The 57,671-nt window shown below is 35.2% G+C and carries 53 protein-coding genes and 1 tRNA gene (2 of these 54 cut by a window edge); 29 read left to right on the plus strand and 25 right to left on the minus strand.

Annotation, left to right across the window (positions count from 1 at the left end; genetic code table 11):
• Nucleotides 1–32 carry the final stretch of a dipeptidyl-peptidase 3 family protein gene (locus ACM55M_RS12490; RefSeq protein WP_416858002.1) on the plus strand. It extends 2,005 nt beyond the left edge of the window, so the window shows 32 of its 2,037 coding nt (coding positions 2,006–2,037); its start codon lies off the left edge, out of view; its stop codon occupies nt 30–32.
• Between the two features lie 69 nt (nt 33–101).
• Here ACM55M_RS12490 and ACM55M_RS12495 read toward each other — a convergent pair whose 3' ends face one another.
• Nucleotides 102–290, minus strand: coding sequence for a hypothetical protein (locus tag ACM55M_RS12495; protein WP_416858003.1), 189 nt, complete (start codon nt 288–290; stop codon nt 102–104).
• A gap of 81 nt (nt 291–371) precedes the next feature.
• On the opposite strand from ACM55M_RS12495, the gene ACM55M_RS12500 reads away from it, so the two are divergent.
• On the plus strand, nt 372–761 hold the full coding sequence (locus tag ACM55M_RS12500) for a pyrophosphohydrolase domain-containing protein (RefSeq protein ID WP_416858004.1): 390 nt from the start codon (nt 372–374) through the stop codon (nt 759–761).
• A gap of 85 nt (nt 762–846) precedes the next feature.
• On the opposite strand, the gene ACM55M_RS12505 is transcribed toward ACM55M_RS12500, so the two are convergent.
• On the minus strand, nt 847–1,914 hold the full coding sequence (locus ACM55M_RS12505) for a branched-chain amino acid aminotransferase (RefSeq protein WP_416858005.1): 1,068 nt from the start codon (nt 1,912–1,914) through the stop codon (nt 847–849).
• Nucleotides 1,915–2,221: 307 nt separating this feature from the next.
• On the opposite strand from ACM55M_RS12505, the gene mnmC2 reads away from it, so the two are divergent.
• On the plus strand, nt 2,222–2,884 hold the full coding sequence (gene mnmC2, locus ACM55M_RS12510) for a tRNA (5-methylaminomethyl-2-thiouridine)(34)-methyltransferase MnmC2 (protein WP_416858006.1): 663 nt from the start codon (nt 2,222–2,224) through the stop codon (nt 2,882–2,884).
• Between the two features lie 146 nt (nt 2,885–3,030).
• Nucleotides 3,031–3,228: a hypothetical protein gene (locus ACM55M_RS12515; RefSeq protein WP_416835653.1), complete on the plus strand. Its 198-nt coding sequence runs from the start codon at nt 3,031–3,033 to the stop codon at nt 3,226–3,228.
• A 29-nt stretch (nt 3,229–3,257) separates the two neighbouring features.
• On the opposite strand, the gene ACM55M_RS12520 is transcribed toward ACM55M_RS12515, so the two are convergent.
• Nucleotides 3,258–4,199, minus strand: a complete 942-nt coding sequence (locus tag ACM55M_RS12520) for a LysR substrate-binding domain-containing protein (RefSeq protein ID WP_416858007.1) — start codon at nt 4,197–4,199, stop codon at nt 3,258–3,260.
• 97 nt (nt 4,200–4,296) lie between these two features.
• Here ACM55M_RS12520 and ACM55M_RS12525 point away from each other — a divergent pair, with 97 nt between their 5' ends.
• Nucleotides 4,297–4,776: a Dps family protein gene (locus ACM55M_RS12525; protein WP_416858008.1), complete on the plus strand. Its 480-nt coding sequence runs from the start codon at nt 4,297–4,299 to the stop codon at nt 4,774–4,776.
• 39 nt (nt 4,777–4,815) lie between these two features.
• On the opposite strand, the gene ACM55M_RS12530 is transcribed toward ACM55M_RS12525, so the two are convergent.
• The 3 genes from ACM55M_RS12530 to ACM55M_RS12540 form a co-directional block, all read right to left on the minus strand.
• Entirely contained in the window at nt 4,816–6,018 is a 1,203-nt protein-coding gene (locus tag ACM55M_RS12530) for an LETM1-related biofilm-associated protein (RefSeq protein WP_416858009.1), read from the minus strand.
• A gap of 78 nt (nt 6,019–6,096) precedes the next feature.
• Entirely contained in the window at nt 6,097–6,666 is a 570-nt protein-coding gene (locus ACM55M_RS12535; protein WP_416858010.1) for a YdeI/OmpD-associated family protein, read from the minus strand.
• A 15-nt stretch (nt 6,667–6,681) separates the two neighbouring features.
• The gene (locus ACM55M_RS12540; RefSeq protein WP_416858011.1) at nt 6,682–7,209 is read right to left on the minus strand and encodes a superoxide dismutase family protein; all 528 of its coding nucleotides are present in this window, start codon (nt 7,207–7,209) and stop codon (nt 6,682–6,684) included.
• Nucleotides 7,210–7,447: 238 nt separating this feature from the next.
• Here ACM55M_RS12540 and ACM55M_RS12545 point away from each other — a divergent pair, with 238 nt between their 5' ends.
• From ACM55M_RS12545 to ACM55M_RS12555, 3 genes are all read left to right on the plus strand, one after another.
• Nucleotides 7,448–8,365 carry a YihY/virulence factor BrkB family protein gene (locus tag ACM55M_RS12545; RefSeq protein ID WP_416858012.1) on the plus strand — a complete coding sequence of 306 codons (918 nt, stop codon included), beginning with the start codon at nt 7,448–7,450 and terminating at the stop codon, nt 8,363–8,365.
• Nucleotides 8,366–8,495: 130 nt separating this feature from the next.
• Entirely contained in the window at nt 8,496–8,924 is a 429-nt protein-coding gene (locus ACM55M_RS12550) for an META domain-containing protein (RefSeq protein WP_416858013.1), read from the plus strand.
• 72 nt (nt 8,925–8,996) lie between these two features.
• Entirely contained in the window at nt 8,997–9,521 is a 525-nt protein-coding gene (locus ACM55M_RS12555) for a DUF4251 domain-containing protein (protein WP_416858014.1), read from the plus strand.
• A 76-nt stretch (nt 9,522–9,597) separates the two neighbouring features.
• Here ACM55M_RS12555 and ACM55M_RS12560 read toward each other — a convergent pair whose 3' ends face one another.
• The 10 genes from ACM55M_RS12560 to ACM55M_RS12605 all read right to left on the minus strand — a co-directional run bounded on the left by ACM55M_RS12560 (nt 9,598) and on the right by ACM55M_RS12605 (nt 25,766).
• The gene (locus ACM55M_RS12560) at nt 9,598–11,388 is read right to left on the minus strand and encodes an acyl-CoA dehydrogenase family protein (RefSeq protein ID WP_416858015.1); all 1,791 of its coding nucleotides are present in this window, start codon (nt 11,386–11,388) and stop codon (nt 9,598–9,600) included.
• 32 nt (nt 11,389–11,420) lie between these two features.
• On the minus strand, nt 11,421–11,780 hold the full coding sequence (locus tag ACM55M_RS12565) for a four helix bundle protein (protein WP_416858016.1): 360 nt from the start codon (nt 11,778–11,780) through the stop codon (nt 11,421–11,423).
• Between the two features lie 37 nt (nt 11,781–11,817).
• On the minus strand, nt 11,818–12,999 hold the full coding sequence (locus ACM55M_RS12570) for an acetyl-CoA C-acyltransferase (protein WP_416858017.1): 1,182 nt from the start codon (nt 12,997–12,999) through the stop codon (nt 11,818–11,820).
• An 80-nt stretch (nt 13,000–13,079) separates the two neighbouring features.
• Complete coding sequence (locus ACM55M_RS12575) at nt 13,080–15,470, minus strand: 3-hydroxyacyl-CoA dehydrogenase/enoyl-CoA hydratase family protein (RefSeq protein WP_416858018.1); 2,391 nt, start codon at nt 15,468–15,470, stop codon at nt 13,080–13,082.
• Between the two features lie 139 nt (nt 15,471–15,609).
• A complete protein-coding gene (locus ACM55M_RS12580) occupies nt 15,610–16,122 on the minus strand; it encodes a MarR family winged helix-turn-helix transcriptional regulator (protein ID WP_416858019.1) in 513 nt (170 codons plus the stop codon).
• Nucleotides 16,123–16,258: 136 nt separating this feature from the next.
• Nucleotides 16,259–16,645 (minus strand): hypothetical protein, encoded by a 387-nt coding sequence (locus tag ACM55M_RS12585; RefSeq protein ID WP_416858020.1) that lies wholly within the window; start codon nt 16,643–16,645, stop codon nt 16,259–16,261.
• A gap of 429 nt (nt 16,646–17,074) precedes the next feature.
• Nucleotides 17,075–18,127 carry a proline iminopeptidase-family hydrolase gene (locus ACM55M_RS12590; protein ID WP_416858021.1) on the minus strand — a complete coding sequence of 351 codons (1,053 nt, stop codon included), beginning with the start codon at nt 18,125–18,127 and terminating at the stop codon, nt 17,075–17,077.
• A gap of 24 nt (nt 18,128–18,151) precedes the next feature.
• Nucleotides 18,152–19,927 carry an AMP-dependent synthetase/ligase gene (locus tag ACM55M_RS12595; RefSeq protein ID WP_416858022.1) on the minus strand — a complete coding sequence of 592 codons (1,776 nt, stop codon included), beginning with the start codon at nt 19,925–19,927 and terminating at the stop codon, nt 18,152–18,154.
• A 574-nt stretch (nt 19,928–20,501) separates the two neighbouring features.
• Nucleotides 20,502–24,155, minus strand: a complete 3,654-nt coding sequence (gene purL / locus ACM55M_RS12600) for a phosphoribosylformylglycinamidine synthase (protein WP_416858023.1) — start codon at nt 24,153–24,155, stop codon at nt 20,502–20,504.
• A gap of 84 nt (nt 24,156–24,239) precedes the next feature.
• On the minus strand, nt 24,240–25,766 hold the full coding sequence (locus ACM55M_RS12605; RefSeq protein WP_416858131.1) for a hypothetical protein: 1,527 nt from the start codon (nt 25,764–25,766) through the stop codon (nt 24,240–24,242).
• 140 nt (nt 25,767–25,906) lie between these two features.
• Between ACM55M_RS12605 and ACM55M_RS12610 the strand changes: the two genes are divergently transcribed.
• The 6 genes from ACM55M_RS12610 to ACM55M_RS12635 all read left to right on the plus strand — a co-directional run bounded on the left by ACM55M_RS12610 (nt 25,907) and on the right by ACM55M_RS12635 (nt 31,031).
• Complete coding sequence (locus ACM55M_RS12610; RefSeq protein WP_416858024.1) at nt 25,907–26,344, plus strand: PaaI family thioesterase; 438 nt, start codon at nt 25,907–25,909, stop codon at nt 26,342–26,344.
• Nucleotides 26,344–27,408 carry a chorismate-binding protein gene (locus ACM55M_RS12615; protein WP_416858025.1) on the plus strand — a complete coding sequence of 355 codons (1,065 nt, stop codon included), beginning with the start codon at nt 26,344–26,346 and terminating at the stop codon, nt 27,406–27,408. The genes ACM55M_RS12610 and ACM55M_RS12615 overlap by 1 nt, the downstream gene beginning before the upstream one ends.
• 45 nt (nt 27,409–27,453) lie before the next feature.
• On the plus strand, nt 27,454–28,170 hold the full coding sequence (bshB1, locus tag ACM55M_RS12620) for a bacillithiol biosynthesis deacetylase BshB1 (RefSeq protein WP_416858026.1): 717 nt from the start codon (nt 27,454–27,456) through the stop codon (nt 28,168–28,170).
• 74 nt (nt 28,171–28,244) lie between these two features.
• Nucleotides 28,245–28,320 (plus strand) — tRNA-His (locus ACM55M_RS12625).
• A gap of 381 nt (nt 28,321–28,701) precedes the next feature.
• Entirely contained in the window at nt 28,702–29,898 is a 1,197-nt protein-coding gene (locus tag ACM55M_RS12630) for a PAS domain-containing sensor histidine kinase (RefSeq protein ID WP_416858027.1), read from the plus strand.
• Between the two features lie 275 nt (nt 29,899–30,173).
• Entirely contained in the window at nt 30,174–31,031 is an 858-nt protein-coding gene (locus ACM55M_RS12635; protein ID WP_416858028.1) for a sulfurtransferase, read from the plus strand.
• Between the two features lie 237 nt (nt 31,032–31,268).
• On the opposite strand, the gene ACM55M_RS12640 is transcribed toward ACM55M_RS12635, so the two are convergent.
• From ACM55M_RS12640 to ACM55M_RS12650, 3 genes are all read right to left on the minus strand, one after another.
• Entirely contained in the window at nt 31,269–32,282 is a 1,014-nt protein-coding gene (locus tag ACM55M_RS12640) for a M28 family peptidase (RefSeq protein WP_416858029.1), read from the minus strand.
• Between the two features lie 27 nt (nt 32,283–32,309).
• Nucleotides 32,310–33,083 (minus strand): dienelactone hydrolase family protein, encoded by a 774-nt coding sequence (locus ACM55M_RS12645; protein WP_416858030.1) that lies wholly within the window; start codon nt 33,081–33,083, stop codon nt 32,310–32,312.
• Nucleotides 33,084–33,180: 97 nt separating this feature from the next.
• A complete protein-coding gene (locus ACM55M_RS12650) occupies nt 33,181–33,633 on the minus strand; it encodes an Lrp/AsnC family transcriptional regulator (protein WP_291249121.1) in 453 nt (150 codons plus the stop codon).
• Nucleotides 33,634–33,865: 232 nt separating this feature from the next.
• Here ACM55M_RS12650 and rocD point away from each other — a divergent pair, with 232 nt between their 5' ends.
• Both rocD and ACM55M_RS12660 read left to right on the plus strand, forming a co-directional pair.
• On the plus strand, nt 33,866–35,116 hold the full coding sequence (gene rocD / locus ACM55M_RS12655; RefSeq protein ID WP_416858031.1) for an ornithine--oxo-acid transaminase: 1,251 nt from the start codon (nt 33,866–33,868) through the stop codon (nt 35,114–35,116).
• The gene (locus tag ACM55M_RS12660; protein WP_416858032.1) at nt 35,103–36,089 is read left to right on the plus strand and encodes an arginase; all 987 of its coding nucleotides are present in this window, start codon (nt 35,103–35,105) and stop codon (nt 36,087–36,089) included. Before rocD ends, ACM55M_RS12660 begins: the two co-directional genes overlap by 14 nt.
• Before the next feature lie 166 nt (nt 36,090–36,255).
• On the opposite strand, the gene ACM55M_RS12665 is transcribed toward ACM55M_RS12660, so the two are convergent.
• Nucleotides 36,256–37,059, minus strand: coding sequence for a ferritin-like domain-containing protein (locus ACM55M_RS12665; protein ID WP_416858033.1), 804 nt, complete (start codon nt 37,057–37,059; stop codon nt 36,256–36,258).
• 28 nt (nt 37,060–37,087) lie between these two features.
• Nucleotides 37,088–37,864 carry a ferritin-like domain-containing protein gene (locus ACM55M_RS12670; protein WP_416858034.1) on the minus strand — a complete coding sequence of 259 codons (777 nt, stop codon included), beginning with the start codon at nt 37,862–37,864 and terminating at the stop codon, nt 37,088–37,090.
• Between the two features lie 621 nt (nt 37,865–38,485).
• On the opposite strand from ACM55M_RS12670, the gene ACM55M_RS12675 reads away from it, so the two are divergent.
• The 11 genes from ACM55M_RS12675 to ACM55M_RS12725 all read left to right on the plus strand — a co-directional run bounded on the left by ACM55M_RS12675 (nt 38,486) and on the right by ACM55M_RS12725 (nt 47,101).
• Nucleotides 38,486–39,658, plus strand: coding sequence for a molybdopterin molybdotransferase MoeA (locus ACM55M_RS12675; RefSeq protein ID WP_416858035.1), 1,173 nt, complete (start codon nt 38,486–38,488; stop codon nt 39,656–39,658).
• Between the two features lie 10 nt (nt 39,659–39,668).
• Nucleotides 39,669–40,412 (plus strand): sulfite exporter TauE/SafE family protein, encoded by a 744-nt coding sequence (locus ACM55M_RS12680; RefSeq protein ID WP_416858036.1) that lies wholly within the window; start codon nt 39,669–39,671, stop codon nt 40,410–40,412.
• A gap of 18 nt (nt 40,413–40,430) precedes the next feature.
• The gene (locus tag ACM55M_RS12685; RefSeq protein ID WP_416858037.1) at nt 40,431–40,994 is read left to right on the plus strand and encodes a molybdenum cofactor guanylyltransferase; all 564 of its coding nucleotides are present in this window, start codon (nt 40,431–40,433) and stop codon (nt 40,992–40,994) included.
• Nucleotides 40,995–40,999: 5 nt separating this feature from the next.
• Nucleotides 41,000–41,797, plus strand: coding sequence for a uroporphyrinogen-III C-methyltransferase (gene cobA / locus ACM55M_RS12690; RefSeq protein WP_416858038.1), 798 nt, complete (start codon nt 41,000–41,002; stop codon nt 41,795–41,797).
• Nucleotides 41,794–42,030 carry a MoaD/ThiS family protein gene (locus tag ACM55M_RS12695; protein ID WP_416858039.1) on the plus strand — a complete coding sequence of 79 codons (237 nt, stop codon included), beginning with the start codon at nt 41,794–41,796 and terminating at the stop codon, nt 42,028–42,030. The genes cobA and ACM55M_RS12695 overlap by 4 nt, the downstream gene beginning before the upstream one ends.
• A gap of 100 nt (nt 42,031–42,130) precedes the next feature.
• Nucleotides 42,131–43,210: a molybdopterin-synthase adenylyltransferase MoeB gene (moeB, locus tag ACM55M_RS12700; RefSeq protein ID WP_416858040.1), complete on the plus strand. Its 1,080-nt coding sequence runs from the start codon at nt 42,131–42,133 to the stop codon at nt 43,208–43,210.
• A gap of 18 nt (nt 43,211–43,228) precedes the next feature.
• Nucleotides 43,229–43,666, plus strand: a complete 438-nt coding sequence (locus ACM55M_RS12705; RefSeq protein ID WP_416858041.1) for a molybdenum cofactor biosynthesis protein MoaE — start codon at nt 43,229–43,231, stop codon at nt 43,664–43,666.
• A complete protein-coding gene (gene moaCB, locus ACM55M_RS12710) occupies nt 43,667–44,581 on the plus strand; it encodes a bifunctional molybdenum cofactor biosynthesis protein MoaC/MoaB (protein WP_416858042.1) in 915 nt (304 codons plus the stop codon).
• Nucleotides 44,568–45,575: a GTP 3',8-cyclase MoaA gene (gene moaA / locus ACM55M_RS12715; RefSeq protein ID WP_416858043.1), complete on the plus strand. Its 1,008-nt coding sequence runs from the start codon at nt 44,568–44,570 to the stop codon at nt 45,573–45,575. The genes moaCB and moaA overlap by 14 nt, the downstream gene beginning before the upstream one ends.
• 419 nt (nt 45,576–45,994) lie before the next feature.
• Nucleotides 45,995–46,462, plus strand: coding sequence for a hypothetical protein (locus ACM55M_RS12720; RefSeq protein ID WP_416858044.1), 468 nt, complete (start codon nt 45,995–45,997; stop codon nt 46,460–46,462).
• A gap of 153 nt (nt 46,463–46,615) precedes the next feature.
• Entirely contained in the window at nt 46,616–47,101 is a 486-nt protein-coding gene (locus ACM55M_RS12725; RefSeq protein WP_416858045.1) for a DUF3800 domain-containing protein, read from the plus strand.
• Nucleotides 47,102–47,637: 536 nt separating this feature from the next.
• Here ACM55M_RS12725 and katG read toward each other — a convergent pair.
• From katG to ACM55M_RS12745, 4 genes are all read right to left on the minus strand, one after another.
• Complete coding sequence (gene katG, locus ACM55M_RS12730) at nt 47,638–49,890, minus strand: catalase/peroxidase HPI (RefSeq protein WP_416858046.1); 2,253 nt, start codon at nt 49,888–49,890, stop codon at nt 47,638–47,640.
• A gap of 438 nt (nt 49,891–50,328) precedes the next feature.
• Nucleotides 50,329–50,880 (minus strand): acyl-CoA thioesterase, encoded by a 552-nt coding sequence (locus ACM55M_RS12735; protein WP_416858047.1) that lies wholly within the window; start codon nt 50,878–50,880, stop codon nt 50,329–50,331.
• Nucleotides 50,881–50,913: 33 nt separating this feature from the next.
• Nucleotides 50,914–52,353: a rubredoxin gene (locus tag ACM55M_RS12740; protein ID WP_416858048.1), complete on the minus strand. Its 1,440-nt coding sequence runs from the start codon at nt 52,351–52,353 to the stop codon at nt 50,914–50,916.
• A 68-nt stretch (nt 52,354–52,421) separates the two neighbouring features.
• Nucleotides 52,422–55,934 carry a molybdopterin-dependent oxidoreductase gene (locus tag ACM55M_RS12745; RefSeq protein ID WP_416858049.1) on the minus strand — a complete coding sequence of 1,171 codons (3,513 nt, stop codon included), beginning with the start codon at nt 55,932–55,934 and terminating at the stop codon, nt 52,422–52,424.
• A gap of 231 nt (nt 55,935–56,165) precedes the next feature.
• On the opposite strand from ACM55M_RS12745, the gene ACM55M_RS12750 reads away from it, so the two are divergent.
• Together ACM55M_RS12750 and ACM55M_RS12755 are read left to right on the plus strand one after the other, a co-directional pair.
• On the plus strand, nt 56,166–56,864 hold the full coding sequence (locus tag ACM55M_RS12750; protein WP_416858050.1) for a Crp/Fnr family transcriptional regulator: 699 nt from the start codon (nt 56,166–56,168) through the stop codon (nt 56,862–56,864).
• A gap of 383 nt (nt 56,865–57,247) precedes the next feature.
• On the plus strand, nt 57,248–57,671 hold the 5' end (the start) of the coding sequence (locus ACM55M_RS12755) for an alginate export family protein (protein ID WP_416858051.1). The gene runs 1,028 nt beyond the window's last position; only the first 424 of its 1,452 coding nucleotides appear in the window; it begins with the start codon at nt 57,248–57,250; its stop codon lies beyond the right edge, outside the window.

Genomic DNA, 57,671 nt, shown 5'->3' on the forward strand with positions numbered 1-57,671 from the left:
AAAACTTCGGATTTTTGCCTTTGGAAAATTAGAAGTATAATTAATCTTTAAAAAAATGCTCACTCACTAGTGGGCATTTTTTATGCTGAAAAATTAATGTTTTAGCGTTTGAAAAATATTTTTATCATAAATAGGAGCCCAATGAAAATTAAGAAACCGATTAATATTTTGTAATTTCCCTTATAAAACTCTTTATGTACTCTTAAATCTTTTCGATAGGAATAAATTGCTGCAATAACAAAAGCAACAAAAAAACAGCCTGCAAATATTAATTGTCCTTGACTAAACATAGTTTAAATTATTTCGGGCAAATTTAGTTAATTGTTTATAAATAGTTACTAATTTGGCTTTCCATTTAATAAAATAAAAAGATGCAAAAACAAATAGACTCCGTTAAGGAATTTCACACCGCATTTAAAATAGGACATAGTGAAATTCCTACGGCCAATTTAGGGGAAAGTAAACACACGCTTCGGTACAACTTGATGAAAGAAGAAAACGAAGAATATCTGGAAGCAGTTCAAAACAATGATCTGGTAGAAATTGCAGACGCACTTGGCGACATGATGTATATTCTATGCGGAACTATTATAGAACATGGTTTGCAACATAAAATAGAAGCCGTTTTCGATGAAATTCAACGTAGTAATATGAGTAAATTAGATGAAGATGGAAAACCTATTTATCGTGAAGATGGAAAAGTGATGAAAGGTCCTAATTATTTCAAACCCGACTTTTCTAAAATATTGGAGGAAAAATAGCAGGTTTCAATTTGCAGAAAAAAATAAAATAAAAAAGCGATTCTCATCTTGAAAATCGCTTTTTTTATAATTCTAAAATTAGATTTTATACTTTAACAGTCCAACCAAAAGTGTCTTCTACCAATTTATTTTGAATATTGGTCAATTTATCTTTTAGTTGTAATGCAATTGGATTTTCAAGTTTTGGTAAGTCATAATAAACATCTTGATAAGAGAATCCAGAAATAGGGCTTACTACAGCAGCTGTTCCAGCTCCAAAAATTTCTTTTAACGTTCCGTTTTTAGAAGCTTGAACAAGTTCAGAAACTAAAACTGGACGAACGTCTACATTTATACCTTCGCTTTTAGCTAAATCAATCAAGGTTTTTCTAGTTACACCATCAAGAATTCTTTCGCTAACTGGAGCAGTCAATAAAGTGTCATTGATTCTGAAAAACACATTCATCGTACCCGCTTCTTCTAGTTTAGTATGCGTTGCATCATCAGTCCAAATTACTTGTTGGAATCCTTCTTTATTAGCTAAGTTAGTAGGGTAAAATTGTGCAGCATAATTTCCTGCCGCTTTTGCAGCTCCAATTCCACCATTTGCAGCTCTACTAAAATGCTCTGCAATAAGTACTTTTACATCACCAGAATAATAAGCAGATACAGGAGATAAAATAATCATGAATTTATAATCATCTGACGGATTTGCAATTACTCCAGTACCTGTAGCAATCATAAACGGTCTAATGTACATGGAATTTCCTTTTCCTTTTTTTACCCACGCTTCATCTAATTGTAACAATTGATTTAAACCAGTCATAAACACTTCTTCAGGAACTTCTGGCATAGCCATTCTTACTGCTGAAGTATTGAAACGCTTATAGTTTTCATCAGGTCTAAAAAGCCAAATGTCATTATTGTCATCTTTGTATGCTTTCATTCCTTCAAAAATAGCTTGGCCATAATGAAAAACTCTTGTAGATGGGTCTAACAAAAAAGGTGCGTAAGGCTTAATGACCGGTTTTTGCCATTCCCCATTTGTAAAATCACATTCGAATAAATGATCTGTAAAAACAGAACCAAAGCTTAAGTTTTCAAAATCTACTTCATTTATCTTTGAAGTAGGAGCTTTAATTATTTCAATTTTGCTAGTTTGAGTTGTACTCATAATAAGGTATTGTTTATTTTTATTTTTTATAAGTGATATGCTAGAGTATTAAAATCGTTGCTTTTTTACAAAACGAAGTTTAATGTTTGCAAAATTAAATAAAAATCAATGAAATACTTATGATTATTCCATTAATTATAGCATTTAACTGTGATTTATTTATATTTTAAAAAATGGAAATAAATAGAGCCAATTTATATGAAATTTATAAAAAATATAGATTTTTTGAGACTATTACATTTTAGTTTTGATTAAATTTGACCATCTGGGACAACTATAAAACAAAGAATAACCTCAAATTATAATTTTGAAAAGAGAAATAATCCAAACACTCGACGGTTCTACAACGATTCATTTACAGGAATGGAATGAATGCTATCATTCTAAACACGGAGCAATTCAGGAAGCGCAGCATGTTTTTATCAAAAATGGGTTGTCTTTATTTCAAAACAAGCAAATTTCAATTCTAGAAATAGGTTTTGGAACAGGTTTGAATGCATTTATTACTTTTTTAGAAGCATCCAAAATGAATCAATCAATCGATTATGTGGGAGTGGAGGCCTATCCAATATCAGCAGAGGAAGTTGTATCGATGAATTATGTGGATGAACTGAATGCCAGTAATGAAAGTCCTGTATTTAAAAAAATACATGAAAGTAATTGGGAAGAAAAGATTGTTTTAAGGGATGATTTTACTTTAACTAAAAGGAAACAATTTTTTGAAGAAATAGATGATTTTGAAAAATTTGACTTGATCTATTTTGATGCTTTTGGTTATCGGGTTCAGCCTGAGTTGTGGAGTACAGCCATTTTTGAAAAAATGTATAACGCACTTAAGCCCAATAGTGTACTGGTTACTTATGCTGCGCGAGGAGTAGTTAAAAGGAGTATGATAGAAGTAGGTTTTACAGTGGAGAAATTAGCAGGGCCTCCGGGCAAAAGAGAAATGTTTCGTGCTAGAAAGAAATAGAAAAATTTAAATTTTGTGTTTAAAAATATACTTTCTTTTAAAGAAAATAAAATACAAAAAAGAACGTTAATTTGTTATGTTGTGTATTTTAAAAATGTACTTTTACAATAGTTAATAAAAATTGATAACTCAAATCTTAATTTATTATGTCGAAAATTATGTTCGATTACACAAAATCAGTGCTTGAAAGAGTAAGTTTTGACCCGATGCTTTTTTGCAAAGAATTAGAAAAAGCAATTAAAACGTTATTACCATACGAAATGGAGCAATTGCGAGAATGGTTACTAAGTTTTACAATTGGAAAACCAGAATTAAAACAATGTTTGCTTATCGTTAATTCATAAAAAAAAGGAACCAAAATTGGTTCCTTTTTTTATTTTTTTTGAAGTGGACTTATAATTTGGACATTTTGAAAAACAATTGCACCTTTTACGACTCCTGCAATTGTGCTTCTAAGTGCATCAATTATCTGAATTTTAAGTTCGCTTTTAGGAAAAATTAAGCTGACTTCCCGTGCAGGTTTTGGCTCCTTAAAATGGCGTAATTTCATTTTGTCGGATTCTTTTAAATCTAAGGTATGTAAATAAGGAAGCAATGTGGTTCCCAAACCTTCATCGGCCAATTTTATTAAAGTTTCAAAACTTCCGCTTTGTATTTGAAAGTGATTCATTTCATTCTTACCGGCACTTTTACATAAGTTTAAAATCCCTTCTCTAAAACAATGTCCATCTTGCAATAATAGGATTTCATCTAAGTTTAAATCAGAAACTTCTATTTCTTCTTTCTGAAAATTATGATGACTTTCTGGAATGTAGGCGACAAAAGGTTCAAAGTATAAAACAATTTCTTTGATTTTTTCTTCCATCAAAGGTGTTGCCGCAATTGCTGCATCAAGATGGCCATTATTAAGTTTTGTAATAATCTCAGCCGTGTTTAATTCTTCAATAATGAGCTTTACTTTTGGATATTTTTTGATGAAATTATTCAAAAACATGGGTAATAATGTTGGCATAATAGTAGGAATTATTCCTAATCTGAATTCACCTCCAATAAAACCTTTTTGTTGCTCTACAATATCTTGAATTCTATCTGCTTCGTTAACAATGTTCTTAGCCTGATTAACAATTTTTTGTCCAATATCTGTAAGCTGGATTGGTTTTTTTGTCCGGTCAAATATTTGAATACTTAACTCTTCCTCAATTTTTTGAATTTGCATGCTCAAAGTGGGCTGTGTTACAAAACATTTTTCGGCAGCAAGAGTAAAGTTTTTATGTTCCGCTACGGCTAAAACATATTTCAGTTGAGTGATTGTCATTTTTTATAGTAATATCTAATACAAATATAAAAACAATCAATTTAGTTTATAGTGTAAAATGTTATTTTGTTGTTTAAATTTGTTCAAAACTACTATCATGAAAACAAATATTTTAGGATTGCCGGTTAAAGAAACTGAATTGATTGTGACTGAATTAAATACGCTGTTAGCTAATTTTCAGGTATATTATCAAAATTTAAGAGGGATTCACTGGAATATTCGCGGAAAGCGTTTCTTTGATTTACATGTTAAATTCGAAGAATTGTATAATGACTCGCAATTAAAAATTGATATGATTGCTGAGCGGGTTCTTACTCTTGGCGGAACCCCGCTGCATACTTTTGAAGATTATATCAAAAATAGCCAATTGGCGGTTGGTAAAAACATTTCGATAGATGAAAAAGCAATTCATTTAATTGTAAATTCATTGTCACATTTATTAAAAATTGAAAGAGAAATTCTTAATAAATCTTCAGAAATAAATGATGAAGGAACGAATTCAATGATGAGTGATTTTATTGCTGAACAAGAAAAAACAATATGGATGATGCGTGCTTGGTTAGAGGAAGAATTGTAAATAACATTTATATGATCAAATCGCTTTCGGGCGATTTTTTTATTCGATATCCTCTAGATTTTCATTAAAAGCAGAGGGTAAAAGAGTTGGGATGAATTTTATTAAAATAGGCAATAATAAACTTCCTCCCGGCAGTAGAAAGATTGTCAAAGAAGGAATTGTTTTGCATATATCCAGTAATTGTTTTTTTACTTTTTTCTTTTCCTTTTCATCCAAATCTCTTCGAGTAGAATACGCAAGCAGAAGCATTAATTCTTTACTTTGAACAATTTCCTTAATCAATCTGCTCTTGTTACGGCTTACTAATGTAACCACACTTTGAGTGGTTTGGTCATAAAAGTGTTTGACCGGATTCGAGTAATTGAAGTACGGGATTTCTTTTTTATATTTGATAATAAATTCATTAGTGCTCTCGATGCTCTGGGTAACAAAGGTATCAGAAATCGATACCGTTTCAGCTAAAGAATGTAAAAAATAGGCTTCGTTATTTTCAATTATTCCATCACTCCACAGCGCCATTCCAGCAATATCTATTAAGTAATATTTTTCTAATTCACTTGTAAAATAATCCAGTTGAAGCGTTTCCAGATTTTGAACAGGAACTCTCGAAAATTTGCTGTAACGGATAGACGCTTCAAAAAGTTTAATTAGCAAATCATCATATTGGGATTTGTTAGATTTAATTTTTAAGGCAAGGGTTACAATATTAACAATCGTTTCTTCAATTTTTTTTAAGTATTTTTCAGGAATTACTCCATGAATTAAATATTGACGAAAAGCAACAACATCAATAAATAAAAGCGCATTCGTTACCAGATGGGAGAAATTTTTACTGATGATGGTATCATTAGTTTGAACGCGTTCATCAATTATTTTTTCCAGAGTAAGGGAAAGGGAATTTTTAGGAAGAATCTTTTTGAATAAATTAAACCCCTGAGGGTTCATTTGATTGTAAAAATCAACTGTTTCTTTTATGAAATTTTCAGAACTGATTTCTTCCTTAGTCAAACAAAAAACATCGTATAAAGTATTTAATAAGGCAACTTTTGAAATCTCTTCCTTAAACCACCCTTTTGTTTCAATGGGGCTGACGGTTTCAAATATTATGATGTGACCGTATATAAAACCTGTACTTCTAACTTTTTGATAAAATGAATCAGTAGTTTTAGAAACAGTTTCTTTTGAAAATTTTTGTTCAATAAAAAATTTATCTATCCAACCTGATGCCGAAGGGTTAATCATTGCTTTAATTTGAAGCTACAAAGCTATGTTTTTTATGATTATGTAGAAAAATTTAGGTTAATTATTAATTGCAAAATATTAATCTCTGGATTTTTTATTTTGAGAACAAAAATTTATGATTTCGGCTATCCTATTGTTTCGTGTTTCTTCTCTTTTAGCCTGATTGAGCCAATAAAGATAACTTTTCCTATACGAAGGACTAAAATTTTTATAGTTTTCAAATGCCACTATATTTTTGTCAAAAGCCATTTCCAGATCTGATGGCATAATCAAATCCTCTACAGCGTCTAATGAAGTCCAAGTGCCGTTTTTTTTAGCAATTTCAATTTTGGCTAATCCACTTTCATGCATTAGATTTTCTTTGATTAGTTTTTCGATATACGTTTTATTGAGTTTGCTCCAAACGCTTTTATCTTTTCTTGGAGAAAACACTTGTTTTCTGCGGTCTTCGTCCATTTTTCTTACCGTTGAATCTATCCAACCAAAACAAATGGCAACTTGAACTGCTTCTTCCCATCTCATACTTTCAAATTCACTGCTCACTTTGTAAAAAATCAGATACACCCCTTTTGAAGAATGGTGATTTTGGTGCAACCAATCACGCCATTCCTTTGTATTTTTAAAATAGAGGTGCTCTTTATCTTCCAATGGAATTCTTAAAAATTATTTAATAATAGCAGAACAAGCTACCCTTGCACCTGCATTACCAGCTGGTTGAGAAACAAAATCATCTGTTCCTTGGTGAACGATTAGTCCTTTTCCTAAAATATCCTTAGTTGCATCACCACAATCAATACACCATTCGTCAGTTGTTAAAGTTATGGTTCCGTTTCCTTTTTCATCAGCAATAAAATTTCCGATATCACCTTTGTGGTATTCGCCAACGCCCCATTTACCATGTTTTTTGAATGTTGGGTTCCAATGTCCACCAGCTGAACTTCCATCGGCAGCCGTACAATCGGACTTCTCATGAATATGTATGGCATGAACACCCGGTTTTAGTCCCGCTAATTTTGCGACGAAAGTCACTTTACCATCTTTTTCTACAAAAGTTGCAGTTCCGGAAACATGGCTTTCGCTTTTTGGTTCGAAAGCAATAACTAATTTTTTATCAGGATTAGAAAGGGAATTGGTTTTACAACCAATAAAAAGGACTAATGCTATGCTGAACAATAAAGCTAATTTTTTCATGAGATGTTTTATTTCAAAGGTAAGAAAATTTTGTATTACGGATAATAGGATTGTGTTTTAATAATTCAATCTTATGGGAATTTTGCAATATTCATTTTAAATACCTAATCAATTTATTTGTAGTTTTGAAAAAGCAGCAATTGACATAGACCCCTAATCGGAATGTGCTTTTGTGTCAAATAAGATAAACCAACATGTCGATTCTTTTTTACGGAAGAATATAAAATAACAGTAAAACATGAAGCACAAAGAAATAGCCATTATAAGTTGGGATTTATTAAAGCGAACCTATAGGGAATTTGATGATGATAATGCGATAAAATTAAGTGCATCATTGTCTTATTATACCATATTTTCACTGCCCCCGTTGCTAATTATTATTTTGTCTATTTTTAGTTTTTTCTTTGGAAGAGAAGCGGTTACCGGAAGGTTTTTTGGACAAATTAATGGAATGGTTGGCAATGAAGCTGCGATTCAAATTCAGGAAACGATTAAGAATATTGAGTTGTCTGATAGTGTAACATTTGCAACGATATTTGGAGGAGTTATGTTGTTGATAGGCGCTTCGGGTGTTTTTGCCGAAATACAAAGTTCCATTAATTTTATTTGGGGCTTAAAAGCAAAACCAAATAAGGGAATTATGAAATTTATTAAAAACAGACTGATGTCATTTTCTATGATTGCTTCAGTTGGTTTTTTATTAATGGTCAGTTTGATGGTAAATACAATGATGGATATTATAAACACACGATTGCTCGTTTATTTCCCTGACACGACGGTTTATATATTTTATGTTTTTAATATCTTAATTCTATTTGCGACTACAACATTGTTGTTCTCCATTATTTTCAAAACACTGCCCGATGGAACTATTGCTTGGAAAGATGCTTTGATAGGATCAAGTTTTACTTCTTTTTTCTTTATGTTTGGTAAATTTGCTATTGGCTTTTATTTAGGAAGTTCAACGGTAGCTACCGTTTATGGTGCTGCAGGATCCATAATTATTATTTTAATCTGGGTATATTATTCCGCTATAATCTTATATTTTGGAGCCGAATTCACTAAAGTGTATGCCAATGCACATGGAAAAAAAATCATTCCAAACGCGTATGCTGTTAGCATTAGGGTGGAAGTTACAGAGATTAAAAAGAAATAAATTGTTTGTATGTCTTGCGGTCTTTGGAGCTCGGGATTTTAAAACGCTTTGTTTTTGTACTATTTTTTTTAAACCTTAAAACTGGCAGTATTTTTGCTTTATTTTTGATAGTATAAAATAAAAAAATCACATGAAAAAAATAATTTTGGCGCTAACTGTTTTCTGTTTGGGATTTGTTTCTTGCAATTCATTTAAATCAACTACGAATAAAACCGCTTCACTAGAAGGAACTTGGGAGTTAAATTATGTTACAGGATCAAGAATAGCTTTTGGAGGATTGTATCCAAATAATAAGCCATCCATTACTTTCGACTTGAAAGCGAACAGTATTTCAGGAAGCAACAGCTGCAACCGTTATTCCGGAAAATTAAATGTGGTTGAAAATAAAATCAGTTTCAAAGAACCGATGGCAGTGACCAAAATGTTTTGTCCCGGAGAAGGAGAGGGTATTTACATGTCAACGCTTCAAAAAATAGATTCTTATTCCATTTCAGAAGATGGAAAGACATTAAATTTCATCATGGGTGATATCGCGATGATGCGTTTTGAGAAAAAATAAATTCAAAATTTTTGAAGGGGTTTTTAATATTTTACAAAATTATAAAATTAGGTATATTATAAAATGGATACCATGAAAACAAAAACAGCAATTTTAGTACTGTTTCTTTCGCTGATTGTAACGGCAAGTTATACTCAGGAAAAAAGTAAGAAGCAATTAAGGGAGGAACGTAAAATCGAAAAAGAGAAACAAATATCATCTTTGGTTGATTCTAAAGAGTTTGTTTTTATTGGAAGAACAGCCTTAGGTCAAGGGTTTAGAAGTATTGATTTGACCACTAATTCTAATTATGTGGAATTTAAGCCAGATAAAATTAAGAGTGAAATGCCTTTTTTTGGTATAGGGTACAGTGGCATTGCTTATGGAAGCAGTGATGGTGGCTTAAATTTTGAAGGAAGTCCAAAAGAATTTACTATTGAAAAAGGGAGAAAAGCCTATCAAATAAAAGCGACTGTTAAGGGAGATACGGATGTGTACCTACTCTTTCTTTCTGTTTTTTTTGAAGGTGACGCAACACTTACCATTAATTCTAATAATCGAAGTCCGATTTCTTATAATGGAGAAATCAGACCTATTGAAAAAAAAGAGGTTAAGTAATTTTTAATTAAAATAAAAAAACCGTCTAGTTTTTCAGGAACAAGACGGTTTTTTTACAAAGAAATATAGCTTGTATTTAGAAACAATATTCGTTTTTAGCTACTAATTTTGTAGTGATTGTTTCTCTTAATCCTACAATATTTGGCATATTAGTATATTTTGTGAAACGGCGTAAACCCATTAACATCATACGTTGTTCATCCCCTTCAGCAAAAGAGATTACACTTTCTTTTCCTTTTTGAGTAACGGTATCTACTGCTTTATACAAGTATAATTTTGCCATGGCAATTTGCTCCTGTGCTTTAGCTTCTCCTTCTTTTTTGGCTAATTTTTCAGTTCTGAGAATAGTACTTTCAGCCATGTAGATTTCGATTAATATATCTGAAGCTGCCATTAACAACTGTTGGTGTGCATCTAAATCCGGACCGTATTTTTGAACAGCTCCACCTGCAACCATTAAGAATGCTTTTTTCAATTTGCCAATCATTTCTTTTTCTTCAGCGAATAATTCAGAATAATCAGGAGTATCAAAAGAAGGAATTCCCATTAATTCTTCTTGTACTTTTGATGCTGGTCCGAGTAAGTCAATGTGACCCTTCATCGCTTTTTTGATTAACATTCCTACAGATAACATTCTGTTGATTTCGTTGGTTCCTTCGTAAATACGAGCAATTCTTGCGTCTCTCCAAGCACTTTCCATTGGTGTGTCTTCTGAGAATCCCATTCCTCCAAAGATTTGAATTCCTTCATCTGCACAATTTTGAATGTCTTCAGAAACAGCCACTTTCAAAATTGAACATTCAATGGCATACTCTTCAATCCCTTTTAATTCTGCTTCTTGGTGTGTAGCTCCTTCGGTTTCACGTGACGCAATACGATCTTCAATATCCTTTGCTGCACGATAAGTAGCGCTTTCTCCGGCATAACAGGAAGTTGCCATTTCGGCTAATTTTGCTCTGATGGCTCCAAACTGAGAAATAGGGGTATTGAATTGTATTCTTTCATTAGCGTATTTTGTTGAGTTTGAAATAACTCTGCGTTGTGCATCCAAACAGGCTGCGGCCAATTTAATTCGGCCTACATTTAAGGCATTCATGGCTATTTTGAAACCATTTCCTCTTTCGGATAACATGTTTTCGACAGGAACTTTTGTATCTGCAAAGAAAACCTGACGCGTAGAAGAGGAGCGAATTCCTAATTTATGCTCTTCTTCGTTCATAGAAATACCATTATTTGGATCATTTTCTACGATAAAACCAGTTATATTTTTATCATCTCCTATACGAGCAAAAACAATAAAGACATTACAAAATCCTGCATTGGTAATCCACATTTTTTGTCCTGTGATTTTATAATGCGTTCCATCCTCAGATAATACCGCTTTTGTTTTTCCAGAATTGGCATCACTACCAGCACCTGGTTCAGTCAAGCAGTACGCTCCAAACCATTCGCCAGAGGCTAATTTTGTTACGTATTTTTGCTTTTGTTCTTCAGTTCCATACAAAGTAATTGGCAGTGTTCCAATTCCTGTATGTGCTCCAAAAGCAGAGGAAAATGAACCTGTTGCTCCCGAAATATAATCACAAACCAAAACAGTATTTACAAATCCCATTCCCATTCCACCATAAGCTTCAGGGACTGCGATACTCAAAAATCCCATTTCAGCCGCCTTTTGCATACTTTCTACCGTTAAGGCAAAATCTCTTTTTTCAAAGCGATCTTTGTTCGGCCAGATTTCTTTGTCTACAAACTCTTTTACAGAGTCACGCATCATTAATTGTTCTTCATTAAAATCTTCAGGAGTGAAGACATCTTCGCACTTTGTTTCTTTTACCAGGAATTGACCTCCTCTTGTTTTGTCGCTCATGACTTATTATTTTAAATTTTGAATTTTAAATTTTAAATTATTTTTGTATTTCCTTCCTGAGAAGTTTTTATTATTTTAGTAATTATGTTTAAAATGTTTTCAATTTCAATTAGATAATTATTCATAGCAATTGTTGTCAGGTCAGATTTTTCTAATAATCGCAACCAATACTTTGTCTCTCTTGCTTCTTTAGATGCAATTGACATTTTATGAATGAAATCTTTTCTCGATTGAGCTGGAATTGCTTCTTCAACATTTGCACCGATGCTTGTTGCGGATCTTAATATTTGTTTAGAAATAATGAATTCATTTTCTTTTTTAAGTTGAATAAAAAGATTTACTATTGATAATGCAAAATCAAAAGTTTTAATTGCAATAATATTATCTTTCATATCCATTTAAAATTTAAAATCCATCATTTAAAATAAATTAAAGCAGTTCATAAATCCCTGCGCTTCCTTGTCCAGTTCCAACACACATACTTACAATTCCGTATTTGCTTCCTCTTTTTTTCATTTCGTCGAATAGTTGTACAGACAATTTTGCTCCGGTACACCCTAATGGATGACCTAATGCAATTGCTCCGCCATTTACGTTTACGATATCAGGATTCAATCCCAATTCACGAATTACTGCTAATGATTGTGATGCAAATGCTTCGTTCAATTCCACTAAATCGATATCCTTTAATTGTAATCCGGCTTGTTTCAATGCTTTTGGGATCGCTTTCACAGGTCCAATTCCCATGATTCTTGGTTCTACTCCAGCCGAAGCAAAGTTTACCAAACGTGCAATTGGTTCCAAATTCAATTCTTTTACCATTTCCTCACTCATGATTAGCACAAATGCGGCTCCATCACTCATTTGGGATGAATTTCCTGCGGTAACACTTCCATCAGCTGCGAAAACTGGTCTTAAACCAGCTAGTGCTTCTACAGAAGTTCCTGCTCTTGGACCTTCGTCTTTATTTACGATGTAGGATTTAGTTTCTTTTTTGCCATTTTCATTGATTAACGTTTGTTCAATTGTAATGGGAACAATTTGTTTGTCAAATCTGCCTTCGGCTTGTGCTTTCAAGGCTTTCATATGCGATTGATACGCAAACTCATCTTGGTCAGCGCGAGATACATTATATTGTTTGGCAACCGCTTCAGCAGTTAGTCCCATTCCCCAATAATAATCTTCGTTTCCTGCTTTTGCAACAGCATAATCCGGAGTAGGTTTGTAGCCTCCCATTGGAATAAAACTCATGCTTTCGGCTCCACCGGCAATAATACAATCGGCCATTCCAGATTGAATTTTGGCTGTTGCCATCCCGATTGTTTCTAATCCTGAAGCGCAATAACGGTTTACGGTTACACCAGGAACATCTTCGATTTTTAATCCCATCAAAGAGATTAATCGTCCCACGTTTAGTCCTTGTTCCGCTTCTGGCATCGCATTTCCTACCATCACGTCATCAATACGTTTTTTATCGAAATCAGGCAACTCATTCATCATAAACTGAATCGTTTCTGCTGCCAATTCATCCGGGCGTTTAAATCTGAACACACCTTTTGGTGCTTTCCCCACGGCGGTTCTGTATGCTTTAACTATATAGGCTGTTTTCATAACTATTATTTTGAATTTTGAATTATAAATTTTAAATGAAGCTCATTCTTAATTTATAATTCATAATTTATAATTTAAAATTAATTGCGTAATGGTTTTCCTTTGGTTAGCATAAACTGGATTCTCTCCAATGTTTTTCTTTCCGTACACAAACTCAAAAAAGCTTCTCGTTCCAAATCCAATAAATATTGTTCAGATACTAAAGTCGGTTCGGATAAATCACCACCCGCCATGACATACGCCAGTTTGTTAGCGATTTTTTTGTCGTGTTCCGATATGTATTTTCCGGCAACCATTTGGTCTGTTCCCACTAAGAACATTCCCAAAGCTTGTTTCCCTAATACTTTTACATCGGTTCTGCGAATCGGTTGAGTGTAACCCGCTTCGGCCATTAATAATGCATGTTTCTTCGCTTCAGCAATTTGACGGTCTTTGTTCACTACAATGATATCTTTTCCGTTTTGTAAAAGTCCAGTATCAAAGGCTTCATAACCTGAAGTGGACACTTTTGCCATAGCAATGGTCAAGAAATATTCTTGCAATACGTTCAATTCGACATCATTCTTATGGAATAAATCAGCCGCACGTAAGGTCATTTCTTTCGATCCGCCACCGCCTGGAATTACTCCAACACCAAATTCCACTAATCCCATATACGTTTCCGCTGCTGCAACTACTTTGTCGGCATGCAAACTCATTTCGCAACCACCTCCAAAAGTCATTCCGTGTGGCGCAACCACCACTGGAATTCCAGAATAACGCACGCGCATCATCGTGTCCTGAAACATTTTGATGGCCATATTCAATTCGTCGTATTCTTGCTCGACTGCCATCATGAATATCATTCCGATATTGGCACCAACAGAGAAATTCGCCGCTTGATTTCCAATAACCAATCCTTGGTATTCCTTTTCAGATAAGTCAATCGCTTTATTGATGGCTGCCAAAACATCGCCACCAATCGTATTCATTTTAGATTGGAATTCTAAATTCAAAATTCCGTCTCCCAAATCTTGTATAATTGCTCCGCTATTGCTCCATACTTTTTTGCTTTCGCGAATGTTGTTCAAGATGATAAAGGCATCCTGACCCGGAACTTTAGTTTGTGATTTTGTAGGGATATTGTAGAAAAAAGTAGCGCCTTCTTTTACAGAATAAAAACTGAAACTTCCAGAAGCCAACATATCGGTTACCCAAGCTGCTGGTTCAAGACCTTCAGCTTTCATGATTTCGATTCCTTTTTCGACACCAATGGCATCCCAAATTTCGAAAGGACCATTTTCCCATCCAAAACCGGCTTTCATCGCATCGTCAATTTTATATAATTCATCGGAGATTTCAGGTATTCTGTTCGAAACGTACCCAAACATTCCGGCAAAGCTTTTTCTATAGAATTCTCCAGCCTTATCTGTTCCTTTTACTAAAACTTTAAAACGGTCAATGGGTTTGTCAATTGTTTTTGTCAGTTCTAATGTCGCAAAAGAAGCTCTTTTAGCCGGACGGTATTCTAAAGTGTCTAAATCCAAAGACAAAATATCCTTGTCTACTTTTTTATAAAAACCTTGTCCCGTTTTGCTTCCAAACCATTTTTTTTCCATCATTTTGTTGACGAAATCCGGCAATTTGAACAAATCATGCTGTTCATCATTGGGGCAGTTTTCGTAGATTCCGTTGGCAACATGTACCAATGTATCTAATCCAACAACATCTACCGTTCTGAAAGTAGCCGATTTTGGTCTTCCAATAACGGGACCGGTCAATTTATCCACTTCTTCAATTGTTAATCCCAATTCTTTAACCAAATGAAACAAACTCTGAATCCCGTAAATTCCGATTCGGTTTCCGATGAATGCCGGAGTATCTTTGGCAACGACCGAAGTTTTTCCCAAGAATTTTGAACCATAATCCGTGAGGAAATCCAAAACTTCCGATGCAGTTTGAGGACCAGGTATGATTTCGAATAATTTTAAATAACGCGCAGGGTTAAAAAAGTGTGTACCACAGAAATGTTTTTGAAAATCGTCACTTCTTCCTTCACTCATAAAGTGAATTGGAATTCCAGAAGTATTTGAAGTAACTAAAGTTCCCGGTTTTCTGAATTTTTCAATTTGTTCAAAAACTAATTTTTTGATATCTAAACGTTCCACCACCACTTCAATAATCCAATCAACAACAGCGATTTTCGCCATGTCATCCGTTGTATTTCCAGTAGTAATTCTACTGGCAAATTTCGAATTATAAATAGGGGAGGGTTTCGATTTCAGGGAATTAGCCAAATGCTCATTCACCAATCGGTTTCTGATAATTTTGCTTTCTAAAGTAAGCCCTTTTTTAGCTTCGGCTTCGGTGAGTTCTCCTGGAACAATGTCCAAAAGTAAAACTTCAACTCCAATGTTAGCAAAATGACAAGCAATTCCTGAACCCATAATTCCGGATCCAATTACTGCAACTTTTTTAATTGTGCGTTTCATATAAAATAATATTTGTTTTTCATCAATCCTATGTAATTCGCATTTCATCAATCGGTTTTCGCTACCAATCGTTGGTTATGCTCATTTCATAAGTAGTTTATATTTGTTTTTTAAAGAAATAGGGTAGCACCGTTTTTAATTATTGATTGTTTTTTTGAATCGTGGCGATGTCATTTTCTGGTTTTTCAGTTTGCTCCCCAAGTTCGCTGACGCTCGTAGGATTAAAAATATTTTTATCTTGGATTAATTCATTGATGGTTTCTGCAACTTCAATAAAATGTTGCAATTTTTCCTCGGATATGTGTTTTCGCACGGTTTCATTGAATTTTAAAACGGTGTTTTTTGACAATTCTCTTTTCTCTTTGCCAAATTCTGTCAGGTAAATCAAAACGCCACGACCATCATACGGATTTTTCTTTCTTAAGATTAGGCCTTTATCTTCCATTGATTTCAAAGTTCTGGTAAGACTCGTAGCTTCCATACCCATTTTTGGGCCTAAAGCGGTAGAGGGCGTTCCTTTTTCTTTATCCATACTCAGCAGAGCAAAACCTGTAGCCATAGTTGCACCGTATTTAGACGCTTCTTCATTGTACATTCTGGAAACTGCCTGCCAAGTCGCTCTTAAAATATAATCTATTGTTTTATCTTTCATATCTCTAACTATATCGATTTCAAATATAATAAAAAAATACTATGCATGCATAATAAGTTTGGTTATTTTTTAAATTTTTTGTCAAAACTAAAAAACTCCACATAAAATGAAGATTTTTTTTGTAAGAATTTTGTGTTTATTTTAGTTTTCCATTAACAAGTGCAATGACTGCACCGGTTAATGCGGACATTACAACAGTGATTGCAATATCCAATGCCATAATCTGAAAGTTAATATCGGGTGTTAATTTCATTGAATTGGCAAAGAAATCCATGTATAGAGCCATAAATAATCCAATTATGGCACCAGCAACAAAACCGGTTATCCAATTTGAAATCCCTGCCCATTTTGTAAAAATATAGGCTGTAAATAATCCAAAGGTAAGGCATCCTAAAAAAATCATTACATAATTTTCGTTCCCATTGGAGGGAAATGCTTGTTTAAATAGAATCCCGTAGAACAACCATCCATAAAGGAAGTAGATTATACCGCCTACACTACCTGAAACTAAAAAATTTTTCACATTCATAATTTTTTGATTTTATGGGTTGATACAATAAAGGTATTGAAAAATAACAAAATAACATCTAAAGTGTTAAATAACAATTAAATATGAAATATTTGTCAGGCTAATCGAGTTGGATGCTGTTTTTTTGGGCGTATCCCTGCGGGCCGGGCTGTAAGTTGTATCCTTTTATGAAGTCCCGTCCCGAGGCTTCGGGATCGGGACTTCATAAAAGGATGCCACTTCTATCCCTTACGTAAATCCTGCTACTGGAGAATAATGTGGGTTTGTAGTTTAATTTTTGAGATTACTGGTTTCGGTAATTGTAAGTGGTTTATCCTTCTTTGAAGTTATTTTGGGGAATAAATTCTTTGGATTGAATGATGAATTTTATACTGATATCAAATTTGCTAGTAAGGAAACGATGATTTGTTGAAAATTGTTGTTTTACCCTTTCTTAAATTTCCCCTTATCCACATCTTTCAAAAACTTGATCACGCCTGTAAAATAGTTTTTTGGATCATCGTATTGCGAGAGGTGGCTTCCGTTAGGACAAAACAAAAAACGTCCGTTTTGCACTTCGCGGGCAATCCATTTCATGTGTTCGGGATCCATCGTGTCGTATTTCGAACCAATTGTTAGTGTAGGAACTGTGAGGGTTTTTAGTCTGGCTTTTACATCCCAATTTTTTAGTGTGGCATTTCCGGTGATACCAAATTCACTGTGACCTTGCATGAACACATATACATCAGGATTGATGTGTTTGAAACACCTGTTGATGGATTCTGGCCATTGGTCGAGAGGCATTCTTAAAATATGTTCCGTGTAGTAGTATTTGAAAAGCAACTCGCTGTATTTTGGATTATCAAAATCATTGTTTTTCTCGATATCCTGTAATTGCTTTAGGATTTTTGGATCCATTTGAGGTGCCAGAACGTCTTTTGCGTAAGCGTTATATTCCTTAGCGCTCGCCATCATATTGGAGATAATCAAACCTTTCAGGTTTTTTTGATATTTCAACGCATATTCCATTGCCAGGATTCCGCCCCAAGATTGTCCCATCAGGTAAAAATTGGAACTGTCTAAGCCTAATGCAAGTCGTACTTGCTCGACTTCCTCCACAAAGCGTTCATTGGTCCATAAACTATTGTCTTTGGGCTGGTCGCTGTAATACGAACCCAATTGGTCGTAGTAGATATATTCGATGCTTTCGTTAGGGAAATACCCGTCAAAACATTCATACAGTTCGTGTGTCAATCCAGGGCCGCCGTGAAGAAGCAATACTTTTATTTTTGGATTATTGCCCACAGTTTTTGTCCAGACTTTAAAAGTCCCTTTCGGTGTTTTTATCGGAATCATTTTGATGCCGCCAGTCAATTGGTCATCCCTTTTTGAGAAATCTAAATAATTTGCTTTTATAGCATCGTCTTTGGGTTTTTCTTGGCAATCAGAAAAAAAGAACATACTTATAACGGAACAAATTAGGACTTTTAATTTCATGTTTTGTTGAGGTTTTATCAAATACTAGCCGTAGATTTTATGAAATAAATTGATGTATTTCTCCATTACGATTTTTCGTTTCAGTTTTAGCGTAGGGGTCAATTGTCCGCCTTCAATGGACCAAACGTCCGGTGTCAATTCAAAGCGTTTGATTTTTTCCCAATTTCCAAATTTTTCATTTAACGTATCAATTTCTTCTTGAATTCTTGCAATAACTTTTTCGTTCGAGATAATTGCTTCATTACTTTTTCCAGCATCTATTCCATGAATAACTGCCCATTCTTTAATGAACTCAAAACTTGGTTGAATGATTGCTGCCGGCATTTTTTGTCCGTCACCAATCACCATTATTTGTTCAATGAAACGGGATTGTTTCATTGTGTTTTCAATTAATTGTGGTGCAATATATTTCCCTCCGGATGTTTTGAACATTTCTTTTTTACGATCCGTAATTTTCAAGAATCCATCTTCATCAAATATTCCAATGTCTCCCGTGTGGAAATACCCGTTTGTAATGACTTCGCTGGTCAATTTTTCATCTTTGTAATACCCCATCATTACGTTTGGTCCTTTGCAAAGGATTTCGCCGTCTTCGGCAATTATGACTTCAACGTTATCAATTACTTTACCCACAGTTCCTACTTTGAAACCGTGATTTCTCATGTCATTTACCGAGATTACAGGAGAGGTTTCAGTCAAACCATAGCCTTCCATTACGGGAATTTCTGCAGCAGCAAAAACTCTGGCTAATCTGGGTTGTAAAGCGGCGCTTCCGGAAACCATCAAATCCAGATTTCCGCCCAAGCCTTCTTTCCATTTGCTGAAAATTAATTTACGTGCAATTTTGAGTTGGAACTCATACCATAATCCATTTTTGCCGTAAGGCTCATAAATCAATCCCAAATCAATTGCCCAAAAAAACAGTTTCTTTTTGATACCGGTCAATGCGGTACCTTTGGCGTAGATTTTATCATATACCTTCTCCAAAAGTCTTGGAACTGCAGTAATAACGGTAGGCCTTACTTCCTTGAGATTGTCACTAATTTTATCGATTGATTCTCCAAAATAGATCGAAACACCATAATATTGGTATAAATACAAAATCATTCTTTCAAAAATATGACAGACAGGCAGGAAGCTCAACGCCCGACTTTTTCCCGCTTCAAAAGGAATTCTGGAAGCGCTGTCCAACACATTTGAGACAATGTTTTTATGCGAAAGCATGACTCCTTTTGGTTTTCCTGTTGTCCCGGAAGTATAAATAATGGTCGCTAAATCGTCTGTTTTTATATTGTTTTTTCGGTCTTCAACAACATTTTGATTGCTTTGGTCTTCGCCAAGAATTAGCAGTTCATTCCAATTTTTGCAACCTTCAATTTCGTTGAACGAATAGACTTCTTTAAGCGTTGGTACTTTATCTTTAATCAAATTGACTTTCCGAAGCACTTCCGCATCGGATACAAAACAATACATGGCACCGGAATGATTTAAGATATATTCGTAATCATCTTCAGAAATCGTAGGGTAAATAGGAACCGTTTGCGCTCCAGTTTGCAACACCCCAATATCTATAATATTCCATTCGGTTCTATTATTAGAAGAGATGATAGCAATCTTATCGTCTTTTAGAACACCCAGTTTCAGTAATGCTCTTGATACAGCATTAGCTTTCGCAATGTATTCTTCAGTAGAAGTTTTTATCCAAACCCCATTTTTCTTTGTTGTTAAAGCATCTGGAATTGAAGTATATTTATCTTGCTGATAATAAGGAAAATCAAAAAGTCTGGTTATAGAAGTCATTATTCTGAGGTTGAATTTTATCGCAAATTAATTAAAAATTAATGATAATTATTAATTTTAAAAAATTAAATAGAAATTAAACCAGAATTATTTTATTTTACGAAATCGTTTTCTCTGAATTAAGATTATGAGGTTCAATAGGAATGCTTTATTTTTATCAATACCATCTTTTTAGTATTGATAAAAGCCTAAATTGGTAGCTTTTTACAATGCAAATTTGTAAATTTATAATAGAATACAGTATCATTTTTGTAGGACAGTTTTTGAAAGATTATAAAGACGATACTGGATGTATTGAGTTTTGGAATGTTTAAATTCTGTTTAATAGTATTGTTACTAATTTGATAGGTTGGCACAATGGCATCAAGTACATAGAGGTTTTCCAACCTTCCGTCTATGACCAACGAAATGGTACACGAGTTTGATACCCATTGATTAGTAGTATAAAATGATAGTATTAAACAGAATTTGTTTATCAGATACAAAGTTAATGTGAACTTTAAATCCGAGTTAACACCATAAAAAAAAAGCGCTCCTTTTCAGGAACGCTTTTATAAAATCTATAAAAATATAATTATTTTTTATCCATCCATTTTCTGGCGTTGACAAAGGCTTCATGCCAAGGCGAAACTTCATCGTCTCTATCTTTTGGATAATGTGCCCAGTTCCATTGGAATGTAGAACGCTCAATGTGTGGCATCATAACCAAGTGACGTCCTGTTTTGTCGCAAAGCATCGCCACATCAAAATGCGATCCGTTTGGATTAGCAGGATAGCCTTCGTAGGCATATTTAGAAACAATATTATAATTTTCTTCACCCATTGGTAAATTGAATTTTCCTTCTCCATGCGAAACCCAAACTCCAAGTGTACTTCCCGCTAATGAAGAAAGCATCACTGAATTGTTTTCCTGTACCGTTACCGATGTGAAAATACTTTCGTGTTTGTTACTTTCGTTGTGCAACATTTTTCCGTGTATTTCATGCTCCGGATTAATTACTTCCAGTTCCATAAATAATTGGCACCCATTGCAGATTCCAACAGATAACGTATCGTCTCTCTTGAAGAAATTGTCTAAAGCTGTTTTTGCTTTTTCATTGTATAAAAAGGCTCCGGCCCAACCTTTGGCAGAACCCAAGACATCTGAATTAGAGAATCCTCCAACAGCCCCGATGAACTGAATGTCTTCCAACGTTTCACGACCTGAAATCAAATCGGTCATGTGAACGTCTTTTACATCAAAACCGGCTAAGTACATCGCATTTGCCATTTCACGCTCCGAGTTACTTCCTTTTTCACGGATAATAGCTGCATTAGGTCTTGGTTTTGAATTGTTGATAACTGGTTTTTTTCCTGTAAAATGTGTTGGAAAAGTATAGTGTAACGCTTGGTTTTTGTAATTATCAAAACGCGCTTGAGCCGTTCCGTTTTTCGATTGTTTTTGGTCTAATAAGAAGGAAGTTTTGTACCAAACATCCCTGTATTTAGCAATGTCTAATGTACAAGGACCAAAATCTAAAGTCGCTTCATTGGTAGCGGTTCCTAATTTGTAGAAAGAAACAGTATTGGCGTTTAATTTAGATTCTACTTCAGCATCCGATTTTGCTTGGAAAATAATTCCAATATTTTCTGCAAAAAGGTATTTGATAATGTCTTTTTCTTCGAAAACTGAAAAGTCTATTTTAGCTCCCAAATTCACATCGGCAAAACACATTTCCAATAAAGTAGTAATCAAACCACCACTTCCAATGTCGTGTCCTGCAAGGATATTATTATCTAAAATTAATTCTTGAATGGTATTGAATGCTCTTTTGAAAAATGCAGCGTCTTTAATAGTTGGTACTTCATTTCCAATAGTGTTCAATGTTTGTGCAAACGAAGAACCCCCTAATTTGAAATCATCTTGCGACAAATTGATGTAATAAATAGAACCGCCGTCTCTTTGTAAAACGGGTTCCACTACTTTTCTAATGTCGGTACAATTTCCACCTGCTGAAATAATTACCGTTCCCGGTGCAATTACTTCATCATTTGGATATTTTTGTTTCATGGAAAGGGAATCTTTTCCGGTTGGAATATTGATTCCCAATTCGATTGCAAAATCCGAACAACCTTGTACTGCGGCATATAAACGAGCGTCTTCCCCTTCGTTTTTACACGCCCACATCCAGTTAGCAGACAATGAAATTCCGTCTAAACCATCTTTTATCGGCGCCCAAACAATGTTAGACAATGCTTCTGCAATAGCTGTTCTGCTTCCCGCAACAGGATCAATTAATGCTGCAACAGGAGAGTGCCCAATCGAAGTCGCAACTCCTTCTATTCCTTGGTAATCCAAAGCCATTACACCACAATTGTTCAATGGCAATTGCAAGGGTCCGGCACATTGTTGTTTGGCTACTTTACCACCTACACAACGGTCCACTTTATTGGTCAACCAGTCTTTACAAGCTACTGCTTCCAGTTGAAGTACTTGCTCTAAATACGTGGAGATGTTTTTCTTGTCGTAGCTTAAATCAGTATAATTTCTTTTGATAGTTTTGTCTGTCATCACCACTTTTGGAGAACTTCCAAAAAAGTCTTCCAACGCAAAATCCATTGGTTTAGCACCAGTTGATTTTGATTCGAAAGTAAAACGATGGTCTCCGGTTACGTCTCCCACTTGATACATTGGAGAGCGTTCTCGGTCGGCAATTTTTTGCAATAAATCGATATTTTCCTTACCAATAACTAATCCCATTCTTTCCTGAGATTCGTTACCAATTATTTCTTTTGCCGAAAGGGTAGGATCTCCCACAGGCAATTTATCTAAATCAATTAATCCACCAGTATCTTCCACTAATTCCGAAAGACAGTTTAAATGTCCACCAGCTCCGTGATCGTGTATCGAGACAATTGGATTGATATCGCTTTCTACCAAACCACGAATGGCATTGGCAGCACGTTTTTGCATTTCTGGGTTCGAACGTTGGATCGCATTCAATTCAATTCCTGAACTGAAAGCTCCGGTATCTGCGGAAGAAACTGCAGCGCCACCCATTCCAATTCTATAATTTTCACCACCAAGGATAACAATTTTATCGCCTGTTTGTGGTTTTTTCTTAATTGCTTGGTCTAATTTTCCGTAACCAATTCCACCTGCTTGCATAATCACTTTGTCGAAACCTAGTTTACGAGCGTCTTCTTCGTGTTCGAAAGTCAGAATAGAACCTGTAATTAACGGTTGTCCAAATTTATTTCCAAAATCAGAAGCTCCGTTGGATGCTTTGATTAAAATATCCATTGGGGTTTGATACAACCATTTTCTTTCGGTCATACCATTTTCCCACGGTCTGTTTTCGGCTAAACGAGAGTATGAAGTCATGTAAACTGCCGTTCCTGCCATTGGTAAAGAACCTTGTCCACCTGCTAAACGGTCCCGGATTTCTCCACCAGAACCCGTAGCAGCTCCATTGAAAGGCTCTACGGTTGTTGGGAAATTATGTGTTTCTGCTTTTAATGAAATAACCGAATCAAATTCTTTTACTTCGTAAAAATCAGGTTTGTCAGCACTTTTTGGAGCAAATTGTTGTACACGTGGCCCTTTTACAAAAGCAACGTTGTCCTTGTAAGCCGAAACAATATCGTTAGGGTTTTCCTGAGACGTTTTCTTGATTAATTTGAACAAAGAAGATTCTTTTTCTTCGCCATCAATTATAAATTTTCCGTTGAAAATCTTATGACGACAGTGTTCTGAATTGGCTTGTGAGAAACCAAAAATTTCAGAATCCGTTAGTTTGCGTCCTAATTTAAGCGCCAAAGTGTCTAAATAATCGACTTCTTCCGGACTTAAAGACAATCCTTCTTTTTTATTGTAGGCAGCAATATCATCGATATCCAAAATAGCTTCCGGAAGTACATTGATAGTGAAAATATCTTGATTTAACTCGGCGTATTTTTGCGAAAGCATCGGGTCAAAATCCGAAAAATCAGCTGTTGCTTTGTGAAATTCTTCAATTCGGATGATTCCGGAAATTCCCATGTTTTGGGTGATTTCCACTGCATTGGTACTCCAAGGCGTTATCATAGTGGCGCGAGGACCAACAAAAAAATCCGTCAACACGGATTTTTCTATTTTATAGGAGTTGGCAAAAAGCCAGTTGAGTTTTGAAATGTCTTGAGCCGAAATTTCGTTTTGCGTTTGCACTGCAAAAACAGTTTTGCTTTGGTTTTCAAAGAAATGGATCATTGTTTTTTAGTTTGTTGTATTGCGATGCAAATTTAGTTTAAATATATAGTACGAGCAAATGTGAAAAGCAAAGACTTTAAAAAATTATTTAGGAAATGGTTTGTTTTGATACGCCCCTAAATCAGGAGGAAAAGTTCTGGTGTTTCCTGTAATATCCAACGGAATCAAATATGCCGAATTCCCTTTTGCGAAAGCGGCGGAAGCCTGGTCAATGTTGAATTTGTTTTGGGAAACCTTCAGGAATTTTGGGTCTTTATTTAAAATAATTGCTCTGTAATGTGTTGCATCTGTTTCAAATTGATAGTCTGGATTGGTCGTAAATTGATTAGAAGTATTGTCGAATTTTAAGAGACAATTATTGAATTGGTATACAAAAGCAGCACTTGTTTTTTTGCTTAAAATCATTTCATTGGAGTACGAACCGTAAATAATACAATTATTGAATGTTGCTTCGGTCAAGTCTTTTGCTTCAGGAACTGCTCCTAAAATGTAATTGCTTACCAAAACCGCCACTTGTTCAGAGCTATTCCAGTTGTTGTTGAACGTGCAATGGGTAAAGTTGTAATTTCCGCCATACGAGCAAGCTAAACTGGCTTGTCCTGCATTATTGATGACCATATTTTGGCCATTAATTTTTGCGGTCTGCGCCAAAATACCATAATTGGCTGAATTATAGATTTGGGTATTTTTTATAGTTGTAGTCGTTCCGTCGTTGTTTTGAATCAGTAATCCGATAGTTCCATTTTTGATGGTAGCATGATTCAATTGATTATTGGTGCTGCCACTGGTTAGCCATATTGCTCCCCATTGACCCGGAACATCTGAATATTCGGGTTCTAATCGATCCCCTTCAAAAATGACTTCTTTTTCTAATTTGTCTGTTGTAGACGCAGTTCCATTTATATGTATCGATGCATTATTAGATACGATAAGACCGGAATTTACATGAAAATGGACTCTGGCTCCCGCATCAAAAGTTGCCGTTTTTCCTGAAGGAACGGCGGCATAACCATAAATCACATACGGTTTTTTATTGGAGAACTGCAATTCATTGCCATTTGCAGGATCATTTTCATCGAGATAAAAACCATCAATTTTTTCATCGCCGATAGGGAGTGTTTCCGTTGTCCCATCCGCAAACCGTTTTGGATACAGAAAAACGGCATCCTGAATAAGCGTCACTAATTCTACTTTTTGCAAATTTTCGCCGCCATCAAACTGAATTTGGTCCGTGTATAAAAAGTCGGTTGGGTTGGCATCAGCAATATTAGCGGTGGTTTCTATAAAAATATACAGACTGTCTTTGGCGAGAAGGTTAACATTAGTGAATATTTTTCCATTAGTTCCCTGCATTCCGTCCACTGTCATTCTGTATTTTGAACTCAATCCTTTTCCTAATTTTATGGTTGGGATAGTGATGTCATTTTTACTGTGATTGTACACTTTAAGTCGGTACGTACTGGAACCTATGTTTGTAAAAACAGTATCTAAGTAAATGGTGTCTTTTGAAAATACTAAATCACCTGTGCTGGCTGTAGTCTCAAAATCAGAACGACAAGCGCAAACAGATACCAATATTCCAATAAAAAGCAGTAAACTTATGGGACGCATTTTCGTTAGTTTTTTTGTAAAAATAAGGAAAATCTTATTTGGATAGGAAACGATTTTCAAATTTGAATTTAGAATAACACTTGCATTTGCTATTTTGTAACTCATCTTTTATTTAATTTTACATCTTTAAAGCCAAAAACATGACTTTCGACAAAGAAAAAATCCTTCAATATTGCAATCAAATTTCAAAAAATACATTGATGCAAACCCTGAATATTGAATATACTGATGCAGGAGAAGATTATTTAGTGGCTACTATGCCGGTAAATCCATCGGTGCATCAACCTATGGGATTATTACATGGAGGCGCTTCGGTTGCTTTGGCCGAAAGCGTGGGAAGTGCGGCTTCGATGTTATATATAAATTCAGAACACAGTGAAGTGCGCGGAATTGAAATATCAGCGAATCATTTGAAAGCAAAACGAGACGGAATTGTAACGGCAACGGCAAGAATCGTTCACAAGGGGAGAAGCATTCACCTTTGGGAAATACGAATTACGGATGAAAAAGACAATTTGATTTCGCTTTGCAAATTGACAAATATGGTTTTGCCAAAAAGAAAAAGTGAAGACAAATAATGGACGCAATTTTAGATAAAGCCCAAAATCAATTAGCCCAAAATTTACCTTTTGTATTGTATTGTAAACCCAATTCGGATATGGTCATTGGGCTTTTTCAGCAAAATGATGCATTGTATGAGGTAAATGATTTTACCGAAAAAGGCTTTGTTTTTGCCTCTTTTGATGGCAATCAGACCTATTTTATTCCTGAAAATCAATCCGAAATAGTTGGTGTTATTTGGGACCAAAAAAAAGAAGATGTTCTTGAAAGGGAATTTAAGGAACCAAATGGAGTTGCCAAAAATAATTTTGAAAGATTGGTTGCCAAAGGAATTCAAGCCATTGAAAAGGACGCATTCAAGAAAGTGGTTTTATCCCGAAAAGAAACAGTGGAGTTGGTTGATTTTAATTTGGTTACAGCATTCGAAAAATTGGTTCGGTTGTATCCCGCTACTTTTGTGTATTGTTTTTTTCATCCAAAAGTAGGAATCTGGCTGGGCGCTACACCTGAGCAATTATTAAAAGCCAATGTGAATGTATTTGAAACCATGGCTTTGGCGGGAACTCAAAAGGATAGTGGTTCGGAGGAAATAGTTTGGGATAAAAAAGAGAAAGAAGAGCAGCAATATGTTACGGATTATATAGTTTCGGTCTTGCAAGAGGTTGCTTTGGAAGTTTCGGTTACTCAGCCCTACAGCGTCAAAGCGGGAAGCGTCTGGCATATAAAAACGGATATTTGGGGCGTTTTGAATTCGAACTCCAGTTTGGAGCAAGTAATTCATTTATTGCATCCCACGCCAGCAGTTTGTGGTTTACCAAAAGATCAATCCAAAGCTTTTATTTTGGAAAACGAAAATTACGACAGGAGTTTTTATACTGGTTTTTTAGGGGAGTTAAACAGCAGTTTTGCAACCGATTCGGTAAGCTCTAATTTGTTTGTAAATTTACGCTGCATGCAAATTGAGGTTGATTTGAAACGCGCGTATTTGTATATGGGTTGTGGAATCACAAAAGATAGTGTGCCGGAAAAGGAGTGGACTGAAAGCATCAATAAATCAATGACGATGAAAAAGGTGTTGTAAGTAAAGTTTACAGGAAATAGATAACAGAATAGTAATAATTAAAATATGAAATTAGACATACTTGCTTTTGGTGCGCATCCTGATGATGTGGAATTGGGTTGTGCGGGAACTATTCTAAAAGAAATCTCTTTGGGGAAAACAGTCGGAATCGTTGATTTGACCCGTGGCGAGTTAGGAACGCGTGGTTCCGCTGAAATTAGAAATCAGGAAGCAAATGCTGCCGCAAAAATCCTAGGGGTTTCGGTACGCGAGAATCTGGAAATGCGCGATGGTTTTTTTGTCAATGACGAAAAACACCAATTGGAAATTATAAAAATGATTCGCAAGTATCAACCGGAAATTGTCTTGTGTAATGCTATTGATGACCGTCATATTGATCATGGAAAGGGAAGCAAATTAGTTTCGGATGCTTGTTTTTTATCAGGATTGAGAAAGATAGAAACTACAGTTGATGGTGAAAGTCAAGACGCCTGGAGACCAAAACTTGTCTATCATTACATTCAGTGGAAAAACATAGCACCTGATTTTGTAGTCGATATTACAGGTTTTACCGATAAGAAAATCGAATCTATCTTGGCTTACCGTTCGCAGTTTTATGACGCAAATTCCAAAGAACCGGAATCGCCAATAACGAGTAAGAACTTCTTTGAGAGTCTGAATTACCGTTCACAGGATTTAGGAAGGCTTGTAGGAGTGGATTATGCGGAAGGTTTTACGGTTGAAAGATATTTGGCAGTCAATAGCTTAGGAGATTTGATATAATTTTGCTGTAATTTTTTAAAAAAATTATTTGCAGAAGTAAACTTATGTTGTATATTTGCCACCGCTAAGCAAATGGTGGTTGTAGCTCAGTTGGTTAGAGCATCGGTTTGTGGTACCGAGGGTCGCGGGTTCGAGCCCCGTCTCCCACCCAGAAAGCAAAAGCCTTGAAGAAATTCAAGGCTTTTTTTGTGGGGTAAACTTTCGTGTGATTGCTCGGTTTTATTTATTGGGTTGAATATTGTTAAAGAGAAAGCGTATACTATAAATTAGGAACTTGAAAAAGTCGTTTAGGATTTCATAAGCAAATAAATGTTTTTGAAAAATTAACACCAAATATTGGTGCCAATAGTTCATGAGTCAATATAAAGTAGGTAGTAAAAACATAAACTGAAAATTAATTCAGGAATAGACTGCTTAGTAGAGGGACATTTATGTTTGGGGAATATTTTTGTATATCTTTGAGCGCATTTATACCTGATTTTCAAATACTATTCTGTATTCAAATTTTTTAAATATCATTTAATTCACCAAATGGAAAACGAGCAAATTAATTCTAAAATTCTTAAAAGTAATTATATCCCAACTGCTGAGTTTTATAGCCAAATCATAGATAGTTTACAAGATTACTCCATTTTTACTCTTGATAATGAATTTGTAATTAACAGCTGGAGTTCAGGAGCATCAAAAATCTTTGGTTATGAATCAGATGAGATTATAGGAAAACATTTTGATATAATTTTTACAGAACAAGACAAAAAAAATGGGATTCCGAAAAATGAAATAGAAATAGCATCAAAAGAAGGAAGAGCAACGGATAATAGATGGCACATTTGTAAAGACAAGAGTGAATTTTATGCTTATGGGCTGGTTTTTCCGCTTACTGGAATAGATGGAGAGCTGTTAGGATATGTTAAAATCCTACGTGACTTAACGGAAAGAAAGAAATCAGAAGATGCTATAAAAAAATATGTAAAAGACCTTGAAGATTTAAATACTCATAAAGAAAGTGTTCTTGCCATACTTTCGCATGATTTGAGAAGTCCATTATCCAGTATTATTGCTACTACAGGATATTTGAAATCAAATTTTGAAAGGATGGAGCCAAATACAGTTAAAGAAATGCTTGAGCTCCTTTATAAAGCATCAATAGATGAGTTAAATATGTTAGACTACCTAGTGGAATGGGCAAGAATTAAATACGCAGCAGAAGTGTTTTCTCCAAGAAAAATTGAACTGGTTCAGTATGTTCAAAAAGTTTTTGATACTTTAAATGATACTGCCTCTTTAAATACTATAAATCTTCATCATGAAATTGATGCGAATACTGAAGTCTTTGCTGATGGAAAAATGTTACTTTCCGTTATTCAGAATATAGTTTCGAATGCGATTAAACATTCGCGACCTGGAGGGGAAATTGTAGTTTCGGCAAAAACTAAAGATGATAAAATAATAGTTCAGATAAAAGATTCCGGTGTTGGTATGTCAAAAGAAATCCAAGACAAACTTTTTACGCCACAAATGAATATACTTTCAAAAGCAAGGACCGAAAATAAAGGTGCAGGAATAGGACTATTATTAGTGAAGGGGTTTTTGGAAAAAAATGGTGGTGAAATATGGGTAGAAAGCATAGAAGGTGAAGGTTCTTCTTTTTATTTTACATTGCCAATGGAGAAACCATTACACAAAATAGATAGTGCTGATAAAATTGAGTTTGATGAAAGCGCTTAAAAAATAATTCTAAGGTTGAACATAAGGTTTTGTAACAGCTGGAATTCAAAAAAAGATAACTTTAAAGTCCACATTAGTGGGCTTTTTTTATGGAGTAAATTCTGGTGAGAACAATTATCTCTGGTGTGTTTTTGGGATTTAATTGCCGTTTTGAGGATTGTAAATAATAGCATAAATTAGCCATACTTAAAAACTATTGTTAGTTTGTATCTATACTAAATTCAGTTGTTTATGAGTAGTAAATAATAATGACACTAATTGTAAAATTAAGAAATATGCCTCAAGACATTTCACCAATTATAAAGCCTGATGAACTAATAGCATTGCATCAGACAAGTGAATTAATTCTTATTGATGCCAGTAACGGTAATGGCGCTAAAGAAAATTATGGTACTGAACATTTAGATGGCGCATTGTATGTTGATTTAAATACGGAGTTAGCCAATATAAACGCGGATGTATCCATAGGAGGCAGGCATCCTTTGCCTACACTTGAACAATTTTCTGAAACATTAACGAGCCTTGGTATAACACCTAAGAGTCATGTAATGGTTTATGATGATAAAAATGGTTCTAACGCTGCTGCGCGGTTTTGGTGGATGCTAAAATCTGTTGGACACCAGAAAGTCCAAGTGTTGGATGGAGGATTTCAAGCGGCTATTAAAGCTGGATTTGCAACAAGCTCAAAAATAGAAATCCCATTGAAAACGGAACCGTATGAAATTGAAAATTGGTTGTTGCCGTTAGCAGATATTCACGAAATAGATAAAGTAGCACAAGGTACCGATTTTTTGGTTGTAGATGTACGCGATGAAGAACGATACAATGGAGAGAAAGAACCTATCGATTTAGTCGCCGGTCATATTCCGGGTGCCATAAACATTCCTTTTACCACTAATTTAGATTCTAATGGGTTTTTCTTGTCACCAGAGGAATTGAAGAATAATTATTTAAAAGAATTTAAAGATAGAGGAGCTGAAAATGTTATCGTGCATTGTGGTTCCGGTGTAACAGCTTGTCATACGCTTTTGGCACTAGCCTATTCAGGCCTAGAAATTCCAAAACTGTATGTTGGTTCCTGGAGTGAGTGGTCCAGAAATAATCGACTGATAGCGACTTCGAAGAAAGAGTAGCGGTTGGTTTTTCTGTATGTGTAAACACAACAAGAGCTTTGAATTCCTTCAAAGCTCTTATTGTATCGGGTTTGCACAAAGGATAGCAGTGGAAATCCTTTTTTTGTCTCGTTTTTTTTAACGAGACAAAAAAAGATTACTTCACATACTATTTATTTACATAGGAGTTCAGTGAACTTCGTTTGCAACGTATAGCCCGACCCGCTTTTTTCGGCGGGATGTACCCTAATGCTAAAACTATTTTTTATCGACTACAGGGCGATTTTCTCTGTTTGCCAATTCCCAAGCGATTACAAAAGCAAGTTGGGCTCTTTTGGCCAAAGCATCAAATTCAATTTTGTCGACTTCATCTGTTTTTTGATGGTAATCAGCATGTACGCCATTGAAAAGGAATACGGCTGGAATTCCATGTTTGGCAAAATTATAATGGTCAGAACGCTCATAAAAATGATTTGGATCTTTAGGGTCGTTGAATTTATAATCTAAATCCATTTTGATATACTTGGCATTTGCGATGGTACAAATGTTATCTAAATCCGTTGATAAACGATCCGCGCCGATTAGATATACATAATTATTTGTATTTGCATGTGCTTCGTCACGACGGCCAATCATGTCAATGTTGATGTCGGTAATCGTGTTTGCGATAGGGAACAAAGGGTTCTCCGAGTAAAAACGGGAACCGTGTAAGCCATGTTCTTCACCGGTAACATGAAGGAAAAGGATGGAACGTTTTGGACCGTGGCCCTCTTTTTTGGCTTTTTCGAATGCTTGTGCAATTTCCAACAAAGCGACTGTTCCGGAACCATCATCATCGGCACCATTGTAAATTTCGCCATCTTTAATCCCTACGTGATCGTAATGGGCCGAAATTACCAGCACTTCGTTTGGCTTTTCAGAACCTTCGATATAGGCCCAAATGTTTTCGGAATCAGATAAGTTTTCATTGCGTTTTGCATTCAAGTAGGATGCGGGGATTTTTTGGTAATAACTTGTCGCTCCTTTTGGAAAAGGCACGTTGTTTTTCTGGTATTGATTGATGAGATAAGCACCTGCTTTTTTCTGCCCGGCTGACCCTGTTTCGCGCCCTTCCATGGAATCAGCGGCGACAATATAAAGATGTGTTTTTAAATCGCTGGCCGTGATGGTATTCATATATTTTGTAGGTTCCACAACTGTAACACCCCTTTTTTGGGTTGTGCAGCTTATACTTAAAACTACCAGCAAACTTAATAATGTTATTTTTTTCATATTTTTTAATGTAAATTAAATCGAAAGTTATTTTTTCAAAACTTCATTTAAGAAAATTTTAAAATGTTCAAAAGAACGTTTGGCTGCTTTTTCGTTGTATGCAGCTCCTTTTGAATTGTCATTTCCTGCTTCTGGATCGGTGAACGCATGGACCGCATTAGCATAATAAACCATTTGCCAGTCGGCTTTGCTATCTTTCATTTCCTGTTGGAATGCGGTGATTTCTTCTTTGGATTCATACGGATCATCAGCACCGTGGCAAACTAAAATTTTTGCAGTTATAGGTTCTGTAGGACGAGATGCATCTTTACCTAATCCACCATGAAAAGAAACCACTCCTTTTACATTTAAGTGTGCACGTGCAGCTTCAAGTGCTCCAGTTCCACCAAAACAATATCCCATTATAACAATATTATCAGGATTTGCTCCAGATTTAATTAATTGTTGTAATGCTAATGAAATTCGCTTTTGGTATTCCTTGTAGTTGGTTTTGTAAAATCCTGCCTTTTGACCCGCTTCCGCATTGTCTTTTGGATAATTTCCAGCGCCATAAATATCGGCAACAAAGGCATAATATCCTAATTTAGCTAAAGTTTCTGCGGTAGTTTTTGCATGTTTATCAATTCCTTTCCAAGCAGGAAGAATTAGAATACCTGGTTTTTGCAGGTTTTTTTTCATTGGCTGAATTTGGAATCCATTCAAAACCTGAGTGCCATCACTATATTTTACTGGTTTCAGTTGTGCAAAAGTGCTATTTGAAAACAAGACAAATCCTAAAATAAATAACGCTATATTTTTCATAATTTTATTTTTTTAAACAAATATCTAAATAAATTGTGATTTTTGTATGTAAATATCCTCTTTTTGCTTTTTTTATAACAAAAAATAATGACTTGAATTATAACGTTATGTTTCTTTTGAAAGCGCAGCCTAATTCTATAATCGAATCCGTTTTTGAAATACCCGGAATATTATCAATTTTTTCATACAGGATTTTTCTCATGTGTTCGTGATTCTGGGCTACTATTTTTATATAAAGCGTAAAAGAACCGGTTACATAATAGCATTCCGTTATTTCAGGAATATTCTTTAATTCCTCAATAATTCTATTTGAATCTTGGTCTTTATTTAAGGTGATGCCGGTAAAAGAAGCCCAGTCGTACCCAATTTTTTTTTCGTTTATAATGGGTTTTATTCCCGCCAGAATTCCTTGTTCTGTCAATCGATTTACCCGCTGATGAACCATAGTATTGGATATTTTTAGCGTAGTGGCAATAGCTGAAAATGCCATACGACCATCTTTTTCTAATTCTTTAATGATATTGATATCAAATTCATCTAATGCATCCATGAAGTTTATTTTAAATTGAAAAGGTATTTTCTACTATTTATAAAAGTAACTATTATTTCTCATCTAATTGAAAGTAAAAATTACAAACCTATATTGTATAGTGACTTATTTTCGTACAAATAAAAGTGATTATTTGTTTTTAGATGATTAAATTAAGTCAAAATTATCATTTTTGTTGTAAAATAAAAAATATTATATATTTTTGTTTAAAATTTTTATTAAATAACAAGTCATGGAACAATCACATCAAGCACTTTCTTCAAAATCTGAAGCATTTATAGAAAAAGAAAATAAGTATGGCGCTCATAATTACCATCCTTTACCGGTAGTTTTAGAAAAAGGAGAAGGCGTGTATGTTTGGGACGTTGACGGAAAAAAATATTATGATTTTTTGTCGGCTTATTCGGCGGTAAATCAAGGACATTGTCATCCAAAAATTGTTGCAGCAATGGTAAAACAAGCGCAAACATTGACGTTGACTTCACGTGCTTTTTATAATGATCAGTTAGGGCCTTACGAAGAATTTATAACAGAATATTTTGGTTTCGATAAAGTTTTACCAATGAATACTGGTGCCGAAGCAGTGGAAACAGCTTTGAAATTGTGTAGAAAATGGGCGTATGAAGTAAAAGGAATTCCTGAAAATCAAGCAGGAATCATTGTTTGTGAGAACAATTTCCATGGAAGAACGACTACGATTATTTCGTTTTCCAATGATGAAAATGCGCGTAAAAGTTTTGGTCCTTTCACAGCAGGATTTATCAAAATACCATATAATGATATCGAAGCATTGGAAAACGCTTTGAAATCAACTAATAATATCGCTGGTTTCCTAGTGGAACCTATTCAGGGAGAAGCCGGAGTTTATGTTCCAGCCGATGGTTATTTGGCGAAAGCCAAAGCGCTTTGTGAACACTACAATACTTTATTTATCGCTGATGAGGTGCAAACAGGAATTGCACGTACCGGAAAATTATTAGCCGTACATCATGAAAATGTTCAACCGGACATTTTAATTTTGGGAAAAGCGATTTCAGGTGGCGTTTATCCAGTTTCGGCAGTTTTGGCAAATAATGCGATTATGGATGTCATCAAACCAGGGCAGCACGGTTCTACATTTGGAGGAAATCCAGTGGCTGCAGCGGTTGCTATTGCAGCACTTGAAGTGGTTCGTGATGAAAATTTATCGCAAAATGCCGCTTATTTAGGCGTTATTTTAAGAACAGGCCTTAACGAAATTGCTTCTAGAAATCCTCTAATTACATTAGTTCGAGGTAAAGGATTGCTTAATGCGATTGTTATCAATTGTGAGGAAGACTCGGATTTGGCTTGGGATATTTGCATGAAATTCAGCGAATACGGTTTATTGGCAAAACCTACACACGGAAATAAAATACGTTTGGCACCGCCATTAGTTATTACTGAAACTCAAATTCATGAGTGTCTTGGAATTATCGAAAGAGCATTAAATGATTTCAGATAATTTAATTGTCATGGAAAAAGCAATAAAATTAATCAAAAACCGGTCTGATATCGGTGCTGGAACCCGAGGTTCGGATTTAGGGATCGATGCTATTGAAATAGCCGCAATTAATCAAGACAGCGACTATTTTAATCAATTTGAGTTTGAGGATGTGAAAACGCATAACGAATCCATTTATGATAAAAACCGAAGCACTTCTGCCAAAAGGATTGAACATGTTGTGGAGCAGTGTACCAGAGTTTGTCATACGGTAAAGAAAAATCTGGAACAGAATTATTTCCCCATAGTTTTATCAGGAGATCATTCCTCAGCGCTAGGAACTATAAGTGGTATAAAAGCGACTTATCCGGAACAGACCTTAGGAGTGATTTGGATTGATGCCCATGCTGATTTGCATTCGCCTTACACATCACCTTCGGGAAATATTCATGGCATGCCATTATCGGCGGCTCTTGCGAATGATAATTTAAGTTGTCAGAATAATGAAGTGCCTCTTGAAACGCAACAGCATTGGGAGAAAATGAAAAATATCGGTAGTGAAGGTGCTAAAGTAATGGCTGAAGACATTATTTATTTTGGTGTTCGAGATACCGAAGAAGCCGAAGATAAGCAGATTGAAAAGTTGCATATGAGGAATTATAAGGTTCATGAAGTGCGCTATAGAGGACTTCAAATTTGTGTTACTGAAGCTTTGGCAGAGCTAACGAATTGTGACATGATTTATATTTCTTTTGATGTGGATTCCATGGATTGTGATATGATTTCCTATGGGACAGGAACTCCGGTACCAAAAGGGTTTGATCAATACGAGGTCATTGCAATTATTAACCAGATTATCGAAAGTAAAAAGGTGGTTTGCCTCGAATTTGTAGAAATAAATCCACTTTTGGACACTAAAGGAAACAAGATGGCTGAAACGGCTTTTGAGGTTTTGGAGGCAGTAACTTCAACACTTATTTTACCTATTGAATAAACTTATCTAATAATTAACGTATGCAAAGAAGCCCAAAATCTACAATTAGATTTTGGGCTTCTTATTTTTTAATAAAATTTAAAGTAATATAAATCTCAAAGGATAATAGAATAACTATGATCTTTTACATCAGTATACTACACTCTATTTTATAATATTCAAATATTTACACAATAAATAATCCTGCAATAGCAACTGCTTGTTCCGTAGTCAAAGGTTCATCGTAGGATTCTGATCCTGCGTTTGCACCAAATAATGATGATGTGTTGTAACCTGCTTGAATGATATTTTCCTCACCATTGTAGACTGCTTGCGTTGCCTCAGGCATTCCTGCTCCTCTTTGATTTAATGTAATCCATCCTTTAAGACCACGAAGTCTTCTTACTTCGGAGGCATGACGTGCTTCCACAGAATGAATCTGTAGTGCTGCTGTCAACAAATCTGGAGCAGACATTAAATTAGTGGCCTGGCCTTTATAAGCTCTTACACCTGTATCTTCAAAAGCCTGAGCTAAAGCTAAAAATGTAGGATAATGATTAAACGGATCGAAAGCTCCATTGACGGTAAAATCAAAAGTTGGTTTCTCAACAAAATTAGGGCTTCCAACACCTCCTAAACCATTAATCAAAAAAGTAACGTGATCGGTTTCATGGTCTGAAATTTGCATGAAAATTTTTTCATCTCTTCCACCGGTAGGAATTACACCAGATTCTAATCCCATAATATAATATTCTTTTTCAAGATATTCTAATGTTAATGCCAGCTGTAATGCTCCTATAGGGTTGCTAGGAGTAGGTTTTATTTTTCCAGCATAAGCCACATTTGTTAGTGATGAAAGCCCAAATGGAATTGAGGCTAATGCTAAATTTTTACCTAATTGACTTATTTTTCCAAAACTATCTCTTCTTGATCCTTTACTTTGCATTAATTCGTCATTAGTAAAAGACTCTATAAATTTTAATATGTTCATAATTTCTAATTTTTTAATGTTTTTTGTATTACGGTAAGTATAAGGCCGTGAAAGTAGTTGTGATAAATCCTGCTGCAATTGTAATAACTTCTGATGGGTTTTTCTTTACATCAAGTCCTGTAGTAGTATCAACAACATCATCTCCTGCAAAATCTTTAGAATTTGGATTTATTAAACTCCTAATTGCAGATGCGTGTCTTGCTTCTACAGAAACTATTTTACCAGCTAGAAGTAAATAATCTGGATTGCTAATTAATCTTCCTGCACCATTGTAGGCTGCTACACCTGTGTCTTCTAGTGCTTTGGCAGTAGCTAATACCTGGGAACGACTGCTGAAATTTAAACTTCCATAATTAAATTCTAAATCAGGCAGTAACTGTTTTTTTGGATTAGGAAGAGCTCCAGTCAACGCTGTTTTAAAGAATTCGCGGTGAATTACTTCATGATAGTACAGATCCTGTAGCACTTGTTGATCTTCAGCTGTAAAATTGCTTGTGAATCCACTTGCATTTACAACTTTGGTATAAAAATCTGCTTCTAATTGTTCCAGAGCATAGGCATATGTCAATATACCTAAGTCACCTGCACCTAAATCAAACACACCATCTTTTGTTCCTGGAAAATGACCTTTTCCATATTTAGATGTAAGGGCGGTACTATTTGGACTAAGAATTAAATTGTCGTCATTGTTACAACTAGATAATAATAAACCAGTACTCAAAACGGTAAGACCGCTAATTTTGAGGAATTCCCTCCTGTTTTTGATAGAAGAATTCACTTCTTTAATCTGTACTACATTTTTCATAATTTAAACATTTAAAAAGTTATTAATTGTGTTAATAAATGACTTAGTAGGTGTATTATATTTGAGGGTATTTTCTGACATGAGTGTTTTACAAGTTTTATTTAATAGTTATTAAGTAATTTTGATGAACAATCCCAGTTACACAATAATTGATTAACATTAGTAAATTTAAATCGAGTAGGTTGGTTATTTTTAATAACGAGTTTTTTTTGAGGAGTATAAAATTAATAAAAAAAATCAACATAATTAAAGTAAGTATCTTAAATTCAAAAAGTTATAATTTTTTTAGGAAAATGCTTGCTAATATATTGAATCATCTTTTTTTGCTTTATGATTTATGTTTTTGAATTATAATAGGGTTAAGTTTCTTTTTTAAATATCCTATTTCTGGACTGGATAAAAATCTGTAAAAAAGAAATCTCAAAATATTTTCAAGATTTTGGGATTTATTTTTTACGGATTTTACAGATTTGGTGTTGCTTTGTTTGTTTTTTAATAAATAAAACGGTTTAAATCGTGCTATATTCATTTTGCATGCAATTATAGTTAATTGTTGGTTCAACTTCACATATTTACGTATATTTGCAATAAGTATTTTTACTTAGTTTTATTCAAAAATGTATGATACAAGTGGACCAAGCCTTATCGATTATTGCAGAAAATAGTTGCAAGATGCCTATTAGAAAAATTAAAGTGACTAAATCACTTGGTTTTATTTTGGCGGAAGCAATTTATTCTCCAATGGATATGCCGCCTTTCCGTCAATCAGCAATGGATGGCTACGCTTTTATGCATGGTGAATTGCAACAGTTTAACGTGGTTAGCACTTCACAGGCAGGTGATTTTTCGAATAAGAAAATAAAGAAAGATCAGGCGGTTCGAATATTCACTGGAGCTTATGTTCCGGATAATTTGGACACAGTTGTCATGCAGGAACATACTGCGGTTAAAAATAAAACGGTTGAAATTACCAAAATGCCTGACCGTTTTGCGAATGTCAGAAACAAAGGCGAGCAAATAAAAGAAAACGAACTTGTACTTAAAAATAATACTGTAATTACTCCGGCAGCTATAGGATTTTTAGCTTGTTTGGGAATTACGGAAATAACAGTTTATGCCAAACCAAAAGTAGCGATTGTAGTTACTGGAAACGAATTGGTAAAAGTGGGCAAAAAATTATCGGAAGGAAAGATTTACGAAAGTAATTCCATTATGCTTGAAGCTGCCTTGCAGGGAATTGGGATTAAAAAAATAGAAACATTTCGGGTAAAGGATAATTTGAAAGCAACAAAAAGAGTTTTAAAAAGTTGTCTTGCTGCTTTTGATGTTGTGATTGTTTCCGGTGGAATTTCGGTTGGGGATTATGATTTTGTCAAAGAAGCGCTTTTGTCTAATGGAGTAGAAGAGTTATTTTATAAAATTAATCAGAAACCGGGAAAACCGTTATTTTTTGGAAGAAAAGACAAAACGATAGTTTTTGCTTTGCCTGGAAATCCAGCTTCGACATTGACCAGTTTTTATATTTATGTTCATCCGGCGCTAAAAATAAATATGGGTTTTGAAGCGATTCATTTGCCAAAAATCAAAAGAAAAATAACTACCCAATTTGAAAACACATCAGGGAAAACCTTATTTTTGAAAGGTTTCTATGATGAGGAAAAAGTTACGGTTTTAGAGAGTCAAAGTTCTGCCATGCTAAATACTTTTGCAGTAGCGAATGCATTAATTTGTTTGCCATATGATGTGGTAAATATTGAAAAAGATCAGGAAGTAATGATTATACCAGTAAATTAATAGATTAAAGATGTCAATAGTAAATAATGATTTTTTGATTTTATTCGGCGTATTATTAGCGGTGGTTGCGTTTTTGTATTCTAGCGTAGGACATGGTGGTGCATCGGGATATTTAGCATTGATGGCGATTTTTGCATTCCCTGTTTCGGTGATGAAGCCTTCTGCCTTATTGCTTAATTTGTTTGTTTCAGGAATTTCTTTTTTCTTTTATTACAAAAAAGATTTTTTCAAACCCAAACTGTTTTATCCTTTCGCGATTACTTCGGTACCAGCGGCTTTTATAGGCGGAATGATTCCGTTAGAAAATAGTTTTTATAAAATATTGTTAGGAATCGTATTGATTCTGGCGGCGTTAAGATTGTTCGGTTTTTTTAATTCGAAAGAAGCAGAAAGCACTAAAATAAATATTCCGCTAGCTATGGCAATAGGTTTTGGAATAGGTTTGTTATCTGGAATGTTAGGTATTGGTGGTGGTGTTATCCTGAGTCCAATCATTCTATTACTGGGTTGGGCAACGTTAAAAGAAACGGCAGCCATTTCAAGTTTATTTATTCTGGTAAATTCTATTGCAGGACTTTCGGGCTATTTTATGGGGGACAAAACGTTTCCAACAGAAAGTTTTTATTTAGTTCCAATAGCTGTTTTCGGAGGGATGTTAGGCGCCTATTACGGTAGTGGCTTTTTTTCGAATAAGGTTTTGAAATATGTGTTGGCAACAGTAATCCTATTAGCGAGCGTGAAGTTGATTGTTTAAGTCAATAAATTATAAAGTATGCAAGTATCGATTCTTTGTGGAGGAAAAAGCAGCCGAATGCAATCGGAGAAAGGATTGGTGTTGTACCAAAACAAACCTTTTATCGAGCATGTTATTGAAGCGGTTTTGCCAATATCGAGTAACATTCAATTGATTACCAATACAAACGATTACGATTATTTAGCATACAAGAAAATAAAAGATATAATAGCTGATAAAGGACCTTTGGGCGGAATATATACCGCGCTGGTTCATTCAGAAACGGAGATGAATTTGATATTGAGTTGCGACATTCCATTAATTTCTACCGAAATAATATTGGAATTGATTGAAAAGCATGGTACAAATTTTGATGTTTCTGTTTTTAAAGATAATGATCGGATTCATCCTTTGATAGGAATTTATGCTACAACAGTAATACCTGTTTTAAAAAAGGCAATTGATGATAATGATTTGAAAATGATGCGCTTCATTTCAAATGTAAAACATCAATTGATTCCGATTCCGAATGCCAAAAAAGATCTGTTTAAAAATATAAATTCTGTTGCCGAGTTAAACGAATTGAATACCAATTTATCCTAGTTAAAATGAAAAATTCAAATACACCAAAATTGACAATCGTAGGGGCAGGTCCCGGAGATGTAGAGTTAATAACTTTAAAAGCAATCAAAGCATTGGAAAGTGCTGATGTTGTTTTGTATGATGCGCTTGTAAATGAAGAGTTGTTGCAGTATGCGACCCATGCAGAAATCATTTTTGTTGGAAAGCGTTTTGGTTGTCACGCGTACAGTCAAGATCAAATTAATGAATTGATTGTGACGATGGCTAAACGTTTTGGTCATGTCGTTCGATTGAAAGGCGGCGATCCATTTGTTTTTGGAAGAGGAAGTGAAGAGATAGAATATGCTCAAAAATTTGATTTAGAAACCGCTATTGTTCCTGGAATTTCATCTGCTTTAGGGGTGCCGGCGTCTAATGGAATTAGTCTGACACAAAGAAGAGTAGCCGAAAGTTTCTGGGTAATTACCGGAACTACTTCGGATCATAAATTATCTAAAGACGTATCTTTGGCTTCTCAATCATCAGCAACGGTGGTTATTTTGATGGGAATGAATAAATTGGACGAAATTATTTCGATTTATCAAAACAACAGAACCGATGATTTGCCTGTTGCCATCATTCAAAACGGAACAAAAGACACGGAGAAAAAAGTGGTGGGAACCATAAGTTCTATCACGAAATTAGTCGAAGAGCAACAACTTTCCTCTCCTGCAATTATTGTCATTGGTGAAGTGGTGCGAAATGCTTCAAAATTAACGACTTATTTTCAAGAGGAATTATCAGAAGAGGAGTTTATTTTTCAAAATTTAAATTTAACGGCATGATAGCAGTAAAATATTTTGGCGCCATTGCTGAAAAAACCAAAAGTCAAGGAGAAGAAATTTCTTTTTCTGATTTACCTTTACATCAATTATTATCATCATTAGAGCAAAAGTACCAATTGAGTCAACTTTCTTTTAGTGTTGCAATTAATCAAAAAATAGTACAGGATACAGCAAATTATATTCTGAAAAGCAATGATATTGTTGCTTTATTACCACCATTTGCTGGAGGGTAGAGATTTTTGATTTCAGATTAACGATTGTTGATTGAAGATTTAAAAAAAGTTAGCAATTCAGTAATAAATTTTTTGATTTTTTTTACTAAACCATAAATTTATGGAAACAGCACGATACAACCGACAAATTATACTTCCAGAAGTAGGTAATAATGGGCAACAAAAACTGCAACAGGCCAAAGTCTTGATTATTGGTGCCGGCGGATTGGGTGCGGCTGTTTTACCTTATTTGGCTGCAGCCGGAATAGGGGTAATTGGTATTATTGACGATGATAGAATCGAAGTGAGCAATTTGCAACGCCAAGTGATTTACAAAAGCAGCTCGGTGGGGAAAAGTAAAGTGCTGGAGGCAGCAGCAATGGCTTTGGACCTCAATCCTTCTATAAAAATAATTGCAATTACTGAAAAACTAGACTCGAAAAATGCAATTTCGTTATTCGAGCAGTATGATATTATGGTTGACGCCACGGATAATCTGAATACGAAATATTTGATTAATGATGCGTGTTGCGTAACCAATAAACCGTTTGTTTACGGTTCTATTTATAAATTTGAAGGGCAGGTTTCTATTTTTAATTATGAAAATGGACCTACATACCGTTGCTTGTTTCCAGAGGAAGCTAGCGAAGTTAGGAACTGTAATGATGCGGGGGTTATGGGAACATCGGTTGGAATCATCGGTATGTTTCAAGCGAATGAAGTATTAAAAATGGTTTTGGGAATAGGGGAGTTGTTATCTGGTAAACTATTGGTTTATAATATGTTGAATAACGAACAACAGAAGTATGATTTTTCAAAAACAGACACAAATACGATAGATACAGTAGCTTTCGAAAATAAATATACCTCAGTTGAAAGTGCAACTATTGAAATCAGTGCTGCTCTTGCATTGGAACAAATGCATCATCCGGAAGTTATTTTTCTTGATGTTCGAAATTCAGAGGAGTATCCAAAAATAACAATCAAAAATGGGCTTCAAATTCCGTTGGACCGTTTAGAATCTGCATTGCATCAGTTGGATATTAATGCGGAATTATTTGTTTTTTGCCAATCCGGAATTAGAAGTAAAAAGGCGGTTGAAATCCTTAGAAATAATAATTTTGCGACTGCCAAAAGTATTGCCGGTGGTGCGAAAGCATTAGGTGAAATACTGCATAAAGGAACTGTTTCTGTTTCCTAAAATATAAAAATAAAGATCATGAGTAAGAAAACTGTTTTCATTCAGGGACCAATTTCTTCGGAATTTATTGGGCAGTCGATTGAGAAACACCAATCGAAAACCACTATTGGTGCGCACAATATTTTTTTGGGTCAAGTCAGAGCCGATGAAATTGATGGTCAAACCGTAGCTGCAATTGATTACACCGCTTACGAAGAAATGGCTTACGAAGCACTGAACGTGATTAGAGAGAAAGCGTTCGCGCAATTCGATTTGATTTGCATGCATATTTATCACAGTTTGGGCGTGGTTAAAGCGGGAGAAATCTGTTTGTTTGTCTTTGTTTCGGCAACCAGAAGAAAGCAAGTGTATGAAGCCACGGAAACGATCGTGAATTGGATTAAAACAGACGTACCTATTTTTGGTAAAGAAATATTTGAAAACAGTACTTTTACCTGGAAGAAAAACACGTTATAAATGGTTGATATCACACATAAAATAAGTACGCTCCGAACCGCAACAGCAAAGGCAACAGTAATTGTGAGTCTTCAAGCCACTATTGATGCCGTTGTAAATAATCTGGTTCCTAAAGGAAACGTACTAGAAATGGCCAAAACGGCGGGTTTATTTGCAGTGAAAAACACGCATTTATCCATTCCGGATTGCCATCCTATCCCTATTGAATTTACATCGGTGGAATATCAAATCAACGCATTGAGCATTGATATTATTTTCAACGTGAAAACGGTTTACAAAACCGGAGTTGAGGTCGAGGCGATGCACGGTGCCTCCATTGTGGCGCTTACGATGTATGATATGCTCAAACCAATTGACAAAAATATCGAGATTTCAACCATTAAATTAATCAGTAAAGAAGGCGGAAAATCGTCTTTCAAAAATAGATTTCCATCCGCAATTAAAGCGGCAGTTTTCGTTTGTTCCGATTCTATTTTTGCTGGAGACAAGCAAGATCGTTCGGGTAAAATAATTGTCGAAAAACTGGAAGTTTGCGGAGTCGAAACGACGCATTACGAAATCATACCGGATGAAATTGATGTGATTCAGGAGCGAACTAAAGCTTTCGCAAAAGAAAATCAATTGGTCATTTTTACCGGTGGAACCGGGCTTTCGCCAAGAGACGTTACGCCGCAAGCATTGGAACCGTTATTAGAAACCAGAATTCCGGGAATTGAGGAAGCCATACGCAGTTATGGGCAACAGCGGATGCCGTATTCGATGCTTTCCAGAACCGTTGCAGGAACTTTAGGAAATTCGTTGGTACTGGCTTTGCCGGGTTCAACCAATGGCGCAAAGGAATCCATGGATGCCATATTTCCTCATGTGCTGCATGTTTTTCATATTTTAAAAGGCAAAAATCATGACACCAAATAATACTGTTTTAACGGATGATTTTGGACGTAAACACAACTATTTGCGTATTTCCTTAATTGAGAAATGCAATTTGCGTTGTACCTATTGCATGCCAGCCGATGGAATTGTATTAAGTCCAAAAGCGAGCCTGATGACGGCTGACGAAATTCACGCCATCGCCCAAACCTTCGTCACTAATGGTGTTGACAAAATAAGACTTACCGGCGGAGAACCGCTGTTACGAAAAGATTTTCCTGAAATTATAGCCAAACTGGCTTCGCTTCAAACCGAGATTTCCATCACTACAAACGGAATTCTGATTAATAAGCATATAGACGTTCTAAAGCAGTTTAACGTCAAGAAAATCAACTTGAGTTTAGATACTTTAGTGGCTTCCAAATTTCATTCGATTACGCTTAGAAACCAGTTTCAGAGTGTAATCGATAATCTGCATTTATTGTTGAACAATGATTTCAAAATCAAAGTAAATGTGGTTTTGATTAAAGGATTCAATGACGATGAAATCATTGATTTTATTAAACTCACCGAGTTTTTACCCATTTCGATTCGGTTTATAGAATTCATGCCTTTTGCAGGAAATGAGTGGGACAAGAGCAAAATGGTTTCTCAAAAAGAGATTCTGGATCAGGTGCAACATCATTTCCCGGAAACCCATGTAGAGAAATTAGAAGACGATAAAAACTTTACTGCCAGAGAATTCAAAATAAAAAACTACATGGGAAGTTTTGGGATTATCAGTTCGATAACCAATCCTTTTTGTGACGGTTGCAACAGAATTCGCCTTACGGCCAATGGGAAAATCAAAAACTGTCTGTTCTCTAACTCCGAAACAGATTTACTGACGCCTTTCAGAAATGGCGAAGCGATAGAAGACTTGATTGCTTTTGCCATCAAAAACAAAAAGAAAGTTCGAGCAGGAATGACTACTATCGAGCAGGTAAACAATCCCGCTTTGAATCAAGACAACCGTAGCATGATTGCTATTGGGGGTTAATTAAGGAGCTATTTACTTCGTCTGTTCGTTTCACTCGGGTCCGTGATTCGTTACAACCCATTTGGTCTCAAACCCTTTTTCTTAGCGCTGGCAGGAGCTTCTCCCGAAGTGTCGGGATTCGCTCTGCCACCACCAGAAAAAGTGGTTCTCTACCTGCATGGGGTTTTCACTGCTACCGGGGCTAGGGCATTTGTGGAAAAAACCGTGAATGCGGTTTCCCGTAAAGTTTACTATTAAGAAGGAATTATTTTTGAAAATAAGTTAATTATCAAAACTGATTTATCAGATTTTTCGGTAATTAAATACTACATTTGAAAGAAGTAATGTCTGACGATTATCAGTGCTACCTAACCGATTTAGGATGATAAGTATAATAACGTCAGTACTATATGCTAGTTATTCCTAATTATAAAGAAACTATGTACACATTTGAAGATAAGAACTCAAAAGATAGATTAAAGGATTTGCTTTTACAATACGAAGAATTTAAAAAAGATGACACATCATCAGTTAAAGCAACTGAACTATGTACTAATGCGTGGCATTTGGTTGATTGGGTTTTTGAAGAATACAAAGATGTCCATTTAATGTCTTCTATTGGAGATTTTAGAGAAACACTTTATCCTGAATGTGGATCACTAAAGATTATGCATGATATTGCTAATGGTTCAAAACATTCAAAAGTTTCTAGGCCAAAGGCCTCAATAAAGACAACTTTAAGACACGAAGGTCCATTTTCTAATGCTTTTAGTAGAGAATTTGATCAAATAAGTCTTGAAATAGAAATGGAGGATGGAACTATTTTATATTTTGTCGATGAAATTGAAATAGTAATCAAATTTTGGAAAGACCATTTTAAAAATAGGCTTGACATTGAAATAGAATAACTAGGTATGACCTTTGGCAATATGGCGGATTTAGGCTTATTTTAAAGATGGTTTTGTACTTGTAAAAATAATTGTTAACCGAAAGTCCAGGCTTACTTAATCCGCCACATCGCCAAGCGAATAAACGTTATACCTCATTTAAAAAAAAACAAAATGCAACAAAATATTACTGCATTTGCAGACGAATTTGGGAATAATTCTTTTGATTTTGAAAGTCAAGGGACACATTTTATCGTTGCAACAATAATTTGTAAAAATGAGAATTTAGAAAAACTTCGAAATGATATTGATTCGATTAGAAAACAACATGGTTTTCAAACTGGCGAAATGAAATCAAGTGGTGTTGCCCAAAATTATTCAAGGAGAAAAAGAGTTTTAGCTGACATTGCTAAACTAGATATAACAATTTACGCAGTAATAGTAGACAAAACCAAACTGAATGGAAAAGGATTTGCAATAAAAAAATCATTTTATAAATATCTTAATAATTTAGTTTATAAGGAACTTTATAGAACATTTCCAAAACTCGAACTTCCCCCAGCTAGCGCGAGCGTCACGCTCGTGCCCACAAAGGATTTATATTTTGGAAACATAATTAAATCATTAAATTATTGCGAAAAAAAAGAGAATAGAATTTGATTATGGGCACGAGCGTGACGCTCGCGCTAGCTTCTGGTATTTTTCTAGTCAAACTGAATTATTTTTTTTTTGAGGAAATATTGTAGTGCGATTGCTACGTTCCTCGCAGGGACTAGATTGTGGAAACGGTATTATGAAAAAAGTTCGTGATTCTTAGCCCTGATGATAGCGGCATCCTCGAAGCGTAGCGAAGAGATACAGCGAACAGCAGGAGGTTTCGTTCTTGAAAACTCCAGTGACTCTGCTCCTAAAGATAACCGCCCAGTTTACAGGAACTTTCTGCTTGTGCCTTGAAACTAAAATTCAAAAAAAATAACGATATCGTATTTGGTTTTAGATTTCTCCTTTGTCGGTCACGATACCATAAAAAGGATAAGGAGAATACGGACAGAGAGCGAATTTTTATTATTTTATGTTGTACTAAAAAACAGAAGCAAAAAGGAATTTAGGTTAAAATAGGAAAAACCAGATCAAAAGGAAAATAAAAAAGGTGGCCTGTTGCCAGACCACCTTAATACTATATTATAAGGCTGTAATTAGGCTAGATCGAAACGGTCCAGGTTCATCACCTTAGTCCACGCTGCAATAAAGTCCTTCACAAATTTTTCTTGCGAATCGACACATCCATACACTTCGGCAATGGCTCTTAACTCTGTGTTCGAACCAAAAATAAGATCCACACGTGTTCCAACCCATTTGATTGCACCTGTTTTACGATCCGTACCCACAAAGGCGTCGTCTGATTCTGAAACTGCTTTCCAAGTTGTGCCTAAATCAAGTAAGTTTACAAAGAAATCGTTTGTTAAAGCCTCGGGGCGTTTTGTGAAAACTCCGGTTTGAGACTGATCAAAGTTCGTATTCAGTACTCGCATACCACCAACAAGAGCCGTCATTTCTGGTACAGATAGTGTTAATAATTGCGCTTTGTCGATAAGTAATTCTTCGGCTGAAATCGTATATTTTGTCTTAACGTAATTACGGAAACCATCTGCTTGTGGCTCCAGAACTGCAAATGATGCTACATCCGTTTGTTCTTGTAACGCATCTGTTCTTCCAGGACTAAAAGGGACTTTCACCTCATGATTCGCATTTTTTGCTGCTTGTTCAATTCCCGCAGTACCACCTAACACTATTAAATCAGCAATGGAGACTTGCTTCCCGCCAAAATTAGCGCTGTTGAATTCTTTTTGAATTTTTTCAAGTGTTTCTAAAACTTGCTCTAATTGGGAAGGATTATTTACTTTCCAATCTTTTTGAGGTTCCAGACGAATACGGGCACCGTTTGCTCCACCACGTTTATCAGAACCACGGAACGTTGATGCAGAAGCCCATGCCGTAGAAACCAATTGAGAAACTGATAATCCAGAAGCCAAAATGGTTACTTTTAGGAAGTCAATGTCTTGGTTGTCAATTAATGGGTGTGTGTTTACAGGAATAGGATCTTGCCAGATTAATTCTTCAGCAGGAACTTCTGGTCCTAAATAGCGTGTTTTTGGGCCCATATCACGGTGCGTAAGCTTGAACCATGCTCTTGCAAATGCATCATTGAATTCGGCTGGATTCTCTAAGAAACGTCTTGCTATTTTTTCATAAGCAGGATCAAATCGCAGGGAAAGGTCTGTCGTCAACATAAATGGTTGGTGACTTTTGGAAGGATCATGAGCATCTGGCACTAAACCAGCTCCTGCACCATCTTTTGGTCTCCATTGGTGTGCACCCGCCGGACTTTTAGTTAATTCCCATTCAAAACCAAATAAATTTTCTAAATAGTTATTGCTCCATTTAGATGGAGTGGTAGTCCATGCGCCCTCTAAACCACTAGTAATTGTATGACCTGCATTACCTGTACCAAAGCTGTTTTTCCAACCTTGACTTTGTTCTTCGATACTTGCTCCTGCAGGTTCTGCAGTAACATATTTCTCTGGGTCTGCAGCGCCATGGGTTTTACCCAAGGTGTGTCCACCGGCACTTAATGCAACGGTTTCTTCATCATTCATTGCCATACGGGCAAAAGTTTCCCGAATATCATGCGCTGCTAGTACTGGATCTGGGTTTCCGTTAGGTCCTTCCGGATTTACATAAATTAATCCCATTTGAACGGCAGCAAGAGGTTGTTCTAATTCCCGTTCTCCATTGTAACGATTGTCTCCTAACCACTCCCGCTCAGAACCCCAATAGATATCTTCGTTTGGTTCCCATACATCTTCACGTCCGCCAGCGAAACCAAAAGTCTCGAAACCTGCCGATTCCAAAGCACAGTTACCTGTTAAAATCAATAAATCAGCCCACGAAATTTTTCTGCCGTATTTTTGTTTGATAGGCCATAGTAACAAACGCGCCTTATCTAAATTGGCATTGTCTGGCCAACTGTTTAGCGGTGCAAAACGTTGCGTTCCAGCTCCAGAACCACCACGTCCGTCAGCGATGCGATACGTTCCTGCGCTGTGCCAAGCCATTCGGATGAACAGACCTCCATAAAACCCAAAATCGGCTGGCCACCAGTCTTGTGAAGTAGTCATTAACTCCATGATGTCTTGCTTCAAGGCAGCAAAATCTAAAGATTTGAACTCTTCCGCATAGTTGAAGGTTTCTCCCATTGGGTTAGAGGATGCACCGTGTTGACGCAAGATGTTTAATTTCAATTGATTTGGCCACCATTCCCGATTTGCCGGAGCAGAACCAGAAGCTTGCTTTGCCGGAGTACCAACACTTGCACCATGATTAAATGGGCATTTGCTTTCAGTGTTCACATTGTAAGAAGATGCGATTGGGTTTGTATTATTTTCCATATTGTAAATGTTTTTATTTTCTAGATAACGAATTTACATATAAAAATCAGTGTTGATATTTATATTCAATAGATAAAAACTATAGTTCTTTTCTAAAATTCGTTAAGCAGCCAACTGATGGAATAATGGGGGATCAAAAAGGGGATGAGAACATCTGTATATTGATGTTGACTTTTTTGATAGAATAATGGGGCGCAAGTTTATTGTCAGTGATAATGCAATAAATTGATGTAACGAAATAATTATTTAAGCACACAAAATAATTTAATAGGGCTAGTTATAATAAGGAGGATAAATAGTTGCCCTATAAACAAAATGTAAAATTCGTTACTAGAACTGTTTTTTTAGAAATAATAAATAATAACGTGTGGAGTAAAGTTGCCACAATTGATTTGGTACTTAAAAACGGTACTATTTTACTTTTAGCCCTAAATTTAATTAGTACTGCAACTCCACCTTCACATTATATTGATTTAAACTCAAAATACTTTCTATAGATCCAAAAGTTGCAATACTCTTTTGGTATTCTCTTTCTTTTTTCAAAGCGATTTGTTTTACACAATTTTGGAACCGACTCACTTCTTTTAGATTAGTAAGAAGTAATCCGGGAACGGCTGCTTTTTTTCCGTCTTTGTCTTTGGAAACCATTGTAAAATAGGACGAATTACAATGATTAACGGTTCCTGTCTGAATGTTTTCTGATTCCACACGAATACCCACAATCATGGAGCTGCTTCCTACGTAATTTACGCTGGCTTTCATGGTTACCAATTCACCCACTTCAATAGGTTTTAAGAAATTCACGGTATCTACAGAAGCAGTTACGCAATAATTTCCGGAAAATTTTGAAGCACAGGCAAAAGCAATTTGATCGAGTAATGATAATATATAACCTCCATGTATTTTGCCACTAAAATTAGTGTGTGAAGGCAGCATTAATTCGGAAATAGTGATGTGTGATGAGCTTACCGTTTTGAAAGTCGTGTTCATTTGATGTGTTATTTATATTTGGAAAAGACTTTTTTATATAGTATTCAGTTTTTCTCCTGTCAATACGATAAAATTTATTTTTGGAGATCCACATAAAGAACAGCAATAGTCTTCAGGTAAGTCTTTAAATAAAGTCCCTTTTTCAATTCCTTGAGTAATATCGCCGTATTCTGAATTGTATAAAGTCAAACATTCGGGACACTGATGAATATCTTGTGCTGCTTTCTCTTTTTTGGTGGCTGTTTTGCTTACTTCAACAACTAAATTTCCTAAATCTTCAAAATATTTTCTACTCAATTCAATCAAAATGGTTGGTAGCTCCAGTTTGTCGACATCTTGTGCATGAACAATATATTCTTTGGTATTTGGATCAAAATTTTTGGCATACAAAACATTATACGTATCTCTAATTTTGATGGATTCTAAGTCTTTTGGTAATTCATTTTTTTCGACTACAATCGAAGTGAAATAATGTCCTTCACGATTGTATTCGGATATACCAAAAGTAAGTCCATAGGTACTGATGTCAAATTGATCCAGCGTTCGAACCAGAAAAGTTTTAAGATTTAAAGCCCATTCCATCGCAACCGGTAAATGCCAGTTCAGTTCCAATAGCGAGTGACGAACGTTAATCCCTTTTTTACCCAAGAATTTTTCCCAATCTAATTTTCGTTCCTTTGGAATCCCTTTTACAATGAAGGATTTCCATGGCGTGATGCATATTTTACCAATTTTGCAATCAAAACATAAATCGCACATTTCTTTCAAAAACTCTAAATCGTATAGATTATTTCTCCAATACAATCCCAACCAATATTGATCAATTCCCAATCGATTCATTCCTTCATAATAAGGAAATGGATAGAAAGGAATGTTTAACGGTTTGTCAATGGTTCTGTTATTAGTGTCCAAAGCATCGCTGACCAATTGAAAAATCATGTCCACAGAATCTGGTTCTTCTTCGAGTATTTTTTCAATGGCATAATATATTTCGGAGATATTCCAACTGTAAATCAGTACGGGATACATTTCCATTTTATCCCATTTTGGCAAACGGATATATAGAAACCAATAATCTTCATGATCCGAAGCAATAAAGTTGACGTGCCCTGTAAATAAAGGAACTAACTGTTGTTTTGGATCGGTGATATTTACTTTTAGCTTGGGTTGCTCTTTAAATTGCTCTAAAATATATAAAAACTTATTTCCCGTCAGCCAAGGTGTATTTCTAAAAATATCGGTGGATACATAGGAAGAAACAATGTTATTTCCGCTTTTTTCATTGGGATAAACAAAATAGTTCTTCCCTGTTTTTTCTTTCTCAATAGGAGTAAAACCTTTAGGAAATATAATATCTTGTCGAGAACCAAAGGAGATTGCATCCAGTCCTTGTTCCAAAGCCATATTTACAATTACTCGTAATTCACCTGGTGAAATCACGCCTCCTTTTACTATTAGTCTTGTCAATTCCATATTTTTTAGTGTTCAGTTTACAGTTTTTAGTATTCAGCGGTTAACTGATTACGAAATACTGCTAACAATTATTTACATTTTGATAAGATTTCTTTTACTTCGGTTTTGCAACTTCCACAACCTAATCCTGCACCTGTGGTTTTGCATAATTCGGTAAAGTTAGTTACGCCTCCCTTTATGGCTTCTTCAATATTTCCGCTTCCTACTTGGCTACAGGAACAAACAAGTTTTCCTAAAACTGGTTTTGTATTCGAACTTCCTCTTAGTAACGTATTTCTTTTATCAGATAATTCGATTTTGCTTTCAATCATCGTTTTGAATTCGGCAAACTCATTTTTATCACCCATCAAAATAGCACCTACTAACAAGTCGTTTTTGACGATACATTTTTTATAGTATCTTTTTCCTAAATCAGCAAACACAATTTCTTCGTAAGAATCGTCATTGTCCGGGATTTCTATTTCACCAATACTACATAAATTAATGTCTTCCAGTTTCAAGATATTCATTAAAACGGAACCTTTATAAAAACTGCTGATATCGCCGGCCATAAAATTAGCCAATACATCAGCTTGTTCTTCGGCTGCTGAAGTAATTCCGAATAATTGATTGTTGAATTCTGCTATTTCACCAATGGCAAATATATTTGGATTCGATGATTGTAAATACTGATTTACTTTTACACCACGTCCGCAGGATATTCCTGATTCTTTGGCTAATTCAATATTTGGAATAGTACCAATGGTGTAAACGATAGCATTTGCAGTTATAATTCGACCACTTTTCAGTGCGATTTCTATTTCATTTGGATTCTCTGTTTCGAATACTGTGCTGACTTCATTATCAAAATAAATTTGAATGTCACGAAGTTGTACTTCTTCGGCAAGTAATTTACTCGAAATTCGGTCCAATTGACGTTCCATTAATCGGGAAGCCCTTTGAATTATTGTAATTTTTACTTTTTTATGTTTTAAGGCTGCGGCCAATTCTAATCCTAATAATCCACCACCTACGATAACTACATGTTGTTCTTCGGGAACTAATTTAGTGTTATCCAGATAGTTTTTTAATCGGTCTGCATCTTCTTTTTTTCTGATTGTGAATCGTCCCGGCAAATGCAATTGTGCATTTTCAGGAATAAAAGGTCGGCTTCCGGTTGCTAATATTAAGGAATCAAAAGAATGGGTAATACCGTCACTATCTAGAATTATATTTTCTTTGGTATTGATGTTATCAATTGAAACACCTGATTTCATAGTGATATTTAGCTTACTTAAAGCTTCATCTTTTATTTTCAAAAGCTGTTCCCAAGAAAGTTCCGCCGTTACGTATTCCGGTAGTAAAACCCTGTTGTAAAATGGATTTTCTTCATTTGAAAAAACAATAATTTCATCAGAAGTATTGATTTCCCTGTAGTTTTGAATGAATCGAAAAGCAGCAGCTCCAGCACCTACTACCGCGATTTTCTCGAAAGGTTTTACATATTTGGCAACCGAGACAGTTGTGAATTTAAAGTCAGGCTCTTTCGATACAGGATCTACAAGAGTATTAGTCAAATTATTGGTTCTGTTCAAGTCATTTTCCAACTGTTTTCCCCAATGCATCGGCAAGAATAGTACTCCTTCTCTAATGGTATCAGAAACTTTGGCTTTTACACGAACAGTTCCATTTTTACTGGTCACTACCACAATATCTCCATTATTTATGGATGCTTTATAGGCATCAATAGGATTTATTTCAAGCACAGGACTCGGAATATGCGTCATCAATCGAGCTACTTTACCCGTTTTAGTCATTGTGTGCCATTGGTCTCTTATGCGGCCCGTAGTAAGAACGAACGGAAAGGTATCATTAGGTTGTTCCGAAGTATTTTCAATAGCCGTAGGAATATTAAAAATCGCTTTTTGTGAAGGCGTATAGAATTTTTTATCGGTAAATAAACGGGGTGTTCCAGGATGTCCATAATCAGGAACAGGCCATTGAAAAGTACCTTCATTTTTTAGACGATTGTAATTTAAAAAGGAAATGTCGATATTGGTATTTTTTGTCATTAGACAATGTTCCTTATAAATATCTTCAGTACTGTTGAAATTGAAACCGGTGAAATTCATTTTTTTAGCAAAACGAGTCAGAATTTCCACATCCGGTAATGCTTCTCCCGGTGCATTGATACCTTTCGGCAAATAAGAAATTCGTCTTTCAGAATTGGTCATTGTTCCTTCTTTCTCTAACCAACCTGCTGCCGGCAATAATAAATCGGCAAATTTTGACGTATCGGCATTATGGGAAATATCCTGAACCACCACAAATTTGGCATTAGCCAGCGCTTTTTCCACTCTGCGGGAGTCTGGTAAACTTACCATTGGATTGGTACAAATAACCCAAATCGCTTTCATTTTTCCAGATTCTAAAGCATCAAACATCTCTGTAGCCGTTAATCCCGGTTTTTCAGATATGTCTTCAACTCCCCAAAAATCTGCTACTTCTTTACGATGTACCGGATTATTCAATTCTTTATGTACAGCCAATAAATTAGCCATTCCACCCACTTCACGGCCACCCATAGCATTAGGTTGTCCAGTCAATGAAAAAGGCCCGGAGCCTGGTTTTCCTATTTGTCCTGTTAATAAAGAAAGGTTCAGTAAAGCGGTATTTTTGTCTACGCCAATAGCACTTTGATTGAGTCCCATTGCCCAAAGCGAAAGAAATCCTTTGGCTTTACCAATGATGTCAGCCGCTAATTTGATGTCATTCAAGGGAACGCCACAAAGTTTAGATGCTTTCTCTAATGAGCTAGACAGTACTAGATCTTTATATAATTTGAAATTTTCAGTGTGGTTTTTAATGAAATCATTGTCGGCATATCCTTTTTCGATTAGCCTTTTGGCCAAAGCATGATATAAAATAATGTCAGTACCCGGAATGATTTGTAAATGCAAATCGGCAGCTATTGCCGAGTCCGTTCTTCGAGGATCGATTACAATGATTTTTGTTTTCGGATTTTTTTCCTTGTGTTGTTCGATTCTTCTAAAAAGAATAGGGTGACACCAGGCAGGATTGGCTCCTGTTATCAAAAAGGTATCTGCCAGTTCAATATCGTCGTAAGCGATTGGTACAGAATCTTCTCCAAATGTTTTTTTGTACCCTGCCACCGCTGAACTCATGCACAAACGGGAGTTGGTATCGATATTATTGGTTTTCAGAAATCCTTTTACAAGTTTGTTTACCAAATAATATTCTTCCGTAAGACATTGACCAGAAATATAGAATCCAACACTGTCAGGACCATGTTTTTTTATTATGGACGAAAAGACTGCTGCTGCACGATCCAAAGCGGTATCCCAGCTTACTCTTTCCATAGGATGGGACTTACTCCATCTCATTTCTGGATAAAGAATCCTGTCTGAGGTATCGTTGACTACATAATGAAGGTTCATCCCTTTCGAACAAAGCATGCCTCTGTTCACCGGATGGTCTTTGTCGCCTGTAACGGTGACGCCATTTTTAGAATCATTGGTTACTATAATTCCGCATCCTACTCCACAATAGGAACACGTGGTTTTGATTTCTGAATTTTGCATTATTGAATTTCTTTATTAATAATGAAAGCTTAGTATATTGATCTGTTTCAATCTTACGAAAGTGTAAAAATAAGTATTTTTACGTATTAATACGTATTAAATGGATTTTATTTTATATTTTTGAGTAAAATAAATATTTAGTAGCAAATCATTTTGTGAACGATTTTAAATTTTAGCCATGACATCGCCATGAGACATCATATTCTTTTAAAAAACAAATATTAGCTTCGTATGAAAGAAGAATTAGCCACTTGTAGTACTTGTATAAATGAAAATTGTTTTATCAAGAAACACATTCATTTAGAACAAATGAAGAATTACATTGACAGAAAACGTAGTTTTACTTGTAAAAAAGCACAGCAATTTATCATTGAAGGCGCGCCAATTCAAGGTTTGTACTTTATTTACAAAGGAAAAGTAAAGACGGTAAAAACAGGTATTAACGGAAGAGAACAAATCGTAAGATTAACTAAAGATGGTGATACTGTCGGTTTTAGAGGTTTTGGTACCAGTAAGCGCTACCTTATAGGTGCTTATGCGTTGGAGGATACTATGTTATGTAATTTTAGTAATGAAGATATGCTGGAAATACTTCATAATGTCCCTGAATTCACCTTTGATTTAATGCTGTTTTATGCGGAAGAGCTGAATAAAAGTGAGAATAATATTCGTAAAATTGCACAAATGAATGTGAGGGAAAGGGTAATTGATACCTTATTATATATCCATAGAAAATTCGGTCAGATGAATGGTGTAATAGAGCTTGATTTGTCCAGAAAAGAAATTGCTGATTTTGCCGGAACCACTGATGAGCAAGTGATACGGGTTATTTCAAGTTTAAAAAAAGAATTACTCATTAAAACTGTCGGTAAGAAAATAGGATTAGTTAATACCGACAAATTAAAATCAGAAATTAAAGAACATAAATAGTTACAAGAGTAAATCGCTCCCTTTTTCTCTCTTTCTTCTTCTTCTTCTTCTTCTTCTTCTTCCAAACAGGTATTCTCCTTTTGGAGAACAAAAATCTCCCATTTTTTTATTCGAATAAATAATCGCTTTTTATGTTTTTAAAAGCCATTGACATGATTTTTACCAGATAAATTTTTACAATACGTATTTTTTACTACGTGTTTAATACTGCTTAAGCCTTGCTATTGTTGGTTTTGTTTCTGTTATCTGTCAAAAAGCAGGAGTTAAACCACCTTAATTACGGTTTTTTAAGTACTAAAAAGTTATTTCAGTCTGTTTTTTATATAGTATCTAAGTATTAATACTTACGTAAATTTGCTTCATACTAATTAAAACATAAGATTATGCAAAAGTTTAAAAGCACATTACTAGGTACTCAAGGTTTGAATATAAGAAAAATTTCAAGAGTAAATCTTTCGAAATCTTTTTTCTTGGGAATCGCCTTAACCGTATTAAGCCAAAATGAAGCAAAAGCACAATTTACCGCAACAGGACAAATTAGAGAAAGAACTGAATTTAGAGCAGGGCAAGGGACTTTGCAAAAAGAGGCAGACAAAGCAGCTTTATTCAATTCTCAAAGAGCAAGATTAAATATAGGATTTACAGGGTATAGATTTAAAGTATTTATGGCGTTACAAGATGTGCGCGTATGGGGACAAGATGCTTCTACCATAAATAGAACAACTACAGAAGCAAATAACGGGATCATGCTTCATGAAGCTTGGGGAGAGATTATGTTGAATGACACGATAAGCACCATTCAAAATT

The sequence above is a fragment of the Flavobacterium galactosi genome (genome assembly GCF_048158585.1).
GTDB lineage: Bacteria > Bacteroidota > Bacteroidia > Flavobacteriales > Flavobacteriaceae > Flavobacterium > Flavobacterium galactosi.

Bases quoted from the DNA above. Each gene is read 5' to 3' on its own strand.
- ACM55M_RS12495 (WP_416858003.1), bottom strand. From the start codon at position 290: ATGTTTAGTCAAGGACAATTAATATTTGCAGGCTGTTTTTTTGTTGCT.
- ACM55M_RS12500 (WP_416858004.1), top strand. From the start codon at position 372: ATGCAAAAACAAATAGACTCCGTTAAGGAATTTCACACCGCATTTAAA.
- ACM55M_RS12505 (WP_416858005.1), bottom strand. From the start codon at position 1,914: ATGAGTACAACTCAAACTAGCAAAATTGAAATAATTAAAGCTCCTACT.
- ACM55M_RS12515 (WP_416835653.1), top strand. From the start codon at position 3,031: ATGTCGAAAATTATGTTCGATTACACAAAATCAGTGCTTGAAAGAGTA.
- ACM55M_RS12520 (WP_416858007.1), bottom strand. From the start codon at position 4,199: ATGACAATCACTCAACTGAAATATGTTTTAGCCGTAGCGGAACATAAA.
- ACM55M_RS12525 (WP_416858008.1), top strand. From the start codon at position 4,297: ATGAAAACAAATATTTTAGGATTGCCGGTTAAAGAAACTGAATTGATT.
- ACM55M_RS12530 (WP_416858009.1), bottom strand. From the start codon at position 6,018: ATGATTAACCCTTCGGCATCAGGTTGGATAGATAAATTTTTTATTGAA.
- ACM55M_RS12540 (WP_416858011.1), bottom strand. From the start codon at position 7,209: ATGAAAAAATTAGCTTTATTGTTCAGCATAGCATTAGTCCTTTTTATT.
- ACM55M_RS12545 (WP_416858012.1), top strand. From the start codon at position 7,448: ATGAAGCACAAAGAAATAGCCATTATAAGTTGGGATTTATTAAAGCGA.
- ACM55M_RS12550 (WP_416858013.1), top strand. From the start codon at position 8,496: ATGAAAAAAATAATTTTGGCGCTAACTGTTTTCTGTTTGGGATTTGTT.
- ACM55M_RS12555 (WP_416858014.1), top strand. From the start codon at position 8,997: ATGAAAACAAAAACAGCAATTTTAGTACTGTTTCTTTCGCTGATTGTA.
- ACM55M_RS12560 (WP_416858015.1), bottom strand. From the start codon at position 11,388: ATGAGCGACAAAACAAGAGGAGGTCAATTCCTGGTAAAAGAAACAAAG.
- ACM55M_RS12565 (WP_416858016.1), bottom strand. From the start codon at position 11,780: ATGAAAGATAATATTATTGCAATTAAAACTTTTGATTTTGCATTATCA.
- ACM55M_RS12570 (WP_416858017.1), bottom strand. From the start codon at position 12,999: ATGAAAACAGCCTATATAGTTAAAGCATACAGAACCGCCGTGGGGAAA.
- ACM55M_RS12575 (WP_416858018.1), bottom strand. From the start codon at position 15,470: ATGAAACGCACAATTAAAAAAGTTGCAGTAATTGGATCCGGAATTATG.
- ACM55M_RS12580 (WP_416858019.1), bottom strand. From the start codon at position 16,122: ATGAAAGATAAAACAATAGATTATATTTTAAGAGCGACTTGGCAGGCA.
- ACM55M_RS12590 (WP_416858021.1), bottom strand. From the start codon at position 18,127: ATGAAATTAAAAGTCCTAATTTGTTCCGTTATAAGTATGTTCTTTTTT.
- ACM55M_RS12595 (WP_416858022.1), bottom strand. From the start codon at position 19,927: ATGACTTCTATAACCAGACTTTTTGATTTTCCTTATTATCAGCAAGAT.
- purL (WP_416858023.1), bottom strand. From the start codon at position 24,155: ATGATCCATTTCTTTGAAAACCAAAGCAAAACTGTTTTTGCAGTGCAA.
- ACM55M_RS12605 (WP_416858131.1), bottom strand. From the start codon at position 25,766: ATGCGTCCCATAAGTTTACTGCTTTTTATTGGAATATTGGTATCTGTT.
- ACM55M_RS12610 (WP_416858024.1), top strand. From the start codon at position 25,907: ATGACTTTCGACAAAGAAAAAATCCTTCAATATTGCAATCAAATTTCA.
- ACM55M_RS12615 (WP_416858025.1), top strand. From the start codon at position 26,344: ATGGACGCAATTTTAGATAAAGCCCAAAATCAATTAGCCCAAAATTTA.
- bshB1 (WP_416858026.1), top strand. From the start codon at position 27,454: ATGAAATTAGACATACTTGCTTTTGGTGCGCATCCTGATGATGTGGAA.
- ACM55M_RS12630 (WP_416858027.1), top strand. From the start codon at position 28,702: ATGGAAAACGAGCAAATTAATTCTAAAATTCTTAAAAGTAATTATATC.
- ACM55M_RS12635 (WP_416858028.1), top strand. From the start codon at position 30,174: ATGCCTCAAGACATTTCACCAATTATAAAGCCTGATGAACTAATAGCA.
- ACM55M_RS12640 (WP_416858029.1), bottom strand. From the start codon at position 32,282: ATGAAAAAAATAACATTATTAAGTTTGCTGGTAGTTTTAAGTATAAGC.
- ACM55M_RS12645 (WP_416858030.1), bottom strand. From the start codon at position 33,083: ATGAAAAATATAGCGTTATTTATTTTAGGATTTGTCTTGTTTTCAAAT.
- ACM55M_RS12650 (WP_291249121.1), bottom strand. From the start codon at position 33,633: ATGGATGCATTAGATGAATTTGATATCAATATCATTAAAGAATTAGAA.
- rocD (WP_416858031.1), top strand. From the start codon at position 33,866: ATGGAACAATCACATCAAGCACTTTCTTCAAAATCTGAAGCATTTATA.
- ACM55M_RS12660 (WP_416858032.1), top strand. From the start codon at position 35,103: ATGATTTCAGATAATTTAATTGTCATGGAAAAAGCAATAAAATTAATC.
- ACM55M_RS12665 (WP_416858033.1), bottom strand. From the start codon at position 37,059: ATGAACATATTAAAATTTATAGAGTCTTTTACTAATGACGAATTAATG.
- ACM55M_RS12670 (WP_416858034.1), bottom strand. From the start codon at position 37,864: ATGAAAAATGTAGTACAGATTAAAGAAGTGAATTCTTCTATCAAAAAC.
- ACM55M_RS12675 (WP_416858035.1), top strand. From the start codon at position 38,486: ATGATACAAGTGGACCAAGCCTTATCGATTATTGCAGAAAATAGTTGC.
- ACM55M_RS12680 (WP_416858036.1), top strand. From the start codon at position 39,669: ATGTCAATAGTAAATAATGATTTTTTGATTTTATTCGGCGTATTATTA.
- ACM55M_RS12685 (WP_416858037.1), top strand. From the start codon at position 40,431: ATGCAAGTATCGATTCTTTGTGGAGGAAAAAGCAGCCGAATGCAATCG.
- cobA (WP_416858038.1), top strand. From the start codon at position 41,000: ATGAAAAATTCAAATACACCAAAATTGACAATCGTAGGGGCAGGTCCC.
- ACM55M_RS12695 (WP_416858039.1), top strand. From the start codon at position 41,794: ATGATAGCAGTAAAATATTTTGGCGCCATTGCTGAAAAAACCAAAAGT.
- moeB (WP_416858040.1), top strand. From the start codon at position 42,131: ATGGAAACAGCACGATACAACCGACAAATTATACTTCCAGAAGTAGGT.
- ACM55M_RS12705 (WP_416858041.1), top strand. From the start codon at position 43,229: ATGAGTAAGAAAACTGTTTTCATTCAGGGACCAATTTCTTCGGAATTT.
- moaCB (WP_416858042.1), top strand. From the start codon at position 43,667: ATGGTTGATATCACACATAAAATAAGTACGCTCCGAACCGCAACAGCA.
- moaA (WP_416858043.1), top strand. From the start codon at position 44,568: ATGACACCAAATAATACTGTTTTAACGGATGATTTTGGACGTAAACAC.
- ACM55M_RS12720 (WP_416858044.1), top strand. From the start codon at position 45,995: ATGTACACATTTGAAGATAAGAACTCAAAAGATAGATTAAAGGATTTG.
- ACM55M_RS12725 (WP_416858045.1), top strand. From the start codon at position 46,616: ATGCAACAAAATATTACTGCATTTGCAGACGAATTTGGGAATAATTCT.
- katG (WP_416858046.1), bottom strand. From the start codon at position 49,890: ATGGAAAATAATACAAACCCAATCGCATCTTCTTACAATGTGAACACT.
- ACM55M_RS12735 (WP_416858047.1), bottom strand. From the start codon at position 50,880: ATGAACACGACTTTCAAAACGGTAAGCTCATCACACATCACTATTTCC.
- ACM55M_RS12740 (WP_416858048.1), bottom strand. From the start codon at position 52,353: ATGGAATTGACAAGACTAATAGTAAAAGGAGGCGTGATTTCACCAGGT.
- ACM55M_RS12745 (WP_416858049.1), bottom strand. From the start codon at position 55,934: ATGCAAAATTCAGAAATCAAAACCACGTGTTCCTATTGTGGAGTAGGA.
- ACM55M_RS12750 (WP_416858050.1), top strand. From the start codon at position 56,166: ATGAAAGAAGAATTAGCCACTTGTAGTACTTGTATAAATGAAAATTGT.